Here is a 52,621-nt window from a genome sequence, read left to right as displayed (position 1 = left end):
CGGCGACTGTCCATGATCGATACAGGCTTCCAGGGCATCGCTCCGCTCCCGCGAAACTCTCACCCAAAAACCGTCAACCATCTCTCCGAACATCAGTCAGGGATGTGTCCGGTCTGAACACCCCCGAGACCCCCACCGAGGGGCCCTGCCCCTCGGCTCCCCGCCAAAGGCCGAAAGGCCCTTGGAACCCATCAGATTGGCGCCTTACCTTGGCAGGTGGGGCACCATTTTCATGATAAAAATCAATGGGAAAAACCTTCCCAGGATCAGCGCCCAACTGCTCTAGGTCCAGGACCGAGCACGGTCCTGGCGGGGGTCCAGGGGGCGGCGCCCCCTGGTGGGGGCCCGCTGCCCGTGCCCTACCCCCGCAGCGGCACCCGCGCCGCCGCCAGCACATCCACCCGCGCGGCCCCGGCGGCCAGCAGCACGGCGGCGCAGGTCTCGGCCGTGGCGCCGGAGGTCAGCACATCGTCGATCAGCAGCACGCGCTGCCCTCGCACCCGCGCGGCGTGGCGCGGGGCCAGGCGGATGGCGCCATCCAGCTCCGCCCGGCGGGCGATGGCGCCGAGCTCCCCCAGGGGGCGGGTGGCGCGGGTGCGGCGCAGCGCGTCGGGGATGCTGGGCTTGCGGGCCAGCCGGGCCAGGTGGCGGGCCAGCAAGGCGGACTGGTTGTAGCGCCGCGCCAACAGCCGGCGCCAATGCAGCGGCACCGGCAGCAACAGGTCGGCCTCGCGCAGCAGCTCGGCCCCGGCGCGGGCCATGTGGCGGGCCAGCGGCAGGGCGAGTTCCGTGCGGTCGCCGTGCTTCATCGGCAGGACCAGGGCGCGCGCGCCGTCATCGTACAGCAGCGCCGCGCGGGCGCGGGCATACAGGGGCGGGCGGCGGTCGCAGGCCTCGCAGATGTCCAGCCCCGCATGCGGCAGGGGGATGCCGCAGCGGCGGCAGAGGGGCGCCACCGCGAAGGTCAGCTTGCGGAAACAGGCGGCGCATTGGGTGCCCTGCTCCAGCACCGGCGCCTCGCAGGAGAGGCAATGGGGGGGCAGCGCCGCGTTCAGCAGCCCCCCCAGCAGCCGCCTGAACCGTGACCCGCCCTGCTGGATCACGTCCCGGGCCCCGCCGGGGGCGCGCTTGGCCCTCTAAAGCCGGCCGAAGCCAGCATCGCCGTCGCGCTCCACCTCATGCACCAGGTCGATCTCCCAGGAGAGGTATTCGCGCATCGCCTCCTCGATGCCGGAGTTGCGGTCATAGGGCCGCAGGTAGAAGTCGATGCAGGCGGCATCGTCCGGCACCAGGCGGTCGGCCTCCAGCCTGTGGCCGGCGGCGGCCCAGGCGGCGGTGCCGCCCGCCAGCACCCGCACGGGGGCGGAGGTCAGCGCCGCCAGATCGGCGGCGGCCAGATGGGCCAATGCTTCCCGCGGGGCGGTCACGACGACCAGCGGCACGCCCGAAGGCGGGGCCGAGAGGCGCGACCGCACGCCCCAGACCGCGCCGGGGATATGGCCGTCGCGGAAGTCCACGCTGCGCGCCAGGTCGATCACATGCGCGCCCGGCCGGGCCGCGAGTTCCGCCACCGTGATGGTGGGGGCGGGCGGCACGGCGGGGATGGGCTCGGGGCCGGTTTCCAGCGTGGTGTCACCCGCGCCGTCCAGCACGAACACCTCCCACCCGCCCAGCAGCCGCAGCCAGGCGGCGGACATGCGGGCGCGGGCGCCGTCTCCGAGATCGGTCAGCACGATGCGCGCCCGGCGCACCGCCACCCACTGGTCGGTGGCCTGGATCAGCTGCCCGCCCGGGGCGTGGCGGAAACCCGGCAGATGGCCCGCGCCGTATTCCTCGGGCGCGCGGACATCCAGCAGATAGGTGGTGCGGGAGGTATCGGCCCGCAGCGCGGCCAGTTCGGCCGCGCCGATGGTCTTCACCCCCGTCTCGCGCGCGAAGTTGCTGGCGCGTTCCAGTGCCAGTTCGGCCCCGGGCGGGGTGCCCGGGCTGTAGCTGGCGGTCTTGCCGCGATCGCAGGAAAAGCCCGCCAGCTCCCAGCCCATGGTGCCGTTGCGCAGCGCCACGATCCGGTTCGGCACGCCCGCGCGGCGCAGGCTCTCGGCGCCCATGATGCTGCGGGTGCGGCCGGCGCAGTTGATGACGATGGTGGTGTCCGCATCGGGCGCGAATTCGCCGATGCGATAGACCAGCTCGCCGCCCGGCACGTTCACGGCACCGGGGATCGACATGCGCCGGTATTCCTCCAGCGGGCGGCTGTCGAGGATCACCATCGGCTGGCCGGAATCCATCAGCGCCTTGAGTTCGGGCGGGTCCAGGCTCTCGGTGCCGTAATGGTGCTCGGCCCATTCGCCGAAGGCCTTGGAAGGCACGTTGACGCCGGAGAACAGCACATGGCCGGCGGCCTTCCAGGCCGGGCCGCCGCCCTCCAGCACCTGCACGTCGGTGTAGCCCTGATGGGCCAGCCATTGCGCCAAGGTGGTGGCGTAGCCCTCCCCGCCATCGGTGCAGACGATGCGGGTGGCGCGGCGCGGCACCAGCTTGGGCGCGCGCAGCTCCTTCTGCGACAGCGGGCAGGGAATGGCCCAGAACAGGTGGGAACGGCCGAACTCACCTTCCTCGCGCGCGTCGAGAATGGCGAGTTCCTCACCGCCCCCGATCCACGCCTTCAGCGTGGCCGGGGAGACCTGCTTCATGCGCCCGCCTGTTGCGTCGGCTTCATGAAGTTCTTGTTGTAGGGCACGATCTCGCCGGTATCGGCCATGTACGCCTTGCGGCCGTCCAGCTTCTCCAGCGCCAGCCCGTACATGTGCAGGTGGCGCGTGGGCACGGCGCCCGTGGTGTGGATGGAATGGATGGCATCCGGCATGAAGGCGATGCCCCGGCCGGGCTCCACCATCACCTCATGGTCCACGACCAGCGCGCAGCGCTCGGGGTCGGAGCCGTCATCGGTGCGGCGATAGACCTTGTTCAGTTCCTGCCCGTCCACGGCGACGACCACGGCCCAGGTGGTGTGGTCGTGGGGCTTGGTCTCGTTGCCGGGGTTCAGCGCGTTCAGATACAGCGCGAAGGTGCCGCCATCGTCCATCTGCATCAGATAGCGGTTGCTGCCCTTCTCGCCATTCGGCGGGGGCGGGAATTCGGCGGCGGGGAACAGATGCTCCTGCGCCGCGAGCTTCATCAGCTCCTCACGGAACTTCGCCAGGCTGGCGGGCGTGACACCCTCGGCGGCCTCGATGGCGCGGATGCGGTCCACGGTGGCGGCCACATGGGCAGCCCGGGCGGCCTTGATATCTGTCGCGTTCATTGCGCGTCTCCCCTATTCGGTCGGGCAGCATAAGCCCGCGCCGGGTTCAGGCGGAAGGGGCCGGTTCGTCATGGCACACGAAGCACAGCTTGTTGCCGTCCGGGTCGCGCAGATAGGCCGCGTAGTAATGGGGGTGGTAATGGGGGCGCAGGCCGGGCGGGCCCTCGCACACGCCGCCCAGCGCCAGGGCGCGGGCATGGGCCGCATCCACCGCGCCCCGGCTGGGGGCCAGCAGCGCCACCATGGTGCCATTGCCCGGTGTGGCCGGCTGGCCGTCGAAGGGCATGGTCAGGATGAACAGCGGCCTGGCGTGGTCGGGGTGTTTCCAGGCCACCCAATCGGGTTCCAGGAATTTCCGCGCCAGCCCGATCTCCGCCAGCACCGCGTCATAGAAGGCGGCTGCGCGCTCCACATCGGCGGTGCCCAGGCAGATGTGGCTGATCATCAGCCGTCCGCCCGCGGGATCCAGGGGATATTGCCCACCTCGATGCCTTCCTCGCGCAGGGCCTCGGTCTCCTCGGGGGTGGCCTCGCCGTAGATGCCGCGCTCCTCGGCGTCGCCGTAATGGATGCGGCGGGCTTCCTCGGCGAATTCGGGGCCGACATAGTCGCAGTTCTTCTCAACCTCGGCGCGCATGCGCTGCAGCAGGGCGACGAGCTGGGCGGGCACGGCCTTGGGCGTGGCGGCCTTGGCGGGCATGTCCGGGGGGGCGGGGGCGGCGGTCATCGGCACGGCCTCGGGCCGGCCCTTGGCGCCTGGCACCTTGGCCACGGAGGGCGCCATCAGCGCCTTCTCCACCTTCGCGGAACCGCAGACCGGGCAATCCACCAGCCCGGCGCCGGCCTGCTTGTCATAGGCCTCGCTGTTGCGGAACCAGCTCTCGAACTCATGCCCTGCGTCGCAACGCAGCGTGAAGCGGATCATCTCCTTGGCACCCTGAAAATATGCAGTTCTCGAACTGACATATAGCGTGCCATGGCGGCACTTCGAGGGCCAGCGGCGCGGATCAGCGCCCCTGTTGCGCCCTTTGCACCAGGGAGGTGGTGGAGCGGCCCGGCAGCAGGTCCAGCAGCACGGTCTGCCCGCCCCAACTGGCCACCTCCGGCGCGCCCACCACCTGGGCGATGCTGTAGTCCGCGCCCTTGAACAGGCGGTCGGGGCGCAGCGCCAGGATGGCTTCCAGCGGCGTGTCCTCGGCGAAGCCGATCACGGCATCCACGGCGGCCAGCGCGCCGATCACCACCGCGCGGTCCTCCAGCGGGTTCAGCGGGCGGGTGGGACCCTTCAGCCGCGCGACGGAGGCATCCTCGTTCAGCGCCACGATCAGCCGGTCGCAATGCCGGCGCGCGGCTTCCAGCATGCGCACATGGCCCGCGTGCAGCAGGTCGAAGCAGCCATTGGCGAAGCCCACCCGCAGGCCCTGGCGCTGCCAGTCCCGCGCCAGGGCGGCGGCCTGCGGCCAGGTCAGGGTGACGCCGCCCGATCCTTCCTGGCGGCGCAGCGCCAGTTCCAGTTCCGCCACGGAACAGGTGGCGGTGCCGAGCTTGCCCACCACCACCCCGGCGGCCGCGTTGGCCAGGCGCATGGCCGCGCCCAGAGACCGGCCCGAGGCCACGGCCAGGGACAGCGTGGCGATGGCGGTGTCGCCCGCGCCCGAGACATCGAACACCTCATGCGCCTCCGCGGGCACCGACAGGGCCGGTGCGTCGCGGGGGACCAGCATCATCCCCTTCTCGCTGCGGGTGACGAGGATGGCCGCGGCATCCACCTGCCCCAGCAGGGCGCGGGCCGCGGCCTCGCATTCCATCGAGGACGCGACGGGCAGGCCCGTGGCCTCGGCCAGTTCGCGGGCGTTGGGGGTCAGCGCGTCGGCACCGGCGTAATGGGTGTAGTCGCGGCCCTTGGGGTCCACCAGGCAGGGCACGCCGGCCCGCTTGGCCAGGGCGATGGCCTGGGCGGCCAGCGCCGGCGTCAGCACGCCCTTGCCGTAATCGGACAGCACCAGCGCCCCGGCCCCCGGCAGGGCCGCGGCCAGCGCGCCCAGCAGGGCGGCCTGTTCCTCGGTGGTCGCGGGGGCGGGGTCCTCGTCATCCACCCGCACCACCTGCTGATGGGCCGCGATCACGCGCAGCTTGCTGGTGGTGCGCCGGGCGGAGGGGATCAGCCGCGCGGCGGGGCCGAGCAGGGCGGAGAGTTCGGCCCCCTCCGCATCCTCACCCACCAGGCCGATGATCGTGACCTGCCCGCCGAGCGCCAGCAGGTTGCGGCCCACATTGGCGGCACCGCCGGGCATGCTGTCCGTCCGGCGGCTGCGCACCACGGGCACCGGCGCCTCGGGCGAGAGCCGGCCCGCATCGCCGTACAGGAAGCGGTCCAGCATCACATCGCCCAGCACGACAACGCGCAAATCGGAAAAATTCAGCATGCAAGGGCTGTAGCAGAGGGGGCGCCGCCGGGCCAGCGCGGGCAGGCCATGCCCGCCACCGGCAAGGAATTGGTCATGCCCGCCATGGCACAGAGGCCAAGGGGAGATTCCACATATGAATGCCTCATCATGAAAACCGTGTTCCGGCCTGGCCCGGCGGCGACGGTTTCGCCGAATCCTCGCACGGAATCCCATGCAGCGGCTTGCAAGCGTCACTATTGAGTGGAGAGTTGCGTCGGCTGATGCCAGCCTCTCTGAATCTCACGGCCTGGTGATCAGGCAGCCTACCGGCAAAGCGGAGTTCATGTTCACCTCCTGGTACCAACGGCTCCTCGCTCTCTCCTCCTCCCGCAAGGCCACCTGGTGGATGGCGGGGCTGAGCTTCACCGAGAGCAGCATCTTCTTCATCCCCCCCGACCTGCTGCTGGTGCCCATGTGCGTGGCGCAGCGGCAAAAGGCGATGTGGTTCGCCCTGGTCTGCACGCTGGCCAGCGTGGGCGGCGGGGTGCTGGGCTATTATGTCGGGCGGGAGCTGTTCCATCTGGCCGCCGTGCCCATCCTGGAATTCTACGACGCCATGGGCGCGTTCGAGACGTTCAAGGAACACGCGGCCCATTGGGGCTTTCTGGCGATCGCGCTGAAGGGGCTGACGCCCATTCCCTACAAGGTGGTCGCCATCGCGGTAGGGGCCGTGGAGTTCGGGATGGGCAAGTTCATCCTCGCCTCCATCATCGGGCGCGGATCGCGCTTCTTCCTCATCGCGTGGCTGTGCCAGCGCTATGGGGACCAGGCCTCGGACTTCATGGAACGGCACGGCAAGCTGAGCTTCGCGCTGCTGATGGCCGTGGTGATCGGCGGCATCTTCGTGGTGCCGATGATCGACTGACCGCGAATGGCCGGAGGAGGGATGGGGAGTGGTGCCCGGAGCCGGGGCTATTCGCACCCGCAAATCCAAGTAGTTAGCGGAAAGTGGGATGCTTCCCAACCTCTTGATATTGCTACTTCTAGCATTGAAGGTGTCCCACTCCAAGACCTGATTTCTTGGCAGGACGCCGCACATGCCTGACGGTGTTCCCTACCAAGCCCTCATCGGGCCCGTAGCGCGCCAGTTGCTGGGCGAGCCCAACAAGCAGCTGTCCTCCCGCGATGAAATGCGCTTCGGAAGTCGCGGCAGCCTGGTGGTTCGCCTTCACGGGCAAGCCGCTGGCACATGGTTCGACCATGAGGCCAACCGGGGCGGCGGCGTGCTGGACCTGGTGCAGTGGAAGCTGGACCTCGACAAGGCGGCCGCCGTCGAATGGCTCAACGGGCCTCAGAAGGCCCAGCCCGAGAAGCGGCAGCAGTCCCACGGGGGCGGCGCTCGCCTTGGCAAGCTGGTGGCCGCCTACGACTACATCAGCGCCGATGGCGAGCTGCTGTTCCAGGTTACCCGCCACGACCCGAAGGACTTCAGGCAGCGCCGACCGGACGGAAAGGGCGGGTGGCTATGGGGTGTGAAGGGGGTGGAGCTGGTGCCCTACCGCCTGCCCGAGCTGCTCGCCGCGCCCACGGACGTGCCCGTGTTCATTGTGGAAGGCGAGAAGGACGTGGACCGGCTGCGCGGTCTCGGCCTGGTGGCGACCTGCAACCCAGGCGGCGCCGGCAAATGGCGCGCCAGCTTCGCGCGCTGGCTCAAAGGCCGGCACATCATCATCCTGCCTGACAACGATCAGGCTGGCCGCGATCATGCCGCCGCCGTCGCCCAGACGGCCGGCGCCCAGAGCGTCCGCATCATCGATCTGCCCGACCTGCCCCCGAAGGGCGATGTGTCGGACTGGGTCACTGCGGGCGGCACAACCGAAGCCCTTATGAAGCTGGCGGACGCGGCCGCGCGGGCGGCGCCGGCCGAAACTCCCAGCCAGCAGCCGACCTCCGGCGAACCGACCCTCTTGACCGAACACGGGGTGGCCATGGCATTCACCGAGCGCTTCCGCGACCAGCTCCGCTACTGTCACGACACCGGGGCTTGGTTCCAGTGGACCGGCACCCACTGGCAGCGCGATCGTAAGCATGCCGCCTTCAGCTTCGCGCGCGAAGTGACGGCCGACGCCAACCGCGATGCGGACATGAAGGCGAAGGCCATCACCGGCCGCGCTGCCTTCTCCGGCGGGGTCGAGCGCTTCGCCCAGCGTGACCCCGCTCATGCCGTCACCAGCGAAGCCTGGGATGCTGACCCCTATCTGCTGGCCACGCCTGGCGGTGTGGTGGATCTCCGCACGGGCCGCATGCGCCATGCCAAGCCTGCGGACATGATGACCCGCATCACCGCCGTGGGGCCCGACCGCCAGGGTGGCCCGCCGGCGCGCTGGCTCCACTTCCTCGATGAAGCAACCGGCCACGACGCTGCGCTGGCGACCTTCCTTCAGCGCTGGTGCGGCTACTGCCTCACGGGCGACACGAAGGAACACGCCCTGCTGTTCGGCTATGGGCCGGGCGGCAACGGTAAGTCCGTGTTCCTCAACACCGTAGCGCGCATCATGGGCGATTATGCCGTCGTGGCGGCCATGGACACCTTCACCGCCTCCCTGGGCGACAAGCACCCGACCGACCTGGCGATGCTGCGCGGCGCCAGGCTGGTGACCGCCACGGAAACCGAGGAAGGCCGGGCCTGGGCTGAGTCGCGCATCAAGCAGATGACGGGCGGCGACCCTATCACCGCGCGCTTTATGCGGCAGGACTTCTTCACCTTCACGCCGCAGTTCAAGCTGACCCTCGTGGGCAACCACAAGCCGGTGCTGAAGAACGTGGATGATGCTGCCAAGCGCCGCTTCAACATCGTGCCCTTCCTCCATCAGCCCGCCACGCCTGACCGCGAGCTGGAGAGCAAGCTGCGGGACGAATGGCCCGCCATCCTCGCCTGGATGATCGAGGGCTGCATGGCATGGCAGGCCGAGGGCCTGACCCGGCCGGCAGCGGTGCAGGCCGCCACGGATGAGTATTTCGAGGTGCAAGACCACTTCGGACGCTGGCTGGCCGAATGCTGCATCCTTGACGACACCCTGTTCACCAAGCCGACGCACCTTCTGTCCAGCTTCCAGCAATGGTGCCGTGAGAACGGGGAGCCGGACAGCGACAACCGCCGTCTGCGCGGCATGATCGAGCGGACGCCCGGCCTGCGCTACGCCAAGGTGCGTGGCGACCGCTTGGTGCGAGGTATCGGGCTGCGACCCTCCGAGTCCGACCAATGGGGGGCAGGGGGGCGCGGTAGGGCGGGGTCAGACCATTGATCGCCCACACGCGCGCACGCATGGAAAAGGAAGCGGGGAACCCTACCCCCCCCTGCCCCCTCTATACCATCGAGGGCATCGCCGCCCGGCTGGCCCGCCTGTCGCCCAGCCACCGTGACCCCGAACAGTTCCACATCGACAAGTCCGAGCTGCTGGCCGAGCTGCGCCGCCTCGCACGCACCATCAGGAGGGGCAGATGAGCGACCCGTTCTATCGCAGCAAGGAATGGCACAGGCTTCGGACCATCGTGCTGAAGCGCGACCCGACCTGTCGCACGCCTGGCTGTGGCCGCCAGTCCGTGGCCGTGGACCACATCCTCCAGCGCAGCAAGGGCGGCGCGGACCACCCGTCCAACCTGCGCGGCCTGTGCACCCAATGCCACAACCAGCGGCGGCAGGGTGGTGAGCCTCGGGCCTGGTGCGACACCGATGGGCGGCCGAGGCAGGCCGGGCACTGGTGGAACAGGCCGCAGAACGGCCTCAACCCGACCCGGGGGAAGCCCTGATGCTCGCATCAAAATCTCTCCAAAGGGGGGGCCAGACCGTCAGGGCAAGTCAGCTTTTAGTTAGTTCGGATTTTGTGAAATTCGGCCAAAATCAGGTGGTTGTGGCGGTCATGCGGAGCGGAGCCGATGGGTAAGCGTGGCCCCGGCGCGAAGCCTCCCAAGGTCAAAGAGGGGGCGAAAGCGGACCTTTTTGCGGTCTCGGGCGTCACCGCTCCCCGGACCAATGTCGTGCCAGGCCGCCCCAACTGGGAAGCACCCGGCATATCGCGTCCGGAACGGCTCATTCGGTGGATCGAGGGCCTGAACGTCACCTCCGGCGCGCTGGCGGGGCAGCCGCTGGTCATGCGCCAGTGGCAGCGCGAGATCCTGCATGAGCTGTATGCCACCGGCCCGGATGGCCGGCGCATCGTCCGCACGGGCGTTATCAGCATGGGCCGGAAGAACGGTAAGACGGGCCTCGCCGGCGCCCTCGCGCTCGCGCATCTCTGTGGGCCGGAAGCGGTGCCGCGCGGCCAGGTGCTGTCGGCGGCGGCTGATCGTGGCCAGGCGAGCCTGGTCTATTCCGAGCTGCGCGCCTTCGCGCTGGAACAGCCGCAGCTGCGCGACCGGCTGGTGTTCCGCGACTTCAACCGCACCGTCGAGGACGTGAAGACGGGCAGCGTGTTCGCCGCGCTTTCGGCGGATGCCCGCAAGGCGCATGGCCTGTCACCCACTTTCGCCATCGCGGATGAGGTGGCGCAGTGGCGCGGCCGCGACCTGTTCGACGCCCTGGCGACGGGCGCCGGCGCCCACGCTGAGTCGCTGCTGCTGGCCATCTCCACCCGCTCGCCCGACACGAACAACCCCCTGGAAGAGCTGCTACGCTACGGCGAGGGCGTGGCGGATGGCACCATTCCCGACCCCACCTTTCGGTCCTTCGTGTGGACCGCGCCCCTGGATGCTGACCCCTGGGCAGAGGAAACCTGGGCGGCGGCCAACCCGGCGCTGGGGGACTTCCGGAGCCTGGAGGACGTGCGAAGCCAGGCGATGCAGGCCAGGCGGGTTCCCAGCAAGGAAGCGTCCTTCAGGGCCTTCACGCTGAATCAGCCGGTCGCGCCCGATGATCGCTTCATTCACGCGAATGACTGGGACGCCTGTTCGGGCGATGCCGAGGCCCGGGGGCCTTGCTATGGCGCGCTCGACCTATCCTCTGGTGCGGCCGACCTGACGGCGCTGGCCCTGTTCTGGCCGGAGACGGGCAAGCTGACCGTGCGCGCCTTCCTGCCCGATGCCGACCTGGACCGGAAGATGCAGGAGGACCGCGCGCCCTATCGCGAGTGGATCAACCGCGGCCTGGTGGTGCCGATGCCCGGTCGGGCCATCGACCGCCCTTGGCTGGTCACATGGATCGCGCGAGAGACGGAGGGCCTGGAGCTGGCCGCCGTGGGGCATGACCGGTGGGGCTTGAAGGATCTGCAGGCGGTGATGGAGCGCGAGGGCGTGACCCTGCCGCTGAAGGAGCATGGCCAGGGCTTCAAGGATATGAGCCCTTCCATCAACGCCTTCGAGGCCGCCGTGCTGAAGGAGGAGCTGTGCCACGGTGGCAACGCCCTGCTGCGCTGGGCGGTGAGCAATGCCGTTGTAGATACCGACCCGGCCGGGAACCGGAAGCTGACCAAGGCCCGGGCGCACGGCCGGATTGATCCTCTGATCGCGTCTGTGATGGCAATGGGACTGGCAAGCAGGGAGCCACCGGCACCGAGCTTTGAATTCACCGGATTAGTACTAGGGTAAAGGCGAGAGTCGGCTCCATCGAAACCGCCCTCTCGCCTACTTCGGCATTAACTGTGCTTCTTCAGCATATCCTGAAGAAATGCAGCGGTGTTAACTTCACCGTTACCAAACCACGTGCAGTTAATCCAAATTTCTCCACTGCTCTGATTCACCGAATGCACCGTCATCAGTGGTCCACCTGAATTAAGCTTTACGATATCGCCAACCTTTAAACTCATCTCTAAGTCTCCTGCTTCCCCTGCAGGCGGCCTAGCAAACTGAATATACGATTCGCCAGTGCTGCGGCGTCATTTGTCGCCATCTGTCGTCATAGCTTGCAGCTCTCTAACGATAAGGCGCTCGATCCACTGAGCCATTGTGCGCCCATCCGCTTTGGCCGCCGCCTCTATCTGAGCCTTGAGCTCGGGCTTAACCCTAATTCCAATACTAGCAGTTCTTGTCATGCTATCATCTACCAACAATGCTAGTTGACGGGACGTCATCGCCTCACCTATCTACCATCATTGTTGGTCGATTGCCAGCATCGGCCGAGTGCGGAGTAGCAGCTCCCCACCCGGCCTAACCTCAACCCGAAGCTGGAGCTTTCGGATCATGGCTACTCGCGCCCATAGCACGCCCGCGCCGGACGACACATATCACGGCCGCCGCAGCATCAATCCCGCCGACCTCGATGCCTTCGTAACGCCGCTGCTCTACGGCACACAGATACTCTCCATGCTCGCCCCCACCATCGCTGATAACAGCGAAAGGAGAGAGGCTTTAGAATGGTTTGCTCTCTTCCTGGAGTATAGGGCGCGGGAACTTGATGCGTTCACCAGCGGGCATCGGCCCAAGTTCCAGACCGATATCGAGTTTCGGGAGCGTGCCACTGCGCTGGATGCGCTCCCGACCCAGGAGGAAGCCCACGCGGCCCTGCTGGCCGATCTCGCGAAGCACAGCGACGTCGAACGGAAACAGCGCCCGAGGTCAGCCGCCTAGGTGCCTTTGAGGGCTCCGCCCCCATCGCAAAGCTTGCGGAACGGCGCATCGACGTGCTTTAAGTCAGTTACTGTAGCAATCTAGGAACCATGGCACGCCGTCGCCGCGACACACCGCCGGAGCTTTTCACCAGTGCGGAGCTGGCTTCGGCGGCGGGCCTGACGGTCCGTAACGCGTTGTATTTGGGAGCAAAAGGCTTGTTGCCGGAAGCGGAGCATGACGACATCGAGGGGAGCGCCAAGCTCTTCGATATCCGCGCCCTCCACCGTACCGCCATTGTCGGTGCGCTACATGCCGGCGGCGCCGAGCTGCTGCTTGCCGCGCGACTGAGTAACGCTGTAGTGGAGGGATTGGAGCAGACCTACGGTTTTATTCCTTCCCAGCTCAAGGAGTTTGACCCATCGGGCCGAGTTTTCTTCTCGGCCCGCGATCACGACATTCGTAACGACTATTGGTTTCACCAGGCGCTTTGCCGTGCCGGCGTCTACCGGCCGGGCAAGACGCACAGCAACGATGTCGTGATCGAGATTGTGAACCGGCGCTACGGCTTCGTCCGGCCCCTGGGCGGGCCGCCCCCGGCCACGCCTAACCAGGACGCGGAATTCTGGATCACGGGCTGGGAGCGGGGAAGCGAGGCTACCCTTCAGACCGTTTTTGCTGCGGTGGACCAGGCCGGCGGCTGGGGCACTCCTGAGGGTGACGCCACCTGGAAGACGATCCGCGAGGAATTCGGCAACGCCCGCAGCAATGCGCTGGCCACCCTCCAGATCAATGCCAGCCTGGCCATCCGGACCGGTCTGGACCGCCTGGCTGAACACCGGGGGGACGCATGAATTCCGCCCCCTCCATCGTCGCCTTTGAGCCGCTGCTGACCGCGCTGCCGCCCGCCGGCACGCAGTCTGACGTGGCAAGGCTGACCGTCGAATTCGGGCCGCTGGTGATCTCGGGCATGCGCCTCTGCATCAGCGACCGAGGTAGCTTCTTCTTCCGGCCGCCGAATACGCGCCGGGGGGATGATCGCGTGATTTTCCGGCCTGGGCAGGAGCGTACAGCACTGCTCACCGAAGCCACACACATGCTGCGCCAGCGTCTCGCTGCGCGCTCCGCTGAAACGCCGGTCGCGACGGCTTCTCCCTACCTGGAGACCGCGCCCGATGACCCTCCGCGCACTTCTTGAACGCCGCGCCGCCCTCTCTGCCGAGCTGCGCCAGATCCACGACGCCGCCGGCGAAGCCGACCTCAACACCGAACAGCGTGCCCAGTTCGACAAGCTGAAGGGCGAGCTGGACACGCTGAACACTCGCATCGACCGCCAGGCCGTGCTGGACGATGCCGAGCGCCGCGCGGCCGGCCAGCCGCTGGGCACCGGGGATCGCCAGCTTGACGCCCTTCTGGATGGCGTCGGCATCCTGGACGCCATCCGCGCGCAGATGGGCGGCACCGACCAGGCCGCCGGCCGCGCCCGCGAAGCGAGCCAGGAAATGGAGCGCCGCTCCGGCCGGAAGGCGCAGGGCGTGTTCTGGCACATGGGCGCCCCCGCCGAGTCCCGCGTGCTGACCACCACCACCCCGGGCGGAGGGCCCGGCGGCACGCTGATCCCGACCGACTACCGGCCGGACCTCTTCATCGAGCGCCTGCGGAACACCACCCGCGTGCGCGGCCTTGGCGCCACGGTGCTGAGTGGCCTGACCGGCAACGTCACCATCCCGCGCCGCAAGGGCAGCGTCACGGCCGGCTGGGTGGCCGAGAACACCGCCCTGACCGCCTCAGACCCGCAGTTCGAGAGCATCGGCCTGTCGCCCAAGCACGCCGGCGCGATCATGGAATGGTCGCGCAACATGACCCAGCAGAGTTCGCCTGATGTCGAGGCGCTCGCCCGCAACGACATGGCGCAGGTGCTGGCCGAGACGCTGGACGGCGCCGCCATCAATGGCAGCGGCAGCGGTGCCCAGCCTCGGGGCATCCTGAACACCTCGGGCATTGGCAGCGTGGCCCTGGGCACCAACGGCGGGGCGCTGACCCTCGATGCTGTGTCCGATCTGATGGGCCAGCTCGATGACGCCAACGCCAGCGGCACGGGCTTCCTGACCAACACGAAGGTGGTCCGGGCCGCGCGGAAGCTGAAGGATGGCCAGGACCGCCCCTATGGGCTGAGCGTGGTGTTCCAGGGCAGCCCGCCGGCCGTCAGCAACAACGTGCCGTCGAACCTGACGAAGGGCACCGGCACCGGCCTGTCGCCGCTGATTTACGGCAACTGGTCCGACCTGCTGATCGGCATGTGGTCCGAGCTGGACATCCTGGTGAACCCCTACGAGTCCACCGCCTATGCCAAGGGCAATGTTCAGATCCGCGCCATGCTGACCTGCGATATTGCCGTGCGGCATCCGCAGTCCTTCGCGGCCATCACGGACATCATCGCGTGATGGTCCCGGCCCGCTTCCCGAACGGCACCGAGCGCCGGTTCGCCACCGAATATCGGGCGGCGGGCCGGAAGCTGGAGGGTTATGCTGCCGTCTTCGGGGAGGCCGCCCGCATCGGCGGCTTCTCCGAAGTCATCCAGCCGGGCGCGTTCTCGCGCAGCCTGGCCGCCGCCACGGACATTCTTGCCCTGGTGGACCACGACCCCGGCAGGCTGCTGGGGCGCACCTCATCCGGCACCCTGCGCCTGGCGGCCGATAGCCGTGGGCTGACCTTCAGCCTGGACGTGCCCGATACCGCCCTGGGCCGCGACATGCTGGCCCTGGCGGAGCGCCGCGACCTGGGCGGCATGTCTTTCAGCTTCATCGCCAAGCGTGACCTGTGGCCCTCGGCCGACAAGCGCGAGCTGGTGGATGTGGACCTGCTAGAAGTCAGCATCGTGCAAGCGCATCCGGCCTATGCGGGCACCAGCGTGGCGGCGCGCAGCGCGGGCCAGGCTGGGGCCGCGTGGCGCCGCCGCCTGGTGGAGGTGCTGGCATGATCCGTTCCGCCTGGAACCGCCTCACGGGCCGCCAGGAGGCCCGCAGCGCCGGCAGCAGCCCGCCGGGCTTTGCCGCCGCCTTCGGCATCACGCCCACGGCTGCCGGCCATTATGTGACCCCCCACACGGCCGAGATGAACCTTGCGGCGGTCATGGCCTGCATCAACGCCATCGCCTCGGTGCTGGCGAGTTGCACGCCCCGCGTCTACCGCATCGTGGACAAGGGGCGGGAAGAGTTGCCCAACCACCCGGTCACGCGCCTGACCATCCGCCCGAATGACGATCAGACCTGGCCGGACATGATGGAATGGATGGTCGCGCAGGTTCTTCTGCACGGCAACGCGGTGCTGGCCATCGACTATGACGGCGCCGGCCGGCCGCTGGCGCTGCGCCCCCTGCCCTGGGGCAAGGTGCAGGTCTATCAGCTCATGTCCGGCCGCCTTGTCTATGACGTGGTGGAGGATCACGGCCGGGCCCGCCGCTACCTCTCAGGCGAGGTATTCCACCTCCGCGACCGGAGCGACGATGGGTTGCTTGGCCGCAGCCGCATCAGCCGGGCGCGGGAAGTGCTGGGCAGCGCCATCGCCCTGCAGGACTTCACCGGGTCTCAGTGGCGCAACCAGGTGACGCCCTCGGGCGCCATCAAGTTCCCCGGCTCCCTGGGGCAGGACATGTTCACGCGCCTGCGCACGCAGTTCACCCAGGGCTTCGCGGGCACGCACAACGCCGGCAAGGCCCTCATCCTGGAAGGGGGGGCAGAATGGCAGCCCTTCGGCGTCTCCCCGGAGGATGCCGAGGTGCTGAACAGCCGGCGCTTCACCGTCGAGGAAATGTGCCGCCTGTTTCAGGTGCCGCCGCCGATCGTGCAGGATCTGAGCCACGGCACGTTCACCAACAGTCGTGAGGCCGGCCGGTGGTTCGCCCAGTTTACCCTGGCGCCCTGGCCGCGCCTACTCCGGCGCGAGCTGGCCGCCTCCTACCTGGGCATGTCGCCCTCGGCCTTCGATGCTGAGCGCCGCGCGGAGCGCATGCCGGCGCCGATCCGCGTCACGGCCGGGATAGAGGCATGGGACAAGGCCGACCTCGATGGCTGGATCGAGGATAAGCGCGTGGCGCAAGGTGCGACGCCGAACCCCTGGGACGATGCATGATCGAGCTGCTGCGCACATACCGGTATGTGGTTCAGGACGCTGACCGTCACGGCAACGTCCGGGTCTACCTGCGTGTGCCTGGCAAGCCCAAGGTTCGACTGCGCGCGCAGCCTGGCACGGACGCATTCGAGGCCGAGTATCGCGCCGCCCTGGAGGCGAAGCCGGCGAAGAAGGGGCGTGGGAAGCCTGCGGTAGGCACCGTGCTGCCAGGCAGCATCGATGACTTCTGTATCGCCTACTACAGCTCGGCCAGCTTCAAGAGCCTCGCCCCGCGCTCGCAGCATGTGAAGCGCCTGATCCTGGACAAGTTCCGCGACGCCAACGGCACCAAGCCTGCGGCCCGCATGGAGCGACGGCACTTCCTGAAGATCCGGGATGACATGGCCGACCGCCCCGAGGCCGCCAATGGCCTGCTGAAGGCCCTGCGCGCGGTGTTCAGCGTAGCGGAGACGAATGGCAAGATCGCCGCCAACCCCGCGCTGCGCGTGCCTTATCTCGCGAGCAACAACCCCGATGGCTACCACACCTGGACAGTGGATGAGGTCGAGCAATTCGAGCGAGCGCACCCCTTGGGTTCCAAGGCTTATCTCGCCCTTGCCCTGCTGCTCTACACCGGCCAGCGCCGCAGCGACATCATCACTCTGGGCCGCCAGCATCTGCGCGACGGCTGGATCAGCTTCACGCAAGTGAAGGGCCGCCGGCGCCGGCCGGTTCGGCTGAGCCTGCCCGTAGTGTCGGAGCTGGTGGAAGCCATCGAGGCTTGCCCTTCCACCGGCCTGACCTTCCTGGAGAGCGAAAGGGGTGGCCCGTTCCAGGCCGATTCCTTCGGCAACCGCTTCCGCAAATGGTGCCGTGATGCTGGCCTCCCGCACTGCTCCGCGCATGGCCTGCGGAAGGCGGCTGCGAGCCGCCTGGCGGAGCGCGGCGCGACGGCACATGAGATCATGGCCATCACTGGCCATCGGACCCTAAAGGAGGTGCAGCGGTACACGCAGGCGGCAGCGCAGCGTGTGATGGCGGCCAGCGCTATGGCGCGGCTGTCTCAGGCGTCAGCCGCAAACGAAAAAGTCCCACCCAGCGCTGGCACGCTGAAGTGGGACAATAACGAACTAGAACCTATTGATAACAAAGGAACTACAAAATGCATGGTGCCCGGAGCCGGAATCGAACCAGCGACACTGCGATTTTCAGTCGCATGCTCTACCAACTGAGCTATCCGGGCGACGGGCCGGGAGATACAGGAACCCTCCTGATCCTGTCCAGCCCCCCTCCCCTCCTTTTCAGTCGCGTGACCGTTCGCGGGCCGGCGGGGCGGGCCCGGCGCCCATTATGGTCGCCCGTTCACGCAATGGCTTGATGCCGCCCTTCGCAAGGGCGATGTAAGCGCCGTGCAGCAATGGGCGCGATCGCATGGGCAAACGCCGCCGTGGGGAGAATTCGGAACGGGCCCTGGCGCCGCTGCTGCCGGGCCTGCCGCGCCCGCTGCGCTACGCGCTGGGCTTCGGCCTGATGACGCTGTGCCTGTGGCTGCCGGCCTTCATCGCCCTGTTCCGCCGGTGAGGATGCGCGCATGAACCCCTTCTGGCGCGGCTGGCGCGTGTGGCTGGTGGTGGCCTTCGGCTGGCCGCTGGCGCTGGACCTGCTCATCAGCCTGTTCGCCGGCCGGCCGACCAGCCTGGTGGGCTCGGCGCTCGGCCTCGGCCTGCTGGTGCTGGCGGCGACGCGGCTGGGCCGTGGCCGCCGGGGGGATTCCCGCCGGGGCGCCCTGCTGGTGGGCGTGGCCGCCGCCGTCGCGGCGGGCATGGCCGCGCACCTGCACCCGCTGGCCGCGGTGCTGCTGGGCTTCGGCGCCTTCGCCGGCGCCCGGCTGCTGACCGAGGACCTGCCGGAACAGGCGCCGGAACCAGCCCCGGCCCCGCCGCCCCCGCCTCTCAGCACACCGCCGCTCAGCACTTGGCCGCCCGCGCTGAAACAGGCCGAGACGCGCCTGGCGGCGCTGCACGCCCGCGCCCTGGCCCTGCCCACGGGCGGGAATCTCGACCGCGGCGTGCTGGCACTTTCAGAGTTGCTTATGGATATTGCGCGCCGCCCGGATTCGGCCGATGAAGCGCGCCGATTCCTGAATATGCATGTGGATGGGCTGGAACGCATGGCGCAGCGGCTGGAAGCCGGGGCCGAACCGCCGGAGGGCATGGCCCCCCTGCTGTCCGAGATCGCCACCGCCGCCCAGGACTGGCGCGCCCGCCTACGCGCCCAGGAAACCGAGGCGCTGGACATCCAGGTCAAGGTATTGAGCGAGCGCCTGCGGGAGGAACGCCCATGAACGACATCCAGACCGCCCCCCAGACCGACCCTGCGCGCGAGGCCGCCATCGCGGGCCTGGCCGCCCAGATCGACCTGGCGGAGCCCGCCACCATCCTGCGTTTCGGCGCCGCCACCCAGACCCGCGCGCAGGAAGCAGCCAACGCCATGCTGGAAGGCGCCAAGAACGCCGAGACCGGCGAGGCGGGGCAGAGCCTGAACGCCATGCTGGCCGCCCTGCGCGGCTTCGACGTGACGAAGCTGGGCGAGAAGCCCGGCCTGGTCGCCCGCCTGTTCGGCCGCGCCAAGGCCGGGGTCGGCTCCATCGTCATGCGGTATGAGACGGTGCGCGGCCAGATCGAGAGCATCGGCGACAAGCTGGACCACCACCGCACCCGCCTGCTGGAGGATGTTGAGCGGCTGGACCGCCTCTACACCGCCACGCTCGAATGGTTCCATGCCCTGGCGGACCATATCGCCGCCGGCGAGCTGGCCCTGAAACGCGCGGACACCGAAACCATCCCGGCGCTGGAGGCCGCCAGCACCGGCCCCGACCCGCTGGCGCCGCAGAAGCTGCGCGATGCCCGCGCCGCGCGCGACGAACTGGACCGGCGCGTGCATGACCTGCGCCTGACGCGGCAGGTGGCGATGCAGGCCCTGCCCTCCATCCGGCTGATCCAGGAAAACGACAAGGCGCTGTCGGCGCGCATCCAGTCCGTGCTGGCCAACACCGTGCCGCTGTGGCGCCAGCAGCTGGCCCAGGCGCTGGCCATCCATCGCATGAAGGAAGCCGGCGCCGCCGTGAAGGCCGCCACCGACCTGACCAACCAGCTGCTGACCGCCAATGCCGAGACCCTGCGCCAGGGCAATGCCGAGGCGCGGACCGAACTGGAACGCGGCGTGTTCGACATGGACGCCGTGAAGCGCGCCAACGCCGCGCTGGTGGGCACCATCGAGGACAGCCTGCGCATCGCCGAGCAGGGCCGCACGGCCCGGGGCCAGGCGGTGCAGGAACTTGCGATGTGCGAGGCCGAGATCCGCCGTGCCCTGACGGCGGCCAAGGCCCGCACGGAGCCGGGAAAACAGTGAAAAGCAAGGAACACGACGACATGCAGCTATCGCGCCGAGTCATCCTGGGTGCCCCACTGGGTCTCGCCACCCCCGCCCTGGCCCAGAGCGGGCCGATCCGGCTGGTGGTGGGCTTCCCGCCGGGCGGCAGTACGGATCTGGTCGCGCGGCTGCTGCAACCGGCGATCGCCCAGGCCTATGGTGTGGCGGTGGTGGTCGAGAACCGGCCCGGTGCCTCGGCCGCGCTGGGCGCGCAGGTGGTGGCCCGCGCGCCCGGCGACGGCAACACCTGGGCCGTGGTGTTCGACACCCATGTGGTGAACCCGGTGCTGATCCCGAATCTGGGCTTCGACACCAAGCGCGACCTGGCGCCGGTGCTGCTGGTGGGCACCACGCCCAACCTGATCATGGCCCACAAAACCCGCCCCTGGCAGAACTGGCAGCAGCTGCTGGAAGCCGCCCGCGCCCGGCCGGACACCATCACCTATGGCACCATCGGCAATGGCAGCCTGGCGCATCTGGGCATGTCCATCGCGCAGAAGAACGGCAATTTCGTCGTGCAGCACGTGCCCTATCGCGGCGGCGGGCCGCTGGTGACGGCGGCCGCCACCGGTGAGGCCGACCTGTACGTGACCACCCCCACCGCCTTCGCCACCCCGCTGCGCGAAGGCATGGTGCGGCCGCTGGCCTCGGCCGGGGCGGAACGCTTCGCCGGCGCGCCGGATGTGCCGACCCTGGCCGAGCTCGGCATCCCCGGGGTGGACGCCCGCGCCTTCTGGGGCGTGCTGGCCCCCGCCTCCACGCCGGAACCCATCCGCAAACGCATGGAGGACGTGCTGCGCGCCGCCCTGCAAGGGCCGGAACTGCGCGGCCGGCTGACGGAACAGCTGGGCGTGAAGGTCTCGGGCGCCGGGGCGGAGGAATTCGGGCGCTTCCTGGACGAGCAGATGGAAACCTGGGCGCGGGTGGTGCGGGAATACAACATCCGGCCGGATTGATGGGGCGCTTCCAGGGGGCCCTGCCCCCTGGACAAGCAACAGGCCAGGGGGCGCCGCCCCCCAATCCTCCTTTTGGGACCCCCGGCAGGAGCCGAAAGGCCCCTGCACCCCATCCGTTTGGCGCCTGACCTTCGCAGGTGGGGCGCCTTTTTCATGATAAAATTTAAGCGGAAACTCCTGCTCAGGACCGGCACCAAACTCCTGGGGTCCAGGGGCCTTTCGGCTCCTGGTGGGGGGAGCCCGAGGGGGGCAAAGCCCCTCTCGGACCGTCACCCATGCAGCGCCTTCCACACCGCTTCCGGCGTCGCCGGCATATCCAGCCGGGTCACGCCCCGCGCCGCCAGCGCGTCCAGCACCGCGGCCATCACCACCTGGGGTGCCGCGATGCACCCGGCCTGCCCCACGCCTTTCACCCCCAGCGGGTTCACGCTGGCCGGGCTGCCGGGCTGGAAGCGCACCTCGATCATCGGCAGGTCCGCCGCGCGCGGCAGGCAGTAGTCCATGAAGGTGGCCGACAGCAGCTGACCATCCGCGTCATAGGCGATGCGTTCCAGCAGCGCCTGGCCGATGCCCTGGGCCAGGCCGCCCTGCAACTGGCCCTCAGTCAGCATGGGGTTCACCAGCGTGCCGTAATCGTCGCAGGCGATGTAGCGGCACAGGGTGGTCTCGCCGGTGTCGGGGTCGATCTCCACCTCCGCCACCTGGGCGCCGTGGGGGAAGGTGCACAACCCGCTGTCGTGCTCGGCCTCGGCCGAGAGCGTCATGTCCAGCAGCGCCACGCTGGCCCCGTTGGGCGCGGTGAAGCGGCCCTCGGCGTATTCCAGGGTCTCGGGCGGGGATTGCAGCAGGCGGGCGGCCTCAGGGCGGGCGAGCGCCAGCAGGGCGGCGGCGGCCTCGACCAGGGCGCGGCCGCCCTGGTGCAGGGAACGGGCGCCGCCATGCCCGCCGCCCTTCAGGATGCGCGCGGTGTCGCCCTGGACATAGTCGAACACCTCCAGCGGCAAAGCGAGGTGGTCGGCCGCGATCTGGGGCATGCTGGTTTCATGCCCCTGGCCGTTGGAATGGGTGCCGATCGCCAGTTCCACCCGGCCGCCCGCCACCGTCAGCCGCGCCCATTCGCCGAAGGCGCCGCGCGCGGTTTCCATGAAACAGGCGACACCCAGGCCGCGCAGCTTGCCGCGCGCGGCCGATTCGGCCCGGCGGGCGGCGAAGCCCTGGCGGTCGGCGGCGGCCTCGGCGGCGGCAAGGTTGGACGGGAACTGGCCATCGGCGATGGTCATGTTCATAGCGGTGGTGTGGGGGTGGTGCGCCACCAGGTTGCGGGCGCGCAGAGTGGCGGCGGGAATGCCCGTCTCCCGCGCCGCGGCCTCGATCAGCATCTCGATGATGTGGTTGGCCTCGGGCTTGCCGGCGCCGCGATAGGCCTCGATGGGCGCGGTGTTGGCATAGGCGCCGACCACCCGGGCATGGATGGCCGGGATCACATAGCCGCCGCCGAAGGCCGTGCCGGCCGAGCTGGTCGGGCAGGCCGGACCGTTGGGGGAGGCGAAGGCGCCGAGTTCCGCCACCGCCTCCACTTGCAGGGCCAGGAAGCGGCCCTCGGCATCCAGCGCCAGGGCGGCGTCGCTGTGAAAGGCGCGGCCATGGGCGGAGGCCGCGAAATCCTCCGCCTGTTCCGAGACCCAGCGCACCGGCTTGCCCAGGCGCTTCGCGGCGATCAGCACGCCCGCGTGCTCCGGGAAGGGCACGTTCTTCACGCCGAAGCCGCCGCCGACATCGGGCACCACCAGGCGCAGGTCGGATTCGGGCAGGCCCAGCGCCTGGGCCAGCTGCCGGCGCATGCCGTGCACGGCCTGGCCGTTCACGTGCAGCGTGCCGTCGGGCGTGGCCAGCGCCGCGCGGGGTTCGATCGGCGCGCAGGTCACGCGCTGGTTGCGCAGGGACAGGCGGGTGACGTGATGGGCGGCGGCCAGCCCGGCCTCGGTGGCCGGGGCGTCGCCCTTCTGCCAGTCGAAGGCGGCGTTGCCGGGCACCTGGGGGTGCAGCTGCGGGGCGCCGGGGTGGAGGGCCGCGTGCGGGTCCGTCACGGCGGGCAGCGGGTCGTAATCGACCAGGATGGCCTCGGCGGCGTCGCGCGCGGCCTCGGGCGTCGCGGCGATGACGAAGGCCACGGCCTGGCCCACATGGTGCACCAGGCCATCGGCCAGGATGGGGCGCTCGGCGAGCGCCAGCGGCACGCCGATATTGGCCGGGCATGGCAGCGGCTGGGTGCCGGCGAGGTCGGCCGCCGTCAGGACCAGTGCTGCCTCGGCGCCGGAGGTGTCGATGGACAGGATCCGCGCATGGGCGTGGGGGCTGCGCAGCACCGCCATGTGCAGGGCGCCCGGGGCCGGCAGGTCGGCCACATAGCGGCCCTGGCCGGTCAGGAAGCGCGCGTCCTCCACCCGCCGGATGGACTGGCCGATATAGGTCATGATGCGGGCCCCAGGGCAGTTGCGGCGGCCATTGTCGCGTCTATGGTGCGGGCATGGAAGACGTCGATGTGGTGGTGGCGGGGGCCGGCGTGGTCGGCCTTGCCATCGCGCGAGCCTTTGCAATGTCAGGCCGCGAAGTGATCCTTCTCGATGCGAATGAGGGCATCGGGACGGAAACCAGTTCCCGCAACAGCGAGGTGATCCACGCTGGCATCTACTACGCCAAGGGCAGCCTGATGGCGCGCTACTGCGTGGAGGGGAAGCGCAAGCTCTACGCCTATTGCCGGGAGCGCGGCATTCCCCACGCCAACTGCACCAAGCTGATCGTGGCGACCGATGAGGCGGAGGCGGGGCAGCTGGCCTCCATCCAGGCCAGGGCGGCCGATAATGGGGTGGACGACCTGACCTTCCTGACCAGCGAGGAGGCGCGCGCGATGGAGCCCGCCCTGCGCTGCACGGCGGCCTTGCTCAGCCCCTCCACCGGCATCCTGGACAGCCATGCGTATATGTTGAGCCTGCAGGGCGACGCGGAGAATGCGGGGGCCGTCAGCGTGTTCTTCTCCCCGGTCACCGGCGGGCGGCTGACGGATGCGGGGGCGGAGCTGGAGATTGGCGGGCCGGAGCCGATGCGCCTGCGGGCGAAGCTGTTCATCAACAGCGCCGGGCTGCATGCGCCGAAGCTGGCCGGGGCGCTGGCGGGGCTGGACCCCGCGCTGGTGCCGCGCGCCTATTACGCCAAGGGCAATTATTTCACGCTGTCGGCGAAGAACCCGTTCACGCGGCTGATCTATCCGGTGCCGGTGGCCGGGGGCTTGGGCACGCACCTGACGCTGGACCTGGGCGGGCAGGCGAAGTTCGGCCCGGATGTGCAATGGGTGGACGGGCTGGAGTATGAGGTGGACCCGGCGCGGGGCGAGGGGTTCTATGCCTCGATCCGGCGCTGGTGGCCGGAATTGCCGGATGGGTCGCTGGCGCCGGGCTATTCGGGCATCCGCCCGAAGATCGTGCCGCCGGAGGTCGCCAAGCAGGATTTCCTGATCCAGGGGCCGCGGGTGCATGGGCACCGGTGCCTGATCAACCTGTTCGGGATCGAGAGCCCGGGGCTGACGTCGTCGCTGGCGATCGGCGACGCGGTGCTGGAGATGGCGCGGGCGGAAGCCTGAGCCCCTGCCCCACCGGCCGCGCCCGGCGCCTGAGGGCATAAAATATCTCAAGGCCGCGAACGCGGCCCGCCGGCAGTCCGGCGAAGCCAAGCGGCCGGATGGCCGCGCCCGGCGTCTGAGGGCAAAAAAAGCCAGCATTTCTTCGAGCGGCCTACAGCCGCTCGAAGAAATGCGCCCGGCAGGACTCGAACCTGCAGCCAAACCGTTATGAGCGGTCCGCTCTGACCATTGAGCTACAGGCGCATGCACCCCATGTGTCGCGCAAGGGGCGCCATGCCGCAAGATGGCTGGACAAATCAGCCCGCAACGTGCAAACCCCGCCCCGAATTACAATTCCCAGGTAGCAGCCCACGGGCCGTGCGGTGAAACGCGCATGCCCGTTTCTTTGGTCATGGAGGCCCTCGTGGCACGCACCCCGCTCGATCATATTCGCAACATCGGCATCACCGCACACATCGACGCGGGCAAGACCACGACGACGGAGCGGATTCTCTACTACACCGGCAAGTCCCATAAGATCGGTGAGGTCCACGACGGCAACACCACCACCGACTACATGGCGCAGGAGCGTGAGCGCGGCATCACGATCACTTCCGCGGCCGTGACGGCCGAGTGGAAGGACTACCGCATCAACGTCATCGACACCCCGGGCCACATCGACTTCAACATCGAGGTGAACCGCTCGCTGCGCGTGCTGGACGGCGCGGTGTTCATCATCGAGGGCGTGGCCGGCGTGCAGCCGCAGTCCGAGACGAACTGGCGCCTGGCCGACCGCTACAACGTGCCGCGCATCATCTACGTCAACAAGCTGGACCGCACCGGCGCCGATTTCTATCGCGCGGCCGACACGCTGACCGAGAAGCTGGGCATCAACTGGGTCGCCCTGCAGCTGCCGATCGGCATCGAGGACAGCCTGAAGGGCATCGTCGACCTGGTCGAGATGAACGCCGTGGTGTGGCAGGGCGATGAGCTGGGTGCGAAGTTCGACATCGTCGAAATCCCGGCCGACCTGAAGGACAAGGCCGCCGAGTGGCGCGAGAAGCTGCTGGAAGCCGTGGTGGCCGCCGATGACGAGGCGATGGAGAAGTACCTGGAGGACGGCGACGTTCCGACGGACATCCTGAAGCGCGCCATCAAGAAGGGCACGATCAGCGGCGAGTTCCGCCCGGTGCTGTGCGGCTCCTCCTTCAAGAACAAGGGCGTGCAGCCCCTGCTGGACGCGGTGGTGGACTACCTGCCCTCCCCCGTGGACATCGAGGGCATCAAGGTCGCCCCCGAGGAAGGCCAGGACGAGACCGCCGAGCGCCGCGTGATCCCCGCGAACGAGACCGAGCCCTTCGCCGGCCTCGCCTTCAAGATCATCAACGACAAGTACGGCAACCTCACCTTCGTGCGCGTGTATCGCGGCGTGCTGCGCTCGGGCGACCAGGTGCTGAACACGACCAAGGGCCACAAGGAACGCGTGGGCCGCATGTTCCAGATGCACGCCGACAAGCGTGAGGAAATCAAGGAAGTGTTCGCGGGCGACATCGCGGCCTTCGTGGGGCTGAAGGACACCGGCACCGGCGACACGCTGGCCGATGCCGCCGACCCCGTGGTGCTGGAGCGCATGGCCTTCCCCGTGCCCGTGATCGACATCTCGGTCGAGCCGAAGACCAAGGAAGGCGTCGAGAAGATGACGCTCGGCCTGCAGAAGCTGGCCGGCGAGGATCCTTCCCTGCGCCTGAAGACCGACCAGGAAACCGGCCAGACCATCCTGTCCGGCATGGGCGAGCTGCACCTGGAGATCATCATCGACCGCCTGCGCCGCGAATACGGCGTGGACGCGAACATCGGTGCGCCCCAGGTGGCCTATCGTGAGACGATCACGAAGTCCCACACCGAGACCTACACCCACAAGAAGCAGTCGGGCGGTTCGGGCCAGTACGCCGAGGTGAAGATCACCTTCGAGCCGAAGGAACGGAACGAGGGCATCGAGTTCGTGAACGCCGTGGTCGGCGGCGCGATCCCGAAGGAATACATCCCGGCGGTGGACAAGGGCATCAAGGTGCAGGCCGACACCGGCGTGCTGGCCGGCTTCCCCACGGTGGACTTCAAGTTCACCCTGGTCGACGGCAAGTACCATGACGTGGACTCCAGCGCGCTGGCGTTCGAAATCGCCGGCAAGGCCTGCTTCCGCGAAGGCATGAAGAAGGCCGGCCCGGTGATCCTGGAGCCGATCATGGACGTGGAAGTGACCACCCCGCAGGACCATGTGGGCGACGTCGTGGGCGACCTGAACCGCCGCCGCGGCGTGATCCAGAGCCAGGACATGGCCGGCACCTCGGTCATCGTGCGCGCCCACGTGCCGCTGAAGGAGATGTTCGGCTACATCTCCAACCTGCGCGGCATGACGAAGGGCCGTGCGTCCTTCTCCATGCAGTTCCACCACTACGACCCGGTGCCGCGCAACGTCGCCGAGGAAATCATGAAGCAGAGCGCCTAAGCGCTCTGTCCCAGGGGTGCCGCCCAGCCGGGTGGCGCCCTCAGGGCAAAAAGAAACCCCGGTGCCTCGCGGCGCCGGGGTTTTTCTTTGGGGAGCGGGCGTCCCCTATTCGGCGGCGCGCGCCAATTCTGTGCGCTTCAGCGTTCCGCCCCATTCGGCCAGCAGGTTCTCGTCATCCATGCCCAGCGGCACGGCATGCGGGCCGTGCACCAGCACATCGGGGCGGAACAGCCGCAGCAATTCCTCATTGGACTGGCCGTTGCAGCTGGTCACGAGGTCCACCGCCGGCCAATCGGCCAGGGACAGGCCGGCCTCGTCGCTCACGGCCACCAGCAGCCGGTCGCACCAGCCGCGCGCCTGTTCCATCAGCGGCAGCGACCAGGCCTCGGCCGCGCCGTTGCTCAGATGCAGCAGGCCGATGCGCCAGCCGCGATGCCGCCAGCGCTCCACCATCTCCGACGCCAGGGGGATGGAGGCCAGCTTGCGCCGGGCCAGCACGCCGGGGGTCAGGGCCTCCAGCAACTCATCCTCCCGCACGACGGAGATGCCGGCCTTGCGCGCCACCACCCCGATCGCCACGGCCGCCAGCTGGGCCGCCACCACCAGCGGCAGGCCCGCGGCCAGGGCCGCGCCCAGCAGCGCCACCACGGCGTCGCCCGCGCCGGCATTGTCGTTCTGTTCCGAGGCCTCGGCCCGCAGGGACAGCACCTGGCCGTCGCCATGCACCAGCGTCAGCCCTTCCGGGCAGCGGGGCACCAGCACGGCGCCGAAGCCGTGCTCCTGGCGCAGATGCTCGGCGGCGGCGATCAGATCCTCCCGCGTCACGACCGGCGCGCCCCAGGCGGCGGCCAGCGTCTCGCGGTCCGGCACCAGCAGGTCGGCGCCCTTGAAGCGCGACATGTCCTGCCCGCGGGGTTCCACCACCACCTTGCGGCCGGCGGCGCGGGCGGCGGCGATGATGCGCGGGGCGACATCGCCCGCCAGCACGCCCTTCTGGTAGTCGGACAGGATGACCGCGCTGGTGGCGGCGATGGCGTCGGAGGCGATGCGCACCAGGCGCTCCGCCAGGCGGGGATGGATGGCGGTGGGGTGTTCGTGGTCGGCGCGCATCATGTGCTGGCCGGCGGCGACGAAACGGGTTTTCGTGGTGGTGGCGCGGCCGCCCTGCACCAGCAGCCAGGGTTCCACCCGCGGCTGGCCGCCGATCAGCCCGGTCAGGTCGCTGCCCGGCTGGTCGTCGCCCACGACGGAAACGAAGGCGACGGCCGCCCCCAGCGCGGTCAGGTTGCGCACCACATTGGCGGCGCCGCCCGGCAGCGCCAGCTCGCGCTCCACCGCCAGCACGGGCACGGGGGCCTCGGGCGAGACGCGGGTAACGCGGCCATAGACGTAGCGGTCGAGCATCGCGTCGCCCACCACCAGCACCGTGCCGCGTTTGAGCTGCCGGACGGCGGCGGCCAGGATTTCGGGCGTTCGGTTCGTGAGAAGAGGACGGGCTGACACCATCAATGCCTTATGGCGGGTAAAGCGCTACCGGGACAATAACGAGGATCGATCATGGCGATCGCTTGATGGCTATTGCAAGGCATTGTGAGTGCGTGGGGGCGGATGGGGAAGCTTCGCTTAACCATTCCGGCCCATGCTGGGCCCACGCACCGGGTTCACCATGCAGATCAACGCCACCTCCGCCGAAACACCGCCGCCCCCCTCCCCTCCCCGCTCCGCCGCGCTGGCCGAGGCCCTGCGCCGCTGCGAGGTCGGGGATTGCGCCGGCGTGCTGGTGGGCGGGCGGCAGCCCGCGCTGGCCGCCGCCCTGCTGGAGGAAGCGGCCAATGCCGGGGATGGGCTGGTGTGGCGCCCGCGCGGTGGCGGCTTCTGGCTGCTGGGCACCAGCCCGGCCGCGGCCGCCCGCGCCGCCCGCAACCTGGACCGCATGGGCCTGGCCCCCCAGCTGCTGGAATTCCCCCGCGACCTGCCCGTGCTGGACACGGCGGTGGCGCAGGAAGGTGGCTCCGAGCCCCATCGCCCCGCCCCGCCCCCCAGCCTGGCCGGGCTGGAGGAACGGGCCGAGGCCCTGCCCGCCGCCACTGCCCTGCCCCTGAGCACCGTCTGGCATATGCGGGGCCATCAGCCGGTGTTGCTGGCCCAGCGCTGGGGCACCGCGCCGGGCGCGCTGCTGCCCGGCATGGCCCGCAACTGGACCGGCCATGCCGAATCCCTGCTGGCCGCACGATTGCTGCGGCTGGCGCGCGGCCAGCAATGGCCCACCGGGCGCAAGGCCAGCCTGCCCCTGCTGCTGGACATGCCCTGGCTGCCCACCCCGCCCGACCTGCCCCGGCCGCCGCCCGGTGAGGGCCATGCGCTGGTGCTGCCGCTCGCGGCCCTGCCCGAAGGCGCCGCCTGGGCCGCCGCCGCCGCCCGGGCCGGCTGGGGCCTGGCCTGGTGGGGCATGGGCGCGGAGCTGGCGGGGCTGATGGAACCGGGCCGGCTGCCGGGCGGGGATGGGCTGGTGCTCGCCCCCTATGAGGGCGCGCTGGCCCAGGCCCCCGGCCCCGCGCCGGAACGGCTGGTGCTGTGCGGCCCTCCCTCGCGTGAGGCCCTGGCCCTGTCGCAACACCATGGCTTCGCCCTGTGCCACGGGATGGGCGCATGAACGCCGTGCTGCCCAACCCCGCCGGCGCGCAGAAGGATGCGCTGGCCCTGGCCGCCCTGGCGCGGGAAAGCGTGGCCAGCGGCGTCGAGCGCCGGCTGCTGCACCTGCGCCTGTCCGCCCTGCCCGCCGGCTTCAACCGCGCCCACCATCAGCGGCAATTGCGCGAAGCCCTGCTGCCGCTGCTGCGCCCCACCCGCGCCCGGCTGTACGACCTGCCGAACGGGGACCTGATGGCGGTCTCTCCGCCGCCGGCGGAACATCTGGAAACCGTGCGCGCCACCATGGAGAAACTGCTGGGCGACGACCCGGCCACCACCGCCTGCTGCCAGGAACTGCGCCTGCCGGCCCAGGCGGCGGCGTTGCTCTCGGCGCTGGAGGGGGCGCTGGGCCTGTCCCAATCCGTGGCCCCCGCACCCGAGGGCCGCACCTGGATGCAGCGCCCCGCCCGCCCCGCACCCGACCAGCCGCCGCGCGCCGAGGACGTGCTGGCCGCCGAGGCCGCGCTGGCGCCCGCCGACCTCAGCGTGCACCAGCGGTGGCAGGCGGTGTGCCTGCTGCGGGATGGCGGCCCCGCCCCGCGTGAGGAATGGAAGGAGCAGCGCCTGAGCGAATCGGCGTTGCTGGAGGCCCTGCTGCCCGGCATGCGGCTGGAGGGCGTGCCCTGGCTGCGCCGGCGCCTGCGCGCCCGCATGGCCCGCCGCACCCTGGCGCAATGGGCCCGGCCCGAGGAAATGATGGGCTTCACCCCGCGCGGCCTGACCCTGCTGCCGGAAAACCTGATGGATGAGGAATTCCTGCGGCTGGACGCGATGCTGGGCCCGCATCGCGGGGCGCTGACCATCGCCTTCGCCCTGCGCGACATCGTGGCGGACCCCGAGGCCTTCGGCCTGGCGCTGCGCTTCGCGGCCCTGCGCGGCTATCGCACCGCGCTGGACGACCTGGACCACACGGATCTGCCCCTGCTGCCCCCCGGCCTGTTCGGGCTGGACCTGCTGAAGCTGCGCTTCAGCCCCGCCCTGCTGGAACAGGGCGCCCCCGCCCGCGCGGCGCTGGAAGCCGCCCTGCCACGGGACCGCGCGCGGCTGGTGCTGGTGGGGGTGGAAAGCCCGGTGGCGATCGGCTGGGGCTGGCAGCGTGGGATCGAGCGCTTCCAGGGCAGGCTGATCGAGCAGCGCCTCAGCCTGGGATAGCCTCCGGCTCCGGGCCCGGCACCGGGGGCAGGGCCTGCGGCTCGGCCTCGGGCGGTTCGGCAGTATCCTCGGCGGGGGCCGGCGGCGGGCTGGCCGCCAGGTGGCGCATGCGCAGATAGGCCAGGCCCGGGCCCACCCATTGCTCGCTGTACAGCATCTCGCCCGTGCGCGGGTCCGCCCAGAAACGGTTGGTGATGGGGCGCAGGCCCTCCGCGCGGCAGCGCTCGGTGATGGCCAGCCAGCCTTCCTCCACGCCCTCCTCCGCCGAGGGTTCGGCCAGTTGGGTGGCGGCGCTCAGCCGGCATTGCAGCGCCACGCCGAAGCGCATGCCCGCGGGCTCCCGGCTCGCGCTCATCAGGTCCAGCACGCGCCGCGCCTCGGCGGGGTGGCCGCGCAGGCGCAGCGGCTCGGCCAGCGGGTCCGGCCCGTCGAAGCGGGTGGCGGCCAGCAGGGTCGGCAGGCCGGAGGTCGCGACTACCCGCGCGCCGTCCAGCGCCACCACCACCCCGCTGCGGGTGCGCCACATCTGCCGCGCGCCCTGCTGATGGACCATCCGCGCCCCCGCGCTGCGCCGGCCCAGCGTCAGCCGCAGGGCGGGGCCCTCGGCCTCGTCCTCCGGCCATGGGCTGGCCAGGGGGCTGCGTGTGAACAGGCCATTCAGGGGGTTGTCGGGCAACAGGGCGGACAGGCCCGTGCGCTCCGTCATCGCATCGGCGGAACCGCCGGAACAGGCCGCGAGCGGCAGCAGCAGGCAGAGCAGCGATGGAAGCCAGGGGCGCATCGGGATTGGTTAACACATGCACGCACAGGTTGCATCACTCAGGCGTGAGTCGCGCGGCCCACAAAAGCAAACGCCGGAGGGCGTAGTGCCCTCCGGCGTTACTCAAGCCGGGCTCGAGGTAGTGGGGGACCCGGCTCATCTTCTTGGGTGCGCCATCATTATGCCCGATTGCGCGAGTCCGCCCAAGCGGGAATTCATTACCCCTTGACGTCCATCGCCTGCCGCAGCCCGTCACTGACCAGATTAAAGCAGATGGAGGTGATAAAGATGCAGACGCCGGGCAGAACCGCGACCCAAGGTTGCACATAGATCGCGGTGCGCAGCGTGTTCAGCATCAGGCCCCATTCGGGCTCCGGCGGGCGGGTGCCCAGGCCGAGGAAGGACAGGCCCGAGGCCAGGATCATGCAGACCGAGACCTGGCTGGTGGCATAGATGAAGATCGGCCCCAGCACATTGCCCAGCACATGCACCCGCACGATGGTGAAGCCCGAGGCGCCGGAGGCCCGGGCCGCATCCACGAAATCCAGGTTGCGCACGCCCTGGGTCACGCTTTCGGCCACGCGGATGATGGGCGGCACGAAGACCAGCGTCAGTGCCAGGATGGCGTTCATGATGCCCGCCCCCAGCGCGCCGGAGATCGCCACGGCCAGCAGCACGGAGGGGAAGGCGTAGAACACGTCCGTCACGCGCATGATCAGCATGTTCACGCGCCCGCCCATGAAGCCGGCGGTCACCCCCAGCAGCGTGCCGACCGCGAAGGCCAGCGCCACCGGCACGATGCCCATGAACCAGGACAGGCGGCCGCCATACAGCAGCCGCGTCAGGATATCGCGCCCCAGCTCATCCGTGCCCAGCGGGTAGTTGGGCGTGCCGATCGCGCGCAGGCGGCGGATCATGCTGCCCTGGTACGGGTCATGCGGGGCGACCAGCGGCGCGAAGACGATGGCCAGGAACATCAGCAGCAGCACCAGGGTGCAGGCGATGGTTACCGGGTCGCGGCTGACGCGGCGCAGCACGCCCTTCCAGTACCCATCGGAGGCGGAGGCGGCCTGGCGGGCCTGGACGGCGAGCTCGGCGGCCGCGGCGGTGGTTGCGGTGCTCATGGCCTCAGCCCCTCTTGATGCGCGGGTCGAGCCCGGTCTGGATCAGGTCGACGAACAGGTTGAGCATGACGAAGAACATCGCCAGCACCAGGATCGTGCCCTGCAGCACCGGCAGGTCGCGCTGGAAGATGGCGCTGTTCAGCAGCAGCCCGGTGCCGGGCCAGGAGAACACCGTCTCCACCAGGATGGAGCCGCCCATCAGATAGCCCAGCTGCAGGCCCATCACGGCCAGCACGTTCGGCGCCGCGTTCTTCACCACATGGATGAACACGCCCCAGCCGCCCAGCCCCTTGCCGCGCAGGGCGGTGACGAATTCCTGGTTCATGATCTCGGCCACGATGCCGCGCACCGTGCGTGTCACGATGCCCATCGGGATCACGGCGAGCGTGATGGCGGGCAGCACCAGGTGCTTCATGTGCTCCCAGTTCCAGGCCCAGTCGTCGCTGCCGCCGGGCCCCGCCCCCATGGCCGGCAGCACGTTCAGCTGCACGGAAAAGATCACGACCAGCACCATGCCCAGCCAGTAATGCGGCACGGACACGCCGGCGACAGCGGTGGTGACCGCCGCGCGGTCGATGATGGAACCGCGGAAGGTGCCCGCCAGCCCGCCCAGCACCACGCCCATCAGGAAGCCGAGGCCCGAGGCGAAGGCCGCCAGCATCAGCGTGTTGCCGATGGCCGAGCGCAGATCCGCCCAGACCGGCCGGCCGGTGGCCAGCGACCGGCCCAGGTCGCCCTGCACCACCTTGCCCAGCCACAGCACGAACTGGATGGCCAGCGGCTTGTCCAGCCCGTAGTCGCGGCGCACCTGCTCCACCACATCGGCCGGCGCGTCGGGCGGCACGATGGCGTTGATCGGGTCACCCGGGGCGATCTGCACCAGCATGAAGCAGACGAAGCCCACCGCCAGCGCGATGGGGATGGCATAGAGAACCCGGCGGAGCAGGTAGAATAACATGTGGCACTCCCGTTATCGGTCCCGGCGGGCGAGGCCGTGGGCAGGGCCCGGCCGGAACGCCCCAATTTCGCGCGCCGGGGGGGCGGGCAGCAACGCCGTTGGCGGCACCGATCCCCCGGGGCAGACTGCGCATGCCCAGCACGGATGCAGGACTGCCCGCCCATGAAGCTACTGGTCATCAACGGGAACACGGATGCCGCCATCACCGACCTGGTGCTGCGCCATGCGCGGGCCGCGCTGCCGCGCCTCGGCCTGTCGGCGACTCTGGTGGGGGCCACGGCGCGCTTCGGGGCGCGCTACATCGCCTCCCGCGCGGCCTCGGCCATCGCGGGGCATGCGGTGCTGGACGCGCTGGCGGAACACCTGACGCCCGACACCGGCGCCGTCGTCATCGCCTGCTTCGGCGACCCGGGGCTGGAGGCCGCGCGGGAGATCAGCCCGGTGCCGGTGGTGGCGATGGCCGATGCCTCACTGAGGATCGCATTCCGCCAGGCCGGGCGGGTGGCGCTGATCACCGGCGGTGCCGCCTGGGTGCCGATGCTGCAGGAATTCTGCCTGGTGCGCGGCCATGGCCCCGATCGCGTCTCGGTGCTGGCGGTGGCCCCAACCGGCGGCATGATCGCGGCCGACCCGCAGGGCGCGATCGCCCTGCTGGCCCAGGCCGCGCGGGATGCCGCCGCCGATGGCGCGGGGGCCGTGGTGCTGGGCGGGGCGGGGCTGGCGGGGCTCGCCCCGCGCGTGGCCGCCGCCAGCGGGGTGCCGGTGCTGGACAGCCTGGACTGCTCGCTGATCGCGGCCTTCGATGCGGTGGCGGCCCCCTATGGCCAGCCCACGCCCACCGTGGGGCTTTCCCCGCCGCTCACCGCCCTGCTGGGTTGACCGGGGGCGCGGGCCAGCGCATCGCCGGAAGCAAGCAACCGAGGAAACATCATGGAACAGCCCATCCTGATCACCCGCGCCGGCCCGGTGATGCACATCACCCTGAACCGCCCGCACCGGCGCAACGCGCTGTCGCTGGCGCTGGTCGCCGAACTCGACAAGGCGCTGGCGGAGCTGGAGGCCAGCCCGGCCTTCCGGGTGGTGGTGCTGCGCGGCGCGGCCGGGCATTTCTGCGCGGGGCTCGATCTGGTGGAGGTCGCGGAGGACCAGCTTTCCGCCGAACAGCGACTGGAGGCGCAGTTGCAGCGCAACGCCGCCATGGGCGCGCGGCTGCTGCGCATCGCCTCCCTGCCGCAGGTGGTGGTGGCGCGCGTGCGGGGCAGTGCCTTCGCGGGTGGGCTGGGTTTGAATTGCGCGGCCGATATCGCCATCGCCGATGCCTCCGCCCGGTTCTGCGCGCCGGAGACGCTGCGCGGGCTGGTGGCGGCGCAGATCCTGCCCTGGATCACGCGGCGCACCGGCCCCAGCCAGGCCCGGCGCCTGGTGCTGCAGGCCCAGGTGCTGGACGCCGCCGCCGCCGCGAAAATCGGCCTGGTGCATGAGGTGTTCGCCGATGAGGCCGCGCTGGATGCGGGGCTGGAGGCCATCGTCAAGGATCTGCTGAAGGGCTCGCCCCAGGCGATGGCGGAGACCAAGACGCTGCTGGCGGCCCTCGGGGCGGTCTCGCCGGCAGGCTATGCGGAGGCGGGGGCGCAGGCCTTCGCGCGCTGCGCGGTGGGGGATGCGGTGGAGGGGATCGCCGCGTTCCGGGAGCGGCGGAAGCCGGCCTGGGAGACCCTCTGAGGCCTCCCCAAAACGTCCCGCGGGGACACCGGAGGGGGCAGCGCCCCTTCCGGTCTATACTGCGTCCATGCGAATCCTGACGATTCCCACCGGCGTCCCGTTTCTGCCCGCCCTGGCCGCCGGCCTGCGCGCCCGCCTGCCCGCGCCGGAGGACCTCGCCCGCGCCACCCTGCTGCTGCCCACCCGCCGCAGCGCCCGCGCGCTGCGCGCCGAATTCGCCCCGCCCGAGGGCGGCGCCCTGCTGCTGCCGCGCATGCGCGCCCTGGCGGGGCTGTCCACCGAGGACGCCGACGAGCTGGCCCTGCCGGCCCTGCTGGAACTGCCCCCCGCCGTGGAGCCCCTGCGCCGCCAGGGCGAGCTCGCGGCCCTGGTGCAGCGCCTGCCGCCCGCGCGCGGCGGCCCGGCCAGCCCGGAACAGGCCTGGGGCCTGGCGGGGGAACTCGCGGCCCTGCTGGATGAGATCGCGCTGGAGGAAGCCGATCTGGACCTGCTGCGGGACCCGCGCGCCCTGCAACACGCCTGGCTCGGCCGGCTGGAAGGGCTGGTGGAGGGCGAACTCGCCGTCCATTGGCGCATCACCACCACCTTCCTGCGCGGCGTGGTCGAGGCCTGGCAGGAATGGCTGGAGGACCAGCAGCTGCTGGATATCGGCGTGCGCCGGGTGCTGGCGCTGGCGACCCAGGCCGAGGCCTGGCGCGCCCGCCCGCCCGAGGGGCTGGTGGTCGCGGCCGGCATCGGCGCGGGCGGCACCATCCCCGCCGCCGCGCGGCTGTTGCAGGTGATCGCGGCGGAACTGCCGCAAGGCTTCGTGGTGCTGCACGCGGAGGACCCGGCCACCGCCTCGCTGGAGCCCGAGGCGCTGGACGAAGCCCCCACCCACCCCTTCCACGGCCAGCGGCGGCTGCTGCGGATGATGGGCGCCGGGCTGGGCCCCTTCCCGCCCTGGCATGAGGGCGAAGTTCCGCTGCCGCGCGCCGGGCTGCTGGGCAATGCGCTGCGCCCCGCCGCCGCCCTGCCTGCCTGGCAATCCCGCCGGCCCGATGAACACGCCCCGGCCCTCACCGGCCTCTCGCGCCAGACCGCGCCGGATGCGGAGCACGAGGCCCGCGCGGTGGCGCTGCTGCTGCGCGGCGCGCTGGAACAGCCGGGCGCCTCGGCGGCGCTGGTCACGCCCGACCGCGACCTGGCGCGCCGCACCGCCGCCGCCCTGGCCCGCCATGGCATCGAGGCGGAGGACAGCGCGGGCCAGCCCCTGCATCTCTCGGAAGCGGGCGTGTTCCTGCGGCTGGTGGCGGAGATGGTGCGCACCGGCTTCGCGCCGGTGGCGACACTCTCGGCGCTGAAACACCCGCTGGCCGCGGGCGGCATGGGGCGCGACACCTGGCTGCCCGCCGCCCGCGCGCTGGAACTGGCGGCGATGCGCGGCCCGCGCCCGGGGCCGGGGCTGGCCGGGCTGCGCGCCACGCTTTCACCCGAAGCCCCCGCCAATGCGCTGGAGATCCTGGAGGCGCTGGCCAGCGCGATGGAGGGTTTCTCCGCCCTGCCATCCTCGCCCGCCCTGCCGCCCGCGCAATTGCTGTCGGACCTGCTGGCGGCGGCAGAGCGGCTGGCCAGCTCCCCGGAACTGCCGGGCGGCCTGGCCTTGTATGCCGGGGAGGAAGGCGAGGCCCTGGCCAACCATCTGGCCGACATGCAGGTGGCCTTCGCCGCCCTGCCGCCCATCGCGCCCAACCGCTTCCCGCCTCTGTTCGAGGCGGCGCTGGGCCAGGGTGTGGCGCGCCGACCGCGCAGCCGCTCCGCGCACCCGCGCGTGGCGATCCTGGGCCTGCTGGAAGCGCGGCTGCTGCATTTCGACCGCGTGGTGCTGGGCGGCCTGGATGAGGCGATCTGGCCGCTGGCCACCGACCCCGGCCCCTGGATGGGCCGGCCCATGCGGCGGCAATTCGGCCTGCCCTCGCCGGAATCCCGCATCGGCCGCGTCGCCGCCGATTTCCTGCTGACGGCGAGTTCGGCCAAGGAGGTCGTGCTGTCCCGCGCCACCCGGCGCGGCGGCTCCCCCACCGTGCCCGCGCGCTGGCTGACGCGGCTGGAGACCTTCCTGGCCGGGCAGCGCAACGCGCACTGGCCGCAGGGGCTGAGCCTGCCGGAGAACCCCGCCGTGGCCTGGGCCGCCGCGCTGGACCAGCCGGAGGGCGAAATCACCCCCGCCCGCCGCCCGCGCCCCGCGCCGCCCGCGGGCGAGCGGCCGCGCAAGCTGTCGGTGACCGATGCCGGGCTGCTGCTGGCCGATCCTTATTCCTTCTACGCCAAGCGGGTGCTGCGCCTCAGCCCGCTGGACCCGCTGGAGGCCGAGATCGGCCCCGCCGAATACGGGGAGCTGGTGCATGAGACGATGGCGCGTTTCCTGACCGCCCTGCCCGCGAAATGGCCGGGCGAGGACAGCGCCCGCGCCGCCTGGACCGCCGCCGCGCAACAGGCCCTGGCGAACGCCGCGCTGCGCCCGGCGGTCGCGGCCTTCTGGCGCCCGCGCCTGGCCCGCATCGGCGATTATGTGCTGGAGCACGAGCCCACCCACCGCGCGGAACGCGGCGTGATCGGCACGCGGGTGGAGCTGAAGGCCGAGGCGGTGGTGCACGGCATCACCCTGCATGGCCGGGCGGACCGGGTGGACCAGCTCTCGGACGGCTCGGTGGCGATCCTGGACTACAAGACCGGCACCCTGCCCACCGCGCGGGAGGTGAATGACGGCACCGCCCCCCAATTGCCGCTGGAAGCCGTGCTGGCCGCCGATGGCGGCTTCCAGGGCCTGCCGCCGGCCGAGGCCACGCATCTGCTCTACTGGCGCCTGACCGGCGGGCGGGAGGCCGGCAAGGAACTGGCGCTGGACAAGGTGGCCGATCTGGTCGAGCAGGCGCGCGCCGCCATGCTGCACCTGGCCACCGACTACCTGGCCGGCGAAAAGCCCTTCACCGCCCGCCCCCACCCCGGCCGCACCAGCCGCAACCAGGATTACGCGCATCTGGCGCGCGTGGCCGAATGGGAGCCCGGCGCATGAACACCGCCCTCACCCCCGCGCAGCGCGCCGAGGCCGAACAGTCCCGCGCCTCCGATCCGCTGGCCTCGGCCTGGGTCTCGGCCTCGGCCGGGTCGGGCAAGACCAAGCTGCTGACCGACCGCGTGCTGCGGCTGATGCTGGCGGGCACCGCGCCCGGGCGCATCCTGTGCCTGACCTTCACCAAGGCGGCCGCCGCCGAGATGGCGCAACGGCTGAACAAAGCCCTGGGCGGCTGGGCGGTGGCGGAGGACGCGGAGCTGCTGCGCGCCCTGACCCGCCTGCTGGGCCACCGCCCCAGCCCCGCCGAATCCGACCTGGCCCGCCGCCTGTTCGCCGAGGTGCTGGAACTGCCGGGCGGCATGCGCATCAGCACCATCCATGCCTTCTGCCAGTCCCTGCTGCGCGCCTTTCCGCTGGAGGCCGGGTTGCCGCCGCAATTCTCGGTGCTGGAGGAACGCGACGCCGCCGCCACCCTGACCGAGGCGCGGGAGGAGATCCTGGCCAGGGGCTCGCCCGCGCTGGAATCCCTGGCCGAGAAGATCTCCGCCGACCGCTTCGCCCAGCTGGTGAAGGATATGGCGGGGGAGGCCGCGCGGATCGGCGCGGCGCTGGAGGAGGTGGGCGGCCTGGCCCTGCTGCGCGCCGCCCTGGCCAACGCGCTGGGCGCGCCCGCCGATGCCGACACGGCGCTGGAGACCGGATGCCTGGCCGCCGACGACACCGCCCTGGCGCGCGCGGCGGCGATGCTGAAGCTCTCCGGCAACGCCAATGACCAGCAGCGGGGGGCGAAGCTCTCGGCCTGGCTGGCGCTGGATGGGGCGGGGCGCGCCGCGCGCTTCACGGATTGGGCCGGCATCCTGCTGACCAACGACGGCGCCATCCGCAAAAGCTTCGCCACCAAGACCGGCATGCCCAAGACCGCCGCCGAGACCCAGGACATCCTGACGCGGGAAGCCGAGCGCATCCTGCGCCTGCGGCAATCCCAGGTCGCGGCCGGCATGGTGGACAGCACGCTGGCCCTGCTGGGCCTGGCGGAGCCGGTGCTGGCGGCCTACCGCTCGGCCAAGGAAAGCCGGGCGCAGCTGGATTTCAACGACCTGATCACCGCCACCGGCGACCTGCTGCGCGACCCCGGCAGCGCCTGGGTGCTGTTCAAGCTGGACAGCGGCCTGGACCACATCCTGGTGGACGAGGCGCAGGACAGCAATCCGGCGCAATGGCGCATCGTGAAGGCGCTGTCGGCCGATTTCTTCGCGGGCCAAGGGGCGAACCCCGGCGCCGGCGACACCCCGCGCAGCGTCTTCGCGGTGGGGGATGTGAAGCAATCCATCTACGGCTTCCAGGGCGCCGACCCCACCGGCTTCTCCGACAGCCGGGGGCATTTCTCCGCCCGGGTGCGCGGGGCCGCGGGCCGGTTCGAGGATGTGCCGCTGGATGTGTCCTTCCGCTCCACCCCCGCCGTGCTGGGGCTGGTGGATGGCTGCTTCGCCAGCGGCACCGCGCGCGATGGCGTGGTGGAGCCCGGCGCCACCCTGCGCCACATCCCCCACCGCCAGGGCGCGGCCGGGCTGGTGGAGCTGTGGCCCCTGCAACTGGCGGCCAAGACCGGCACCCCCGCCCCCTGGGCGGTGCCCGAGGAAACCGAGGCCGAGGCCCATGCCCAGGCCCGGCTGGCCACCGCCATCGCCGCCCGCATCCGCCACATGCTGGATACGGAAACCCTGCCCGCCCGATCGGATGGCCCGGACCAGCCCCAGGGCCGGCGCGTCCGCCCAGACGACATCCTGATCCTGGTACGCAGCCGCAACGCGCTGGCGCGCCTCATCATCCGGGAACTGAAGCAGGCGCGGGTGCCGGTGGGCGGGCTGGACCGCATCGCGCTGACCGCGCAGATCGGCGTGATGGACGTGCTGGCGCTGCTGGACGTGCTGCTGATGCCGCGCGACGACCTGCAACTGGCCGCCCTGCTGAAATCCCCCCTGCCGCCCGTCAGCCTGACGGAGGAGGAGCTGTTCGCGCTGGCGCGGGGCCGCGATGCCTCGCTGCATGCCCAATTGATGGAATATCGCGGCCAGGGCGGCCGCTTCGCCCAGGCCGCCGAATGGGTCGCCGGCTGGGCCGCGCGGGCGGACCGCGCCACGCCGCATGCGCTGCTGGCCGAACTGCTCGGCGCCGATGGCGGCCGGGCGCGGCTGCTGGCGCGGCTGGGCCCGGAGGCCGCCGAGGGGCTGGACGAGCTGCTGAACGCCGCCCTGGTGCATGAGGGGCGGCACCCGCCTTCCCTGCAAGGCTTCCTGCACTGGCTGCGCCAGGGCGGCGCCGAGGTGAAGCGCGATGCCGAGCAGGCGCAGGGGCTGGTGCGGCTGATGACCGTGCATGGCGCCAAGGGCCTGCAGGCGCCCATCGTCATCCTGCCCGACACGGTGCGCCGCGCGCCCAACGACAGCGGCCTGCGCTGGCTGGAGGAAGGGCTGAACCACCCCCTGCCGCTCTGGGCCCCCGCGCAGGAAAAGCCGAGGCCGGAGGCGGTGGACCGCCTCTCCGAGGCCGAGGCCCGCGCCCGCCAGCAGGAGGAAAACCGCCTGCTGTATGTCGCCCTGACCCGCGCCGAGGACCGGCTGCTGGTCTGCGGCTGGGCCGGGGAGAAGGGCGCGCGGGACGAGGATTGGTACCACCAGATCCGCCTGGGCTTCGAGGCGCTGGGCGCCACCGCCGCGCCCTTCGCGCCAGGGGATTTCGGCGCCCCCGCCGAGGGTTTCGTCGGCGAGGCCCTGGCCTTCGCCACCCCGCAGACCGAGCCCCCGCGCGAGGAACCCCCGCGCGAGGCCGCCCGCGCCGCCACCCTGCCCCCCTGGTCCGCCATCCCGGCGGAGCTGGAGCGGGTGCCCGGCGCGCTCTCGCCCTCCGCCCTGCTGGATGAGGAGGCGGGCCCGCCCGCCGCCGCCCCGCACGCGCCCGGCGACCCGGCGGCCCGGCGCTTCCTGCGCGGGCGGCTGATCCATGCGCTGTTGCAGCATCTGCCGCTGCTGCCGCTCGAGGACCGGCCCGCCGCCACCCGGCGCTTCCTGGCCCGCCCGGGTCATGGAATTGTCACGGCTGAGCAGGAGGCCATCGCGGCCGAGGTCGCGGCGCTGCTGCACGATCCGCGCTTCGCCGCCGCCTTCGGCCCGGATTCGCTGGCGGAGGCGCCGATCGCCGGGCGCATCGGCGGCCAGCTCTATGCCGGCCAGGTGGACCGGCTGCTGGTGGAAGCGGGGCGGGTGCTGCTGATCGACTACAAGACCAACCGCCCGCCGCCGGCGCTGGTGGGCGATGTCTCGCCCGCCTATCTGAAGCAGATGGCGGCCTACAGGGCCTTGCTGCGGCTGGCCTTTCCGGGCCGCGCCGTGGAATGCGCGCTGCTGTGGACCTATGCCGCGCGCCTCATGCCCCTGCCGGATGGCTTGCTGGATATGCATGCGCCCGGCGCGTAGCGGCCACGCGCACCTTGACCAATGCCACCCGGCGACCGACTTTCACTCTCAGCGCGTTTCGAGGACCCCCGCCATGAGCGAACTGACCAAGCCCGTCACCGATGACAGCTTCAAGCAGGATGTGCTGGAAAGCCCCGGCCCCGTGCTGGTGGATTTCTGGGCCGAATGGTGCGGCCCGTGCCGCATGGTCGGCCCGGTGCTGGACGAGATCGCCAAGGAATACCAGGGCAAGCTGACCATCGCGAAGGTGGACATCGACGAGAACCCGATGACGCCGAACGAATACGCGGTGCGCGGCATCCCCACCATGATCCTGTTCAAGGACGGCAAGCCCGTGGACACCAAGGTGGGCGCGATGCCGAAGGGCCAGATGAAGGCCTGGCTGGCCGGGCATCTCGGCTGAAGCCGCGCCGGGAGGGGGATGCCCCCTCCCGGCCCGCCTTAGGGCCAATCGACATTCAAGTTGCGGGTGCGTCTGGTGGTGCTTTTCCACGCCAGCAGCGTCAGAACCCTTGCCAATGCCCCAGCATTGGCGGCGGCTTCTTCCTCCCTGGCGCGAAAAATCCCCGGCCAGCCGCCTCCCGAACCTGATTGTCGATCGGCCCTAGCCCTTCGCCTTGATCCGCGTCCGCGCCTCGAACAATTCGGGGAAGAAGCGGCGCTCCAGCGCCTGGCGCAGATAGGCCACACCCGCCGACCCGCCGGTGCCCATGCGATAGCCGATGATGCGCTCCACCGTGCGCATGTGGCGGAAGCGCCAGGTCTGGAAATTGTCCTCCAAGTCGACCAGCTCCTCGGCCAGCTCGTACAGGTCGAAACCGTCCTCCGCCCCTTCGTAGATGCTGGTCCACAGGGCGGTCACGCCCTCATTCTCCTGGTGCGGCAGGCTGACATCGCGGTCCAGCACCTCCTTCGGCACCGGCAGGCCCCGGCGCGCCAGCAGGCGCAGCGTCTCGTCATAGATCGAGGGCTCGGCCATCGCCTGTTCCAGCACCGCCATCAGGTCCGGCCGGTGGGCGTGCGGCTTCAGCATGAAGGCGTCCTTCGCGCCCAGGCGGAATTCCAGCAGCCGGTACTGCCAGGACTGAAAGCCCGAGGAACTGCCCAGCTTGTCGCGGAAGGCCAGGTAGTCGTGCGGGGTCATGGTGCTCAGCACGTCCCAGGCCTCGATCAGCTGGCGCTGGATGCGTCCGGCCCGCGCCATGGCCTTGAAGGCCGGGCGCAGCGCGTCGCGCCGGATGCAGTCCATGGCCAGCGTCAGCTCATGGTTCAGCAGCTTCAGCCAGATCTCCTGCACGTGGTGGATGCAGATGAACAGCATCTCGTCATGCTGGCCCGAGAGCGGGTCCTGCGCCGTCAGCAGCTGGTCCAGCTTCAGATAGTCGCCATAGCTCATGCGGCGGCTGAAATCGGTGGTGATGCCCTGGGTCATGGCGGCCGCTCCGTGAATGCGCCGCGGCAGTCTAGCCAGAAGCGTGCCAAGCGGACATGTTCCGCCCATGCTCGATCTGGCCGCGCATTTCTCCGCCTTTCTGAAGCCCGGGCCCAATGGCCCGCCGCGCCTGCATTTCGCGGCTCACAGCCACCACCCCTGGCCGGACGCCACGCGCGCCGCGCACATGCAGGCCTGGGACAACGCCGCCCGGCTGATCGACGGCAAGTGGGAACCCATCCTGGCGCATAAATGGCAGGAGCTGGCGAAGGTGATCGCCGGGCTGCTGCGCCTGCCGGACCCGTCCAGCCTGTGCTTCGCGCCCAACACCCATGAATTCGCCACCCGCATCCTGTCGGCCATGCCGATCGGGCGGCCGGTGCGGGTGCTGACCACGGATGCGGAATTCCACAGCTTCTCCCGCCAGATCGCGCGGCTGGAGGAGGAAGGGCTGGCCCAGGTCACCCGCATCGCCGCCGAACCCGCGCGCGACTGCCTGCCGAAGCTGGCCGAGGCCGCCGCCCGGGGCTTCGACCTGATCTGGGTCAGCGAGGTGTTCTTCTCCTCCGGCGCCGCGCTGGAGGGGTTCGAGGATCTGGCCCGCGCCGCCGGCGAGGCCGCGCTGGTGATCGACGGCTATCACGCCTTCATGGCGCGGCCGGTGGATCTCTCGGCGGTGGCGGGCCGCGCCTTCTACCTGGCCGGGGGCTATAAATACGCGATGGGCGGGGAGGGCTGCTGCTTCCTGCACTGCCCGCCCGGCTGGCTGCCGCGCCCGCGCGACACCGGCTGGTACGCGGCCTTCGGCGCGCTGGGGGCAGCGCAATCCGGCGTGCCCTATGCCGAGGACGGGCGCCGCTTCATGGGCGCCACCTTCGATCCCTCGGGCCTCTACCGCCTGCATGCCGCGCTGAACTGGGCGGCCAGCGTGAAGGCCAGCCCCGCCGTGATCCACGCCCATGCCCATGCGCTGCAGGCGCGCTTCGTGGCCGGGCTGGACGGCACCGGGCTGGCCCCGGCCCGGCTGGTGGTGCCCGTGACGGACCCCGCGCGCGGCAATTTCCTGACCTTCGCCCTGCCCGACGCCGAGGCCTGGCAGGCCAGGCTGGAGGCCGCGAACATCATCACCGACCGGCGCGGCGACCGGCTGCGCTTCGGCTTCGGGATCTATCAGCGGGAGGCCGATGTGGACGCGCTGCTGCAGCGGATGCGCGGGCTGTGAAGCCGCTCGCACTCACCATGGGCGAACCCGCGGGCATCGGCGCGGAGGTCGCGGCCAAGGCCTGGGCCGCGCTGCGCGGCGCGGGGGGCCCGGGCTTCGTGTTCCTGGGCGATGCCGAGGCCATCCAGGGCGTACCGGTGGTGCGCGTGGACAGTCCGGAGCAAGCCCCCGCCGCCTTCGCCGCCGGCCTGCCGGTGCTGCACACCCCCCTGCCCGCCCGGCCCCGCCCCGGCGTGCTGGACCCGGCCAACGCCCCCGCCGTGATCGCCAGCATCGAGGCCGCGGTGGCCCTGGCCCAGGCTGGGCGCGTGGGCGCGGTCGTCACCAACCCGATCCAGAAATCCGTCCTCACCGGCACCGGCTTCCCCTATCCGGGCCACACGGAATTCCTGCACGCGCTGGCCCCCGTCGCCGCCCGCCCCGTCATGCTGCTGGCCAGCGAGGAGCTGCGCGTGGTGCCGGTGACCATCCACGAATCGCTGCGCAGCGCCATCGCGCGGCTGACGCCGGAGCTGATCGTGGAAACCGCCCGCATCACCCATGACGGGCTGGTGCGGGATTTCGGCATCGCCCGGCCCCGCCTGGCCATCGCCGGCCTGAACCCCCATGCCGGGGAGGCCGGGACCATGGGGCGCGAGGATATCGAGATCGTGGCCCCCGCCGTCGCGGCCCTACAAGCGCTCGGCATCGACGCGCGCGGCCCGCTGCCGCCGGACACCATGTTCACCGCCCATGCCCGGCCGCGCATGGATGTGGCGATCTGCCTGTATCACGACCAGGCGCTGATCCCGATCAAGACGCTGGACATGGATGGCGGCGTGAACGTCACGCTCGGGCTTTCCATCATCCGCACCAGCCCCGACCACGGCACCGCGCTGGATATCGCGGGCCGGGGCGTGGCCAACCCTTCCTCGCTGCTGGCCGCGCTGCGGCTGGCGCGCTCCCTCGCGGAACATCGGAGTTCCTGATGCGCCTTTCGGTCAATGTCGATCACGTCGCCACCCTGCGCAACGCGCGCGGCGGCACCTTCCCCTCCCCGGTCGAGGCCGCGCGGCTGTGCATGGCATCGGGCGCCGACGGCATCACCATGCACCTGCGGGAGGACCGCCGGCACATCCGCGACGCGGACGTGCTGGCCGTGCGCGCCGAGGTGCCCTGCCGCCTGAACTTCGAGATGGCGGCCACCGAGGAAATGGTCGCCTTCGCCGAGAAACTGCGCCCTGAGGCCTGCTGCATCGTGCCCGAGAAGCGCCAGGAACTGACCACCGAGGGCGGCCTGGAAGTGCTGAACCCCGCCCCCTTCCTGGCCGAGGCCATCGCGCGGCTGACCGCCGCGGGCGTCGAGGTCAGCCTGTTCGTCGAACCCGAGCCGGAAGCCATCCGCGCCGCCAAACGCCTGGGCGCCCAGGCGGTGGAACTGCACACCGGCAGCTACGCCGAAGGCGCGCCCGAACGCCGGGCCGACCAGCTGGCCCGCATCACCGCCGCCGCCCAGGCCGCCAAGGCCGAAGGGCTGCTGTGCCACGCGGGCCATGGCCTCAGCTTCGAGACCCTGCCGCCGGTCGCCGCCCTGCCCGAGATCGCGGAAGTGTCGATCGGGCATTTCCTGATCTCGGCCAGCGTGTTCGAAGGGCTGCCGGCCGTGATCGCGCGCTTCAAGGGGATCATCGCCGCGGCGAGGGGGTGAGGCGGGGGCGTTGCCCCCGGAGCCCCCAGCAAGGGGCTCTGCCCCTTGCATCCCCGCCAAAGGCCGAAAGGCCCTTGGAACCCAGGAATTGGCGCTTCATCCTGGCAGGCGGGGCGCCATTTTCATTATTAAAATCAATAGGAACCACGTTTCCAGAATGTAGCGCCCAACTGCTCTAGGTCCAGGACCGAGCACGGTCCTGGCGGGGGTGTCGGGGGCGGAGCCCCTGACTGGCGCCCTCCCCTGCCCGCGCTACACGCCCCCCGGGTATCCATCCCGCTGCGGGTCCGCCCCGCCTTCCAGCTTGCCGTCCCACATCGAGATCCCGTGGACGGCCGCGAAGGCGTAGCTGATGGCGTGGCGCTTCACCTGGTAGTCCATGGCCCGCAATTCCCGTTCCACCGCGCGGGGGATGCGGTTGGACAGGTCGATCACCTCCGAGGTCGCGGAGAAGCGGGGCGCGCTGACGGCCTCCTGCATGGTCATGCCCCAGTCGAGCAGGTTCAACAGCGCCTGGCCGACCGCCACGCCGATCCAGGCACCGCCCGGCGCGCCCAGCGTGGCCACGGGCGTGTCGCCCTCGAACACGATGCTGGGAGACATGGAGGAATAGCGCCGCTTGCCCGGCGCGATGGAGCCCGCCCGGCCCGGGCGCGGGTCGTACCAGTTCATCGCCCCGTTCAGCATGAAACCCATCCCCCCGGGCATCACGCCCGAGGGCAGGCCCAGCGTGTGGGTCAGCGACACCACCATGCCATCGGCATCGACGCAGGAGATGGTGGTGGTGCCCGTGGGCTCCGGCAGGCGCGTCAGGCTGGTGCGGCGGCCGGCCACGATGCCCAGGGCGCAGGCATCGGCGTATTGGTCGGAGAGCAGCATCTCCAGCGGTGCCGGGGCGAAATCCGGGTCGCCGATGTGCTCGTCCTTGTCGCGGCCCGCGATCAGCATCGCCTCGGCCACGATGCGGATGTACTCGGCGCTGTTGTGGCCGAGCGAGACCAGGTCGAAGCGTTCCAGGATGCGCAGCATCTCCGCCACGAAGATGCCGCCGGCGGGCGGCGGCGGCAGGGCGATGCGCCGGCCGCGATAGGGGATGGAGAGCGAGGCCTCCCGCCGGGGGCGGAAATTCTCCAGGTCCGCGCGGGTGATGAGGCCGCCATGGGCCGCCATGTCGGCCACGATCGCGGCCGCGATGTCGCCGCGATAGAAGGCATCGGCACCGTCGCGGGCAATGGTCTCCAGCGTGTCGGCGAGCGCGGGGTTCACCACCTTGTCGCCCACGCGCTTGGGCGTGCCGTCCGGGCGGCAGTAGAGCGCGGCGCCCTGTTGAGTGAAGGCCAGCTTGCGCTGATAAGGCAGGCGGCCATAGCCCGCCTCATCCAGATGGAACATGGCCGCGACATGCGGGCGCACCAGCCAGCCCTCGCGCGCCAGCGCCATGGCGGGGGCGAAGAGCTCCCGCCAGGGCAGGCGGCCGGCCGCGGCGTGGGCGGCGGCGAAATTGGCCAGGATGCCGGGCACCGTCACCGCCTCATGCCCCAGCTCATTGGCGAAATCCGACAGCACATAGCCATAGCCGTCGCTGCATTCGCGCTGGAAGCGGCTGGCGAACATGTCCTCCCGCGCGGCGGCGGGGCAGGTGGACAGGCCATCCCACACCTCATGCCGGCCGGTCGCGGGGTCGAACAGATGCGCGACGCCGAGGCCCCCCAGACCGCACATCATCGGGTCCACCACGCCCTGGGCCAGGGCGCAGCCGATGGCGGCATCCAGCGCATTGCCGCCGGCGCGCAGGATCTCGGTGCCCGCCTCCACGGCTTCCGGTTGTGGGGCCACGATCATGGCGTGTGGCTCGGGCAGGCAACGGCTGGGGCGCATCGGGATTCTCCTTGAACTGAGTGATGCACGTCCCGGGCGCTTCGTGTAGGCGCTTGGCTGACATGTGTCCTGGCTGTTAGGTTTTGTTCCAGAGTGTTGGGGCAAAATCATGCCCCGGAATGAAGGAGGATTTCGCTCATGCGCCTGATGCGCCGTGCCTTCGTGGCTTTCGCCGTTCTTTTGGGCCTCGGTGCGCTGGCGCCGGCCCATGCCCAGAACCGCTTCTATCTGGTGAACAACTCCGGCGAGGTGATTCGCGAGGCCTATGTCTCGTCCTCCCGCGTGCAGAACTGGGGGCCGGACATCCTGGGTTCCAGCGTGCTGCCGGCCGGCAACCAGGTGTTCGTCACCCCCACCTTCGGCGACTGCATCCTGGATGTGCGGGTGGTGTACCAGTCGGGCCGGGAAGCCACCCGCATGGGGGTGAACGCCTGCAACATCACGCGCATCGCCTTCGGCGGCGGCGGCGTGTACCAGCAGCCGGGCGCGGGCGCGGGTGCCGTGATCGGCGGGGGGGCGGTCAGCGGCAACCCCTCCTTCACGCTGGTGAACGCCACGGGCACCACCATCCGTGAGATCTACGCCTCCTCCTCCCAGCTCTCGAACTGGGGGCCGGACCGGCTGGGGTCCAGCGTGCTGAACCCGGGCGGCAGCCTGTACATCAACATGCCGGGCGGCCTGGGCTGCATGACCGACATCCGCGTGGTGTACATGAACGGCGCCGCGCAGGACCGCCGGGGCATGGAGACCTGCTCCGTCAGCACCATCACCTGGCGCTGAGGGTTTGAGGGGGGCTCCGGCCCCCCTTTTTTATGAATGGGCCAAGCAGCCGCGCCGCCCTGCCGGCGGCGAGGAGCGGCAGGCCCGCCAGCGCCCGATTTACCGCAGAAAGTCCTGGATCAGCCGCACCTGGCCCGCCTCCATCAGGGCGGGCGCATGGCCGCAGCCGGGGATGGTGGCCAGCGTCACGGTCTCGGGCTCGGCCATCTGGCGGGCGGTGCCGGGCAGCAGCAGGTCGCTGCTCTCACCCCGGATCACCAGGGTGGGCCGGGCCGAAACCCAGGGCCACAGCGCCCAGAGATCCACATCGGCCAGCGGGCCCATGCCCATCGGCTCCACGATGCGCGGGTCGTAATGCAGGCGCCAGCCGCCGCCAGGCGTGCGGTGCGCGCTGTGGGTGGCCATGTGGCGCCACTCGGCATCGGTCAGCGGGCCGAAGGGCGCATGGACGCGGCGCAGATAGGCCTCCACCTGCTCCAGCGCGGTGAATTCCACCGGCGGCTGGGAGAGATAATCGCGGATGCGCTCCAGCGAGGCGACGGGCACGAAGGGGCCGATGTCGTTCAGCACCATCCGGCGCGGGCCGGGGCCGGGCAGCCCCGCCAGCCCCATGCCGATCAGCCCGCCCATGGAGGTGCCGACCCAGTCATACTCGCCCAGGCTGGCCAGCAGCGGCGCGATCAGCCCGACATAGACCGGCACGATGTATTGCGTGCCCAGCGGCAGCCAGGCGGAGATGCCGCGCCCCGGCACGTCCAGGCAGAGCACCCGCCGGCCCTCGGCGGCGAGCGCCGCCGCCAGCACGTCGAAATCCCGCCCGTTGCGGGTCAGCCCATGCACGCAGACCACGGGGCGGCCATCGGCCGGCCCCCATTCGTGCCATCGCAGCATCACCCCCCCGCCCTCGAAGGGCGAGAGGAAACCGCCGATCGAGGGGGAGGGTGCGCCCATCAGATGATGCCCTTGTCCTTGAGCGCCGCGACCTCGGCCTCGCTCATGCCCAGGATGCCCTGCAGCACCTCGGCGTTGTGCTGCCCCAGCACCGGGGCGGCGGAGCGGTAGCTGGGCGGCGTGGCCGACAGCTTCACCGGGTTGGCCGTGACCTTCACGCGGGCACCCGAGGCATGGTCCATCTCCAGCACCATGTTGCGCGCGATCACATGCGGGTCGCTGAACACATCCTTCAGCGTGTTGATCGGCCCGCAGGCGATCTTCAGCGCCTCAAGCTCCTTGATCCACTCGGCGGTGGTCTTGGACTTCATCAGGGGCGTCAGCGTGTCCGTCACCAGCTGGCGGTTCTCGACGCGCTTGGGGTTGGTGGCGAAGCGCTCATCGGCCAGCAGATGCTCCTGGCCGAAATTCTTGCAGAAGCGCTCGAAGGTCGGGTCATTGCCCACGGCCAGGATCAGGTAGCCGTCCTTGGACGGGAATTCCTGGTACGGCGCGATGTTGGGGTGCTGGTTGCCCAGGCGCGGCGGGTTCTCGCCGGTGGACAGGAAGTTGGAGCCCTGGTTCGCCAGCCACGCCACATGGGTGTCCAGCATGCCGATGTCGATGTGCTGGCCCTGGCCGGTCGCGTGCCGGTGGTTCAGCGCCGACAGGATGCCGATGCAGCCGTACAGCCCCGCGAACAAATCCGCCACCGGCACGCCGGCCTTCTGCGGGGAACCGCCGGGCTCACCGGTCAGGGACATGATGCCGCCCATCGCCTGGATCAGCGCGTCATAGCCCGGGCGCGGCGCGTAGGGGCCGGTCTGCCCGAAGCCGGTGATCGAGCAGTAGATCAGGCGCGGGAATTTCTTCGACAGCTGCTCATAGCCGAGGCCGTACTTGGCCAGCGCGCCCACCTTGAAGTTCTCGGCCAGGATGTCGCAGCTTTCCAGCAGCTTCAGGATCAGCGCCTGGCCCTGGGCGCTGGCGATGTCCACCGTGACGGACTTCTTGTTGCGGTTTACGCCGACGAAATACGCGCTCTCCCGCGTGTTGGGCACGAAGGGGGGGGCGAAGCCGCGGGTGTCGTCGCCGGCCTCGGGGCGCTCGATCTTGATGACCTCGGCGCCCAGGTCGCCCAGCATCTGGGTGCAGGTGGGCCCCGCCAGCACGCGCGTCAGGTCCAGCACGCGCAGGCCCTTGAGCGGACCGGTGTTTTCGGGGGCGGTAACGGTATCGGGCATGAGGCTGTTTCTCCTGGCCCATGGTTTCATCACGGGATTGCCGACCTGTCACCCCCGCACCATGCTGCGCCCGGCCAAGAGGGAAGCGCGCGATGCCGAAGATCACCACCGATGATGGCGTGGGCCTGTATTACGAGGAAACCGGCGAGGGCACGCCCATCGTCTTCGTCCACGAATACGCGGGGGACTGGCGCAGCTGGGAATTGCAGATGCGCTTCTTCGGACGGCGCTACCGCTGCATCACCTATTCCGCGCGCGGCTACACCCCCAGCGACATCCCGCAGGACGAGGCCTCCTACAGCCAGGCCCATGCGGCGGATGACATCGCGGCCGTCATCAAGGGGCTGAACCTTGGCCGCGCGCATGTGGTGGGGCTGTCCATGGGCGCCTTCGCCACGCTGCACCTGGGCCTGCGCCACCCCGAACTGGCGCGGAGCCTGACGGCGGCCGGCGTCGGCTATGGCGCCGACCCCGCCAAGCGCGAGCAGTTCAAGGCCGAGACCGAGGCCAACACCGCGCGCATCAAGGAGCTGGGCATGGACCGCTTCGGCGCCATCTACGCCCGCGGCCCCACCCGGCTGGTCTATGAGGAAAAGGATCCGCGCGGCTTCGCGGAGTTCGAGCGCCAGCTGCGCGAGCACGACACCACCGGCAGCTATCTGACCCAGCGCGGCGTGCAGCTTCGCCGCCCTTCCCTGTTCGACCTGAAGGCGGATTTCGAGAAGCTGGCCCTGCCCACCTTCATCGTCGCCGGCGATGAGGACGACCCGACGCTGGAGGCCAGCATCTACCTCAAGCGCACCATCAAATCCTCGGCCCTGCTGGTGATGCCGAAATGCGGGCACACCATGAACATCGAGGACCCGGACGCCTTCAACCGCGCCGTGCTGGACTTCATCACCCATGTCGATGCCGGCACCTGGCGCAACCGCATCCCGGCCAGCCAGTCGGGCGGGATCGTGCGCTGATGCTGGCGATCCGGCCGGTGATCCCGGCCGATGGCCCGGCGCTGGTGCCGCTGCTGCATCAGCTGGGCTATGCCTGGGAAGGCCCGGCGGTGACGCAGAATCTGGCCCGGCTGCTGGCCACCGGCGACGACCCGGTGCTGGTGGCCGAACGCGACGGCACCCCGGTGGGGCTGGTCGCGCTGCACATGATGCACACGCTGCACTGGTCGTACCGCATCGCGCGCATCACCGCCCTGGTGGTAGAGGAAAACGAGCGCGGCACCGGGCTGGGGCGGCTGCTGATCGACGCGGCGGAGGAACTGGCGGCGGCAGGCGGGTGCGAGGCGCTGGAACTGACCAGCGGTATGCACCGGCCGGCGGCGCATGCGTTCTACCGGCGGCTGGGGTTTCAGGATCAGGCGCTGCGGTTCTACAGGCAGATCGAGGGCGCCGCCCTCGAGCACCCGTTGAGAGGGAAATGACTTTCCCTCTCAAACTCTCCCATTACTTTTTATCGGTTTGGGGGCCGTGCGGGGCCTGCGAAGGCTTTTCATGTAAATTTATACAATAATATCAATTATGGGTCTCAACTAGCACGAGCGTCTGAAAGGTCGCTAATGCTATGAAAAGACTTGTGAACCGGTACGTCAAAAGTTCCAAACTTTCCGAGCCCCAGTTCCGGCTGTTCGCCAAGCTGTTCGCGGCCGATCTCACCG

The 52,621-nt window shown here is 70.3% G+C and carries 47 protein-coding genes, 2 tRNA genes and 1 pseudogene; 31 read left to right on the top strand and 19 right to left on the bottom strand.

The genetic code is table 11. The features are described from left to right. Positions 1-359: 359 nt before the first annotated feature. The 6 genes from GT007_RS15060 to rfaE1 form a co-directional block, all read right to left on the bottom strand. Positions 360-1,103, bottom strand: coding sequence for a ComF family protein (locus GT007_RS15060; protein ID WP_236571683.1), 744 nt, complete (start codon positions 1,101-1,103; stop codon positions 360-362). 33 nt (positions 1,104-1,136) lie between these two features. Then, a complete protein-coding gene (locus GT007_RS15055; RefSeq protein WP_160122447.1) occupies positions 1,137-2,693 on the bottom strand; it encodes a rhodanese-like domain-containing protein in 1,557 nt (518 codons plus the stop codon). Continuing rightward, a complete protein-coding gene (locus GT007_RS15050) occupies positions 2,690-3,304 on the bottom strand; it encodes a cysteine dioxygenase family protein (RefSeq protein WP_160122446.1) in 615 nt (204 codons plus the stop codon). Before GT007_RS15050 ends, GT007_RS15055 begins: the two co-directional genes overlap by 4 nt. 46 nt (positions 3,305-3,350) lie before the next feature. Next, positions 3,351-3,749: a VOC family protein gene (locus GT007_RS15045; protein WP_160122445.1), complete on the bottom strand. Its 399-nt coding sequence runs from the start codon at positions 3,747-3,749 to the stop codon at positions 3,351-3,353. Next, positions 3,749-4,228 carry a DUF1178 family protein gene (locus tag GT007_RS15040; RefSeq protein ID WP_160122444.1) on the bottom strand — a complete coding sequence of 160 codons (480 nt, stop codon included), beginning with the start codon at positions 4,226-4,228 and terminating at the stop codon, positions 3,749-3,751. The genes GT007_RS15045 and GT007_RS15040 overlap by 1 nt, the downstream gene beginning before the upstream one ends. Positions 4,229-4,310: 82 nt before the next feature. Then, entirely contained in the window at positions 4,311-5,726 is a 1,416-nt protein-coding gene (rfaE1, locus tag GT007_RS15035) for a D-glycero-beta-D-manno-heptose-7-phosphate kinase (RefSeq protein WP_160122451.1), read from the bottom strand. A gap of 307 nt (positions 5,727-6,033) precedes the next feature. On the opposite strand from rfaE1, the gene GT007_RS15030 reads away from it, so the two are divergent. The 5 genes from GT007_RS15030 to GT007_RS15010 all read left to right on the top strand — a co-directional run bounded on the left by GT007_RS15030 (position 6,034) and on the right by GT007_RS15010 (position 11,273). Further along, a complete protein-coding gene (locus GT007_RS15030; RefSeq protein WP_160122443.1) occupies positions 6,034-6,615 on the top strand; it encodes a YqaA family protein in 582 nt (193 codons plus the stop codon). Between the two features lie 172 nt (positions 6,616-6,787). Beyond that, complete coding sequence (locus GT007_RS22470; protein ID WP_236571682.1) at positions 6,788-8,995, top strand: phage/plasmid primase, P4 family; 2,208 nt, start codon at positions 6,788-6,790, stop codon at positions 8,993-8,995. Positions 8,996-9,015: 20 nt separating this feature from the next. Further along, positions 9,016-9,195, top strand: a complete 180-nt coding sequence (locus tag GT007_RS15020) for a hypothetical protein (RefSeq protein ID WP_160122442.1) — start codon at positions 9,016-9,018, stop codon at positions 9,193-9,195. Continuing rightward, positions 9,192-9,500 (top strand): HNH endonuclease signature motif containing protein, encoded by a 309-nt coding sequence (locus GT007_RS15015; RefSeq protein WP_160122441.1) that lies wholly within the window; start codon positions 9,192-9,194, stop codon positions 9,498-9,500. The genes GT007_RS15020 and GT007_RS15015 overlap by 4 nt, the downstream gene beginning before the upstream one ends. Before the next feature lie 228 nt (positions 9,501-9,728). Next, on the top strand, positions 9,729-11,273 hold the full coding sequence (locus GT007_RS15010) for a terminase large subunit (RefSeq protein ID WP_201451933.1): 1,545 nt from the start codon (positions 9,729-9,731) through the stop codon (positions 11,271-11,273). A 47-nt stretch (positions 11,274-11,320) separates the two neighbouring features. Here the strand turns inward: GT007_RS15010 and GT007_RS22955 are convergent, their stop codons facing one another. After that, positions 11,321-11,491, bottom strand: coding sequence for a YodC family protein (locus GT007_RS22955; RefSeq protein WP_160122439.1), 171 nt, complete (start codon positions 11,489-11,491; stop codon positions 11,321-11,323). A 69-nt stretch (positions 11,492-11,560) separates the two neighbouring features. Beyond that, a complete protein-coding gene (locus GT007_RS22950) occupies positions 11,561-11,716 on the bottom strand; it encodes a YlcI/YnfO family protein (protein ID WP_408015554.1) in 156 nt (51 codons plus the stop codon). A 148-nt stretch (positions 11,717-11,864) separates the two neighbouring features. Here GT007_RS22950 and GT007_RS15000 point away from each other — a divergent pair, with 148 nt between their 5' ends. From GT007_RS15000 to GT007_RS22945, 7 genes and pseudogenes are all read left to right on the top strand, one after another. After that, entirely contained in the window at positions 11,865-12,251 is a 387-nt protein-coding gene (locus GT007_RS15000; protein WP_160122438.1) for a hypothetical protein, read from the top strand. Positions 12,252-12,340: 89 nt separating this feature from the next. Continuing rightward, positions 12,341-13,084: a hypothetical protein gene (locus GT007_RS14995; RefSeq protein WP_160122437.1), complete on the top strand. Its 744-nt coding sequence runs from the start codon at positions 12,341-12,343 to the stop codon at positions 13,082-13,084. Continuing rightward, positions 13,081-13,428: a hypothetical protein gene (locus GT007_RS14990; RefSeq protein WP_160122436.1), complete on the top strand. Its 348-nt coding sequence runs from the start codon at positions 13,081-13,083 to the stop codon at positions 13,426-13,428. Before GT007_RS14995 ends, GT007_RS14990 begins: the two co-directional genes overlap by 4 nt. Then, on the top strand, positions 13,406-14,674 hold the full coding sequence (locus GT007_RS14985) for a phage major capsid protein (protein ID WP_160122435.1): 1,269 nt from the start codon (positions 13,406-13,408) through the stop codon (positions 14,672-14,674). The genes GT007_RS14990 and GT007_RS14985 overlap by 23 nt, the downstream gene beginning before the upstream one ends. Then, positions 14,674-15,210, top strand: a complete 537-nt coding sequence (locus GT007_RS14980) for an HK97 family phage prohead protease (protein ID WP_160122449.1) — start codon at positions 14,674-14,676, stop codon at positions 15,208-15,210. The genes GT007_RS14985 and GT007_RS14980 overlap by 1 nt, the downstream gene beginning before the upstream one ends. Next, a complete protein-coding gene (locus GT007_RS14975) occupies positions 15,207-16,361 on the top strand; it encodes a phage portal protein (RefSeq protein ID WP_160122434.1) in 1,155 nt (384 codons plus the stop codon). Before GT007_RS14980 ends, GT007_RS14975 begins: the two co-directional genes overlap by 4 nt. Further along, positions 16,358-17,356, top strand: a pseudogene (locus GT007_RS22945) (tyrosine-type recombinase/integrase); the annotation flags it as partial. The gene GT007_RS14975 and the pseudogene GT007_RS22945, both read left to right, overlap by 4 nt. A 151-nt stretch (positions 17,357-17,507) precedes the next feature. Here the strand turns inward: GT007_RS22945 and GT007_RS14965 are convergent. Then, a tRNA-Phe gene (locus tag GT007_RS14965) sits at positions 17,508-17,583 on the bottom strand. Between the two features lie 188 nt (positions 17,584-17,771). Between GT007_RS14965 and GT007_RS14960 the strand changes: the two genes are divergently transcribed. From GT007_RS14960 to GT007_RS14945, 4 genes are read left to right on the top strand one after another with little or no spacing between them, the layout of a single operon-like run. After that, positions 17,772-17,921 carry a hypothetical protein gene (locus GT007_RS14960; protein ID WP_160122433.1) on the top strand — a complete coding sequence of 50 codons (150 nt, stop codon included), beginning with the start codon at positions 17,772-17,774 and terminating at the stop codon, positions 17,919-17,921. 10 nt (positions 17,922-17,931) lie between these two features. Beyond that, positions 17,932-18,684 (top strand): hypothetical protein, encoded by a 753-nt coding sequence (locus tag GT007_RS14955; RefSeq protein WP_160122432.1) that lies wholly within the window; start codon positions 17,932-17,934, stop codon positions 18,682-18,684. Then, entirely contained in the window at positions 18,681-19,751 is a 1,071-nt protein-coding gene (locus tag GT007_RS14950; protein ID WP_160122431.1) for a toxic anion resistance protein, read from the top strand. The genes GT007_RS14955 and GT007_RS14950 overlap by 4 nt, the downstream gene beginning before the upstream one ends. Continuing rightward, positions 19,748-20,728: a Bug family tripartite tricarboxylate transporter substrate binding protein gene (locus tag GT007_RS14945; RefSeq protein ID WP_160122430.1), complete on the top strand. Its 981-nt coding sequence runs from the start codon at positions 19,748-19,750 to the stop codon at positions 20,726-20,728. The genes GT007_RS14950 and GT007_RS14945 overlap by 4 nt, the downstream gene beginning before the upstream one ends. A gap of 269 nt (positions 20,729-20,997) precedes the next feature. Here GT007_RS14945 and GT007_RS14940 read toward each other — a convergent pair whose 3' ends face one another. Further along, positions 20,998-23,202, bottom strand: a complete 2,205-nt coding sequence (locus tag GT007_RS14940; RefSeq protein ID WP_160122429.1) for a xanthine dehydrogenase family protein molybdopterin-binding subunit — start codon at positions 23,200-23,202, stop codon at positions 20,998-21,000. A 53-nt stretch (positions 23,203-23,255) separates the two neighbouring features. Here GT007_RS14940 and GT007_RS14935 point away from each other — a divergent pair, with 53 nt between their 5' ends. Further along, the gene (locus GT007_RS14935) at positions 23,256-24,365 is read left to right on the top strand and encodes an NAD(P)/FAD-dependent oxidoreductase (protein WP_160122428.1); all 1,110 of its coding nucleotides are present in this window, start codon (positions 23,256-23,258) and stop codon (positions 24,363-24,365) included. Between the two features lie 170 nt (positions 24,366-24,535). Here GT007_RS14935 and GT007_RS14930 read toward each other — a convergent pair. Continuing rightward, positions 24,536-24,608 (bottom strand) — tRNA-Ile (locus GT007_RS14930). 148 nt (positions 24,609-24,756) lie between these two features. Between GT007_RS14930 and fusA the strand changes: the two genes are divergently transcribed. After that, positions 24,757-26,850, top strand: coding sequence for an elongation factor G (gene fusA / locus GT007_RS14925; RefSeq protein ID WP_408015553.1), 2,094 nt, complete (start codon positions 24,757-24,759; stop codon positions 26,848-26,850). A gap of 105 nt (positions 26,851-26,955) precedes the next feature. Here fusA and GT007_RS14920 read toward each other — a convergent pair whose 3' ends face one another. Further along, the gene (locus GT007_RS14920) at positions 26,956-28,356 is read right to left on the bottom strand and encodes a bifunctional heptose 7-phosphate kinase/heptose 1-phosphate adenyltransferase (protein WP_160122426.1); all 1,401 of its coding nucleotides are present in this window, start codon (positions 28,354-28,356) and stop codon (positions 26,956-26,958) included. A 160-nt stretch (positions 28,357-28,516) separates the two neighbouring features. Between GT007_RS14920 and GT007_RS14915 the strand changes: the two genes are divergently transcribed. Then, positions 28,517-29,503, top strand: coding sequence for a hypothetical protein (locus tag GT007_RS14915; protein WP_160122425.1), 987 nt, complete (start codon positions 28,517-28,519; stop codon positions 29,501-29,503). Next, on the top strand, positions 29,500-30,693 hold the full coding sequence (locus GT007_RS14910; RefSeq protein WP_160122424.1) for a hypothetical protein: 1,194 nt from the start codon (positions 29,500-29,502) through the stop codon (positions 30,691-30,693). The genes GT007_RS14915 and GT007_RS14910 overlap by 4 nt, the downstream gene beginning before the upstream one ends. Here GT007_RS14910 and GT007_RS14905 read toward each other — a convergent pair. The 3 genes from GT007_RS14905 to GT007_RS14895 form a co-directional block, all read right to left on the bottom strand. Then, the gene (locus GT007_RS14905; protein WP_160122423.1) at positions 30,680-31,474 is read right to left on the bottom strand and encodes a YjbF family lipoprotein; all 795 of its coding nucleotides are present in this window, start codon (positions 31,472-31,474) and stop codon (positions 30,680-30,682) included. The genes GT007_RS14910 and GT007_RS14905 overlap by 14 nt on opposite strands. 197 nt (positions 31,475-31,671) lie before the next feature. After that, entirely contained in the window at positions 31,672-32,577 is a 906-nt protein-coding gene (locus GT007_RS14900; protein ID WP_160122422.1) for an ABC transporter permease, read from the bottom strand. Positions 32,578-32,581: 4 nt separating this feature from the next. Beyond that, on the bottom strand, positions 32,582-33,535 hold the full coding sequence (locus tag GT007_RS14895; protein ID WP_160122421.1) for an ABC transporter permease: 954 nt from the start codon (positions 33,533-33,535) through the stop codon (positions 32,582-32,584). Positions 33,536-33,697: 162 nt separating this feature from the next. Here GT007_RS14895 and GT007_RS14890 point away from each other — a divergent pair, with 162 nt between their 5' ends. The 5 genes from GT007_RS14890 (at position 33,698) to trxA (ending at position 42,188) form a co-directional block, all read left to right on the top strand. Then, entirely contained in the window at positions 33,698-34,414 is a 717-nt protein-coding gene (locus GT007_RS14890) for an aspartate/glutamate racemase family protein (protein ID WP_160122420.1), read from the top strand. A gap of 51 nt (positions 34,415-34,465) precedes the next feature. Beyond that, positions 34,466-35,257 (top strand): enoyl-CoA hydratase/isomerase family protein, encoded by a 792-nt coding sequence (locus GT007_RS14885; protein WP_160122419.1) that lies wholly within the window; start codon positions 34,466-34,468, stop codon positions 35,255-35,257. Between the two features lie 67 nt (positions 35,258-35,324). Then, positions 35,325-38,312 (top strand): double-strand break repair protein AddB, encoded by a 2,988-nt coding sequence (gene addB, locus GT007_RS14880; protein WP_160122418.1) that lies wholly within the window; start codon positions 35,325-35,327, stop codon positions 38,310-38,312. Continuing rightward, on the top strand, positions 38,309-41,785 hold the full coding sequence (gene addA / locus GT007_RS14875) for a double-strand break repair helicase AddA (RefSeq protein WP_160122417.1): 3,477 nt from the start codon (positions 38,309-38,311) through the stop codon (positions 41,783-41,785). The genes addB and addA overlap by 4 nt, the downstream gene beginning before the upstream one ends. A 73-nt stretch (positions 41,786-41,858) precedes the next feature. Beyond that, on the top strand, positions 41,859-42,188 hold the full coding sequence (gene trxA / locus GT007_RS14870) for a thioredoxin TrxA (protein ID WP_160122416.1): 330 nt from the start codon (positions 41,859-41,861) through the stop codon (positions 42,186-42,188). A gap of 201 nt (positions 42,189-42,389) precedes the next feature. Here the strand turns inward: trxA and kynA are convergent, their stop codons facing one another. Beyond that, positions 42,390-43,217, bottom strand: a complete 828-nt coding sequence (gene kynA, locus GT007_RS14865) for a tryptophan 2,3-dioxygenase (protein ID WP_236571681.1) — start codon at positions 43,215-43,217, stop codon at positions 42,390-42,392. 67 nt (positions 43,218-43,284) lie between these two features. Between kynA and GT007_RS14860 the strand changes: the two genes are divergently transcribed. The 3 genes from GT007_RS14860 to GT007_RS14850 are packed head-to-tail and all read left to right on the top strand — an operon-like array spanning position 43,285 to position 46,126. Continuing rightward, complete coding sequence (locus GT007_RS14860) at positions 43,285-44,439, top strand: aminotransferase class V-fold PLP-dependent enzyme (RefSeq protein ID WP_160122414.1); 1,155 nt, start codon at positions 43,285-43,287, stop codon at positions 44,437-44,439. Continuing rightward, positions 44,436-45,407 carry a 4-hydroxythreonine-4-phosphate dehydrogenase PdxA gene (gene pdxA / locus GT007_RS14855; protein ID WP_160122413.1) on the top strand — a complete coding sequence of 324 codons (972 nt, stop codon included), beginning with the start codon at positions 44,436-44,438 and terminating at the stop codon, positions 45,405-45,407. The genes GT007_RS14860 and pdxA overlap by 4 nt, the downstream gene beginning before the upstream one ends. Further along, positions 45,407-46,126 carry a pyridoxine 5'-phosphate synthase gene (locus GT007_RS14850; RefSeq protein WP_160122412.1) on the top strand — a complete coding sequence of 240 codons (720 nt, stop codon included), beginning with the start codon at positions 45,407-45,409 and terminating at the stop codon, positions 46,124-46,126. Before pdxA ends, GT007_RS14850 begins: the two co-directional genes overlap by 1 nt. Positions 46,127-46,378: 252 nt before the next feature. Here the strand turns inward: GT007_RS14850 and ggt are convergent, their stop codons facing one another. Continuing rightward, positions 46,379-48,004, bottom strand: coding sequence for a gamma-glutamyltransferase (gene ggt, locus GT007_RS14845; protein ID WP_201451932.1), 1,626 nt, complete (start codon positions 48,002-48,004; stop codon positions 46,379-46,381). A gap of 138 nt (positions 48,005-48,142) precedes the next feature. On the opposite strand from ggt, the gene GT007_RS14840 reads away from it, so the two are divergent. Next, a complete protein-coding gene (locus tag GT007_RS14840) occupies positions 48,143-48,784 on the top strand; it encodes a Tat pathway signal protein (protein WP_160122411.1) in 642 nt (213 codons plus the stop codon). Between the two features lie 99 nt (positions 48,785-48,883). Here the strand turns inward: GT007_RS14840 and GT007_RS14835 are convergent, their stop codons facing one another. Continuing rightward, positions 48,884-49,735, bottom strand: a complete 852-nt coding sequence (locus GT007_RS14835; protein ID WP_160122410.1) for an alpha/beta fold hydrolase — start codon at positions 49,733-49,735, stop codon at positions 48,884-48,886. Next, complete coding sequence (locus GT007_RS14830) at positions 49,735-50,958, bottom strand: CaiB/BaiF CoA transferase family protein (RefSeq protein WP_160122409.1); 1,224 nt, start codon at positions 50,956-50,958, stop codon at positions 49,735-49,737. The genes GT007_RS14835 and GT007_RS14830 overlap by 1 nt, the downstream gene beginning before the upstream one ends. 92 nt (positions 50,959-51,050) lie before the next feature. On the opposite strand from GT007_RS14830, the gene GT007_RS14825 reads away from it, so the two are divergent. Together GT007_RS14825 and GT007_RS14820 are read left to right on the top strand one after the other, a co-directional pair. Further along, positions 51,051-51,926 (top strand): alpha/beta fold hydrolase, encoded by an 876-nt coding sequence (locus GT007_RS14825; protein WP_160122408.1) that lies wholly within the window; start codon positions 51,051-51,053, stop codon positions 51,924-51,926. Then, positions 51,926-52,387, top strand: a complete 462-nt coding sequence (locus GT007_RS14820; RefSeq protein ID WP_160122407.1) for a GNAT family N-acetyltransferase — start codon at positions 51,926-51,928, stop codon at positions 52,385-52,387. The genes GT007_RS14825 and GT007_RS14820 overlap by 1 nt, the downstream gene beginning before the upstream one ends. Positions 52,388-52,621: the final 234 nt, after the last annotated feature.

The sequence above is a fragment of the Rhodovarius lipocyclicus genome, from assembly GCF_009900765.1.
GTDB classification, from domain to species: domain Bacteria; phylum Pseudomonadota; class Alphaproteobacteria; order Acetobacterales; family Acetobacteraceae; genus Rhodovarius; species Rhodovarius lipocyclicus.
Note: the sequence above shows the minus strand (reverse complement) of the source record. Positions and strands in the feature narration are given on the sequence as shown.

Coding starts and splice junctions, on each gene's coding strand:
- GT007_RS15055 (WP_160122447.1), bottom strand. CDS start 2,693: ATGAAGCAGGTCTCCCCGGCCACGCTGAAGGCGTGGATCGGGGGCGGT.
- GT007_RS15050 (WP_160122446.1), bottom strand. CDS start 3,304: ATGAACGCGACAGATATCAAGGCCGCCCGGGCTGCCCATGTGGCCGCC.
- GT007_RS15045 (WP_160122445.1), bottom strand. CDS start 3,749: ATGATCAGCCACATCTGCCTGGGCACCGCCGATGTGGAGCGCGCAGCC.
- GT007_RS15040 (WP_160122444.1), bottom strand. CDS start 4,228: ATGATCCGCTTCACGCTGCGTTGCGACGCAGGGCATGAGTTCGAGAGC.
- GT007_RS15030 (WP_160122443.1), top strand. CDS start 6,034: ATGTTCACCTCCTGGTACCAACGGCTCCTCGCTCTCTCCTCCTCCCGC.
- GT007_RS22470 (WP_236571682.1), top strand. CDS start 6,788: ATGCCTGACGGTGTTCCCTACCAAGCCCTCATCGGGCCCGTAGCGCGC.
- GT007_RS15020 (WP_160122442.1), top strand. CDS start 9,016: ATGGAAAAGGAAGCGGGGAACCCTACCCCCCCCTGCCCCCTCTATACC.
- GT007_RS15015 (WP_160122441.1), top strand. CDS start 9,192: ATGAGCGACCCGTTCTATCGCAGCAAGGAATGGCACAGGCTTCGGACC.
- GT007_RS22955 (WP_160122439.1), bottom strand. CDS start 11,491: ATGAGTTTAAAGGTTGGCGATATCGTAAAGCTTAATTCAGGTGGACCA.
- GT007_RS22950 (WP_408015554.1), bottom strand. CDS start 11,716: ATGACAAGAACTGCTAGTATTGGAATTAGGGTTAAGCCCGAGCTCAAG.
- GT007_RS15000 (WP_160122438.1), top strand. CDS start 11,865: ATGGCTACTCGCGCCCATAGCACGCCCGCGCCGGACGACACATATCAC.
- GT007_RS14995 (WP_160122437.1), top strand. CDS start 12,341: ATGGCACGCCGTCGCCGCGACACACCGCCGGAGCTTTTCACCAGTGCG.
- GT007_RS14990 (WP_160122436.1), top strand. CDS start 13,081: ATGAATTCCGCCCCCTCCATCGTCGCCTTTGAGCCGCTGCTGACCGCG.
- GT007_RS14985 (WP_160122435.1), top strand. CDS start 13,406: ATGACCCTCCGCGCACTTCTTGAACGCCGCGCCGCCCTCTCTGCCGAG.
- GT007_RS14980 (WP_160122449.1), top strand. CDS start 14,674: ATGGTCCCGGCCCGCTTCCCGAACGGCACCGAGCGCCGGTTCGCCACC.
- GT007_RS14975 (WP_160122434.1), top strand. CDS start 15,207: ATGATCCGTTCCGCCTGGAACCGCCTCACGGGCCGCCAGGAGGCCCGC.
- GT007_RS14960 (WP_160122433.1), top strand. CDS start 17,772: ATGGGCAAACGCCGCCGTGGGGAGAATTCGGAACGGGCCCTGGCGCCG.
- GT007_RS14955 (WP_160122432.1), top strand. CDS start 17,932: ATGAACCCCTTCTGGCGCGGCTGGCGCGTGTGGCTGGTGGTGGCCTTC.
- GT007_RS14950 (WP_160122431.1), top strand. CDS start 18,681: ATGAACGACATCCAGACCGCCCCCCAGACCGACCCTGCGCGCGAGGCC.
- GT007_RS14940 (WP_160122429.1), bottom strand. CDS start 23,202: ATGACCTATATCGGCCAGTCCATCCGGCGGGTGGAGGACGCGCGCTTC.
- GT007_RS14935 (WP_160122428.1), top strand. CDS start 23,256: ATGGAAGACGTCGATGTGGTGGTGGCGGGGGCCGGCGTGGTCGGCCTT.
- fusA (WP_408015553.1), top strand. CDS start 24,757: ATGGAGGCCCTCGTGGCACGCACCCCGCTCGATCATATTCGCAACATC.
- GT007_RS14920 (WP_160122426.1), bottom strand. CDS start 28,356: ATGGTGTCAGCCCGTCCTCTTCTCACGAACCGAACGCCCGAAATCCTG.
- GT007_RS14915 (WP_160122425.1), top strand. CDS start 28,517: ATGCAGATCAACGCCACCTCCGCCGAAACACCGCCGCCCCCCTCCCCT.
- GT007_RS14910 (WP_160122424.1), top strand. CDS start 29,500: ATGAACGCCGTGCTGCCCAACCCCGCCGGCGCGCAGAAGGATGCGCTG.
- GT007_RS14905 (WP_160122423.1), bottom strand. CDS start 31,474: ATGCGCCCCTGGCTTCCATCGCTGCTCTGCCTGCTGCTGCCGCTCGCG.
- GT007_RS14900 (WP_160122422.1), bottom strand. CDS start 32,577: ATGAGCACCGCAACCACCGCCGCGGCCGCCGAGCTCGCCGTCCAGGCC.
- GT007_RS14895 (WP_160122421.1), bottom strand. CDS start 33,535: ATGTTATTCTACCTGCTCCGCCGGGTTCTCTATGCCATCCCCATCGCG.
- GT007_RS14890 (WP_160122420.1), top strand. CDS start 33,698: ATGAAGCTACTGGTCATCAACGGGAACACGGATGCCGCCATCACCGAC.
- GT007_RS14885 (WP_160122419.1), top strand. CDS start 34,466: ATGGAACAGCCCATCCTGATCACCCGCGCCGGCCCGGTGATGCACATC.
- addB (WP_160122418.1), top strand. CDS start 35,325: ATGCGAATCCTGACGATTCCCACCGGCGTCCCGTTTCTGCCCGCCCTG.
- addA (WP_160122417.1), top strand. CDS start 38,309: ATGAACACCGCCCTCACCCCCGCGCAGCGCGCCGAGGCCGAACAGTCC.
- trxA (WP_160122416.1), top strand. CDS start 41,859: ATGAGCGAACTGACCAAGCCCGTCACCGATGACAGCTTCAAGCAGGAT.
- kynA (WP_236571681.1), bottom strand. CDS start 43,217: ATGACCCAGGGCATCACCACCGATTTCAGCCGCCGCATGAGCTATGGC.
- GT007_RS14860 (WP_160122414.1), top strand. CDS start 43,285: ATGCTCGATCTGGCCGCGCATTTCTCCGCCTTTCTGAAGCCCGGGCCC.
- GT007_RS14850 (WP_160122412.1), top strand. CDS start 45,407: ATGCGCCTTTCGGTCAATGTCGATCACGTCGCCACCCTGCGCAACGCG.
- ggt (WP_201451932.1), bottom strand. CDS start 48,004: ATGCGCCCCAGCCGTTGCCTGCCCGAGCCACACGCCATGATCGTGGCC.
- GT007_RS14840 (WP_160122411.1), top strand. CDS start 48,143: ATGCGCCTGATGCGCCGTGCCTTCGTGGCTTTCGCCGTTCTTTTGGGC.
- GT007_RS14835 (WP_160122410.1), bottom strand. CDS start 49,735: ATGGGCGCACCCTCCCCCTCGATCGGCGGTTTCCTCTCGCCCTTCGAG.
- GT007_RS14830 (WP_160122409.1), bottom strand. CDS start 50,958: ATGCCCGATACCGTTACCGCCCCCGAAAACACCGGTCCGCTCAAGGGC.
- GT007_RS14825 (WP_160122408.1), top strand. CDS start 51,051: ATGCCGAAGATCACCACCGATGATGGCGTGGGCCTGTATTACGAGGAA.
- GT007_RS14820 (WP_160122407.1), top strand. CDS start 51,926: ATGCTGGCGATCCGGCCGGTGATCCCGGCCGATGGCCCGGCGCTGGTG.